The organism is Haloarcula terrestris (assembly GCF_031624315.1).
Lineage (GTDB): Archaea > Halobacteriota > Halobacteria > Halobacteriales > Haloarculaceae > Haloarcula > Haloarcula terrestris.
In genome coordinates this window covers 1-43,537 of sequence record NZ_JAMQOM010000014.1, presented here as the reverse complement: position 1 = coordinate 43,537, position 43,537 = coordinate 1, and the positions used below count along the sequence as shown (strand labels likewise).

Below are 43,537 nucleotides of genomic sequence, written 5' to 3'. Positions count from 1 at the left end.
AACGTCTCGGTCTCCGCGACATTGAAGAACGACTCTACCGAAGGCTCATTCTGCAGGGTCGCTGAGTCCATACCACCTCAGCGTTCACCCTGCTCTTTGGTGTGGTAACCGTTCTATGACACCCTCGCCGGTTTCCAGTAAATCTACTTTGTTAACGGTTTTGTCTATCCGGTCACAACAGTACATATGGAATTCGACTTCGTGCGCTCGGTGGCTCCTCTCGTCGTAATTGTCGCCGTCGCAGCGATTGCGCTCACGACCGTGATGACCTCCTCGACAGTCTTCATGATGGTTCTGCCCTCGATGATTGTCTTCTCGGTCATCGCGTTCTTCTTCGGGATGAAACACGGCGAGTTCCGTGCCAGTCCGTAACAGCCCGATCCGGTAGCCGGAATCCGCCGGGTTGCGGTCCACGCAAGCTCCTAGCGGTGTCGATTCCGATTCGTTTCGATGACCGATTCGGAGTCCGAGCGACGGCTGTTTCAGCGGGACGATGTCGAACCACCAGGAGTCTACCAGAGCCGGTCAACCACTATGTTTCAGTTAGATCCAGTTCTGGTCGTCATGTAGAGCGCCTCTACGTGGAGTAGCCGGCGTACTCCATGAGCTGGTTGAAGATTTCCGTATCCATGACGGACCGATAGACCACGCCGGTGAGCATCCCGCCGGGATAGAACGTGCCGTTCATCACGTGATTGACCTTATGGCAGTGCATCAGGTAGATGCCGGGGTCTGCATCGGCAGTAAATTCGATCGTGTGTCGTTCAGCAGGGGCAACGTTCGTGACGTCCATGTCGTGGCGGGCAGCCTCCGGAATCGTCCCGCCATCCTTTTCAACACGCTGGAAGCGGTGGTTATGGATATGCATCGGGTGCGACATGTACCCACCGTTGACGAGGTGGATACGAACTGAGTCGCCCTCGTCGACGATGATCGGTGACCCTTCTTCGGGGTGCAGCGTTCGGGGTGCGCTCTTCCCGTTGACGGTAAACACGTCTGGATTGCGACTGGCCGAATTGTAGGTGAAGTCCGCCTCTCCGGCCCACTTCCGTGGAACCCGCGAATCCCAGTCCTTGATCGTCATGAAGTATTCGCGGTCCGCCGGTTCGTAGCCTTCGGGATCGACTCGGTAGATCCCGTACATGCCCATGTCGATATGCCGGTGGGTCTGGAAGTGACAATGGTAGAAATGCGTCCCAGGGACGTTCGCGGGAATCTCGTAGGTGTGACTCTCCCCTGGCGGGACCTGAATGCCGGTCGTCGTCGGGACGCCATCGTTCTCCCACGTCTTGCGAACCCCGTGGAAGTGAATCGTGTGGGGACGTCGGCCATCGGTGTTGTCGAGTGTCACTTCCATCGCGTTACCCTCGGTCGTTCTGAGAATTGGGCCGGGGACGCTAGGGTCGTTGTCGTCGGCCTGGAACGCCCAGACGCGTGGGAATTCGACGGACCCACCCATCGTATCGAGCGGGTGGACGGCGTGGCGGGCCTGCTGAGTCCGCATCGTCACTTCGCCGCCCTGCTCGTCGACGTTGACGACTGTTGGAGGGCTGGTGTAGGGGAGATCAGGCGAGTCAGTTTGTGCCTGCGTGGGCGTATCGCTCGTTGCTGCTGGCTCGTTGGCTCCGCCCGCAGAACAGCCTGCTAACGAAGCGATACCGGTCGCGCCAGTTGCCGCGAGAAACTCACGCCGGGACAGTCCGGTTCCGGGTGCGCCGAAACGTGTTGTCATGATACACTCGGCATTTTGGTTGGCCTAAACATAGGGCGACTGCGGTGTTCCAATTCACGGGACAGCGCGTGGATATGTTCGGCACAAGGCGAATGGAGATGGGGGCTTTTCACCTAGACTTGTTCGCTGTCAGGAGTCCGAAATTGGGCCTAGAAAGCGATCAGATTGTTAGAGCCCGCCAGTGGACGACAGATAGACTCCTGCGAACTGCACCGCATTATACGTCCCGTGAATCACAGCCGGCACTGTGAGGTTGTCCGTATACTCGTACGCTGCTCCCAGTACTAAGGCTAGGACGAATGCGATACCGATGTACACCAGTTTGCCTTCCCCTGACAACGAGAAGAGATGGATCGATGCGAACAGAGCGCTTGCGAGGACGATTGCACGGGCCGGATGGAGACTTTCACGGAGGGTGCCCTGAACGAGGCCCCGGAACAACAGCTCTTCTCCCGGGCCGACCAACAGGAATTGGAGGGGGATCAGAAGAAGGAAGACACTCGGATTTTGTCGCCCGACCTCGACGATCTGATTCTGAGCCGAGTTCAGACCGAGGGCTGTGATTACTGAGGACGCCACAAAGAGCAACCCCAGGATCGCTATACTCCCCCCGACAATCACCGCCCCATCACGCTTGTCAGGTAGACGAACTGGAACGAACCCAAATCCGAGATCACGGCCTTTGAGATAGAGGATGGCGATGCCTCCAAACGTCACTCCTTGGAGGAAGAACGTACTCAAAACCAGTCTGAGGGCTGGGCGCGACGCGAGGTTGACTCCGAACAACCCGACGACCGTCGCGACGGCAAGGATGACGATAGCACCCGCGACGTATGATCCATACGTGAGACCAATCGCCGAGGCGACAGACCGGAAACGAGATATCGACGACATTAATCAGATGTGAGCGTAGGGTTCCACCCTACAAGCTGGCTTCGATAGGTCGACTCCGGCGCTATTCATTCCAAGACTTCCCGCGGTAGTGATTTTATTCATGGCTGATGTTCAGGTTCGACGAGGTTCGATCCAGCGAGGACTGTGATCGTCACGAGCACGAACGCGATGAGTGAGAGATTCGGAATCGTGAGACCGAGCACCGGTGCCTGCCACTGGACGACTGCACAGGGACCAGCAAAGGTGCATGAGGCCGTCGTTGCTTGGAGTACGGAGTGATATCCCGCGATTGAAGCGCCCACCACGGATAGTGGCACGACTGTTCGCCAGACTGTGTTGTGACTCTCGAAGGCGCCAACGCTGAGAACGACGACAAGCGGATACATGAGGATACGTTGGTACCAGCAGAGGGTACACGGAACGAGACCGAGGCCGAGACTGAACCAGAGGCTTCCTAGGGTCGCAACCGCCGCGACACCTGCCCCGCCTGCAAGCCAGAATCGTCCGTCGGACAGCCATGACTCAGTTTGATCCAGTTGCATCTTCGATCAACTGTCTTGTTCGTTCTTCGTTCCCGAGTGGATTGACCGTCGTGCCATCGATGAGGAGCGTGGGTGTGGCGTCGACACCGACATCGCTTGCAGCACTGTCAGTCGCCCGCAGCGCGTCGTCGTACTGATTTTCTTGGACCGCCGTGCGGATCGACGCTGTCTCGGAGACGCCTGCGGCCTGAGCAAACTCGACCAATCTCTCGGCGGTCGCCCACTGGTCGCTCTCGGGTGGCTGATTCCGGAACACGTATTCGTGAAACGCCCAGTACGAGGCTGGGTCGATGTTCCAGACGGCTAATCCGGCCTGACCGGCTGTCGGTGCATCGGGGCCCAAAAATGGGTCGCCACCGAAATATGCGAGATTGCGGAACTCGAGCGCGATCGTTCCTGGTTCCACGTAGTCAGTCACGAGTTGTGAGAGCATCCCCGTACTGAACTGGGCGCAGTACGGGCACTTCCAGCTCCCGAAGTATGTCACCGTGACATCGGCATCAGCGGATCCCATCATCGCATACCGGACGTTCCCAGGCGAGTCCGGAATTGGGGCAGTGGTGACGGCACCCGCATCACCTTCAGTATTCGCGCCGTCATCCGGTTCAGTCCTCGTATTGGTAGAGAGAGCGGTGGCGCCGATCACGACACCGGCAGTGGCGGCACCACCACCGGCGAGGAGAAGTTGTCGGCGGGTCAATCCTCCGACAGCAGCTCCGACACCGCCCTCAGAGAGCCGCTCTGAGAACGTGAGTGAATCAACGGCTGTATCGGCCCGTTTGTAGTCCACACGTGAGAGGTCGTCAGGATGCACGGCGAGCCAGTGTCTGTAGAGCTGCTCGTCAGTCTCGTCACCGAGTTGTTCGCCACAATAATGGCAGGCGCTATGAGCGTTCCATGTGTGGTCACGCGCTGCTCCAGCTGTTTCGAATTGATCTGTACAGATCGGGCAGGTATGGGCAGTCATTCGTGATCACTACTCCAGGTGGCAGATTTCATAGGCTCCGTGCTGTTCTCTCGTAGTGAGCTGAATCGTCGGTATCTGTGGCATTGTGTTATACGCAAGGGGTCATCAGCGGCGGAGATATGCGACGAGGAAAGTCGTCAGGAGACAGAGGAGAATGAGAATTGCCACGCCGAGATGGGTCGTCACGATGATTGGTTGGAGATTTTCCGTGACGGTCAATCCTCCGAGGATAACCTGTAACGGAAGGAGGGCGAGAGCGGCCGTGGCCGACCATTTGACAATCGGGGTATTCCGGTGTGTCACCCACGCTCCGATAGTCGTGCCGACGATCAGAACCCCGGCCGTCATCGCCAGTCCACGGTGAGCCCACTCTGCGAAGATTTGGAGTGCAGAGTATGGCGAGTTAGCAATGATCTCGGGTTGAAGGAAGGGAACCCACGTCCCGTAGCAGGTCGGCCAATCGGGACAGGAAAGTCCAGCACCGATTGCACTGGTGTAGGCTCCGAGAAGCATCACGATATACGTCACTAGTAGCGTGAAACCGGCGATATGCCTGTACTCGACCGGAATCCTTGAAATCGTGGTTCGTACGTCGTGCCCGCGGAGTCGGCCTTGAGACATAATATTGGGTAGAGACGCTGACTGGCGGTGTGACGAGTTGATGTCTTGGAGACAAAGTGTTAGGCCGGATTCCCAGCGAGTGGGACACCGCCTGCTATTCATTGAGGAGCCGTCCCACGGTACTGTTAAGAAGACCCACGGTTTGTAGGGAAACCCCCTATACGCCGATAGTATGATGGCTCAAGAACATACCCAGGAACGATCAATAGATGAACGCGACCGCGAGGTGAAGTCTGCTAACGACAATACCTGTCCCGAGTGTCAGGGCCATATTACCCTGAATAGCGACAGCGGTGAGGCGACCTGCGAAAGCTGTGGGTTGGTTTTTGAAGATGATCCAATCGACCACGGCCCGGAGTGGCGTGCGTTCACGTCGGACGAACGCGATGAAAAAAGTCGGGTCGGTGCTCCCACGACGCAGCTGATGCACGATAAGGGCCTGAGTACGACTATCGGCTGGCAGGACAAAGATGCCTACGGACAGGCTGTCTCCGGTCGCAAACGTGCTCAATTACAGCGCCTTCGGACGTGGGACGAGCGGTTCCGGACGAAAGATGCCCACGAGCGGAATCTCAAGCAAGCTCTCGGGGAGATCAGCCGGATGGCGTCCGCTCTGGGACTTCCGGAATCGGTTCGGGAAACTGCAGGCGTCCTGTACCGGCGTGCTGTAGAGCAGAACCTGCTCCCCGGTCGCTCGATCGAGGGTATGTCGACGGCGTCGTTGTATGCGGCTGCTCGACAGCACGGAATGCCACGGCCGCTGACGGAGTTCGCCGATGTCAGCCGTGTCGAGAAAATCCGGATCCAGCGAGCGTACCGATATCTGTCCCGAGAACTTGGGCTGGAGATCGAGCCGGAGGATCCCATGCAATATATTCCCCAATTCGCGTCATCGCTTGACGTGAGCGACGAAGCAGAACGGCGCTCTCGAGAACTACTTGAGGTAGCTACAGATAATGCCGTCCACAGTGGAAAGAGTCCAGCCGGATTGGCGGCTGCCGCTCTGTATGCTGCGACCCACCTCACGAACGAGCAGCTCACACAGGAGACGGTGAGTGAGGTCGCCCACGTGAGTCGAGTCACGATCCGGAATCGATACCAAGAGCTTCTCGAGGTGTACGCGCAGCATGACTGACCGGATAGCCCCTGCCGGGCGAAATCCAGCTGCTGATTGGGTCATGATACGATATTTACTATGAGCGAGTTCTCAGTACAGACCGAGGTCGAAGTATTGGAGCTGCTCGTTGACGAGTCACCGTGCCATGTGATGGATATCACTAACGCCGTCGATGGACACCCGATCACTATCGACCAAGCGTGTGCTCATCTTCACAGTGAGGGCTGTATTGTTCCGCGCGGGAGGGGTCTCTACGAGATTACCGACGCCGGCGAACAACGACTCGAAACTCAGCAGGAATCATAACGTTTCATAACTGTGTCACTATGTTTACCCTCATTGGATGGATCAGCCATCATCACTCCCCAGCCCGGATCCGTAATGAATACGGGGTGCCGATGGAGCCTCTCGTCCATAATCGGACTCCATTTCCCGACGAACACGTATTCTCGAATAATGGGAGATAATTCAGTGTCTTCCGAGGACCCTCCGGAGGTACAGGATGTCCTCGATGCGCTGGATGACCCCGCGTGTCGGGCTATTCTCCAGGAAACTATCGAACCAATGACTGCGAACGAACTCCTCGACGCATGTGACATCCCCAAGTCGACGCTGTATCGAAAATTAGAACTCCTCAGTTCCGCTTCCCTCGTTCGAGAACAGGAGACGATCAACCCCGGAGGTGGACGGGTCACCTACTACGAGCGGTCGTTCGAGGACGTCACGATCTCTATGGATGACACAGGTACGTTTTCAGTGAATGTCGATCGGCCGCCGCAATCTACCGACGAACGGCTTGCAGATATCTGGTCGATGATGGGGGACGAAGTATGAACGGCGTCATCACGGCGATTGCAGTCGTCAAGTTTGTAATCCTGCTTCTCGGTGGCGGGATTACCTACATTGCATTTAAGGCCTATCGACGTACGGGTGCGGACTCGCTACGCGTCCTTGGTGTCGGGTTCGGTATCATCACACTCGGGGCAATCCTGACTGGCGTGGCCAACCAGTTCTTTTCTGTCGGATTGGCCCTCGGCGTGCTCATCAACAGCCTGTTCGTCGCCCTTGGCCTCGCGGTCATCATGTACTCGCTGTATATCCAGAAATGAACCCCGTTCCTGATCTCCGTCGGGGTAACTATCTAATCCTTTTCGGCGTGGTTCTGTTCGTTCTCACGCTTGTTAGCAGTGCAATGCTCGCCCCTGCGATTGGGGCGGCTTCGGAGACAGACCAGACGTCCCGAACCTTGGTCGGGTCTCAGGGGGGTGGCCCAGGCTGGCACGAATACGGTAGCGTCTACCTCCTCAACGGTACGAACACTACCTGGCGTGAATCGAGTGCTGATAGCTATTTTGATGTCACGCAAACAGAGAATGGAACAGTGTTAGCCGGGTTCATGGACAGCGGGTACGCTTCGTGCGGATCGTACGAGTCTCCCTGTACCCGAACGGGATTCCGAGTCATTGACCCCGGGAAAGACCCGCAGGTGCTTTCGGAGTATAGCTTCCCGGTGCGAACGAACAAGAACAGCGAAGTCCACGATGTCGAACGACTCGAATCGGGAGAATACTTGGTCACCGATATGGAGTACGAGCGTATCTTTACTGTCAAGAACGGCGAAGTCACGTGGCAGTGGAATGCGAGTTCGTTCTACGACGCCCCACAAGATCCGACGACGACCGACTGGCTGCACATCAACGACGTGGACGTCATCAGCACCGGACGCTATCTCGTCTCAGTGCGGAACGCCAACCAGCTTCTCGTCATCAAGCGCGGAGAGGGTGTCGTCGACGTCATCAACGAGGACACGACCGATTCAAACGATGCCAACTGTCGTAAATCAGGCCAGTTAGCCGACTATGACAGTGATGGCGATATTCGATGTGGTGACCCCGACGTGCTCAACCACCAGCACAACCCCCAGTGGCTCGGGGACGGTGCCGTCCTCGTCGCTGATAGCGAGAACGACCGGGTCATCGAACTCCATCGAACGGCGGCCGGTGAGTGGGAGCCAGCGTGGGCCGTGGATCAGGCAGAGGGGGTCGCATTTGATTGGCCTCGGGATGCAGATCGCCTCCCAAACGGAAACACGCTCATCACTGACACGCTCAATCGGCGACTCGTAGAGGTCGACGAATCCGGGACTGTCGTCTGGAGCGTTCGAACAAAGCGTATCCCATACGAAGCAGACCGGCTGCCATACGGCGAGCCTGTCGGACCCCCGACCTACACGAGTAACGGCAGCAGCGTCGACAGCCCTGATGCCGGCGTGCCGGGCCTCTCACTACTCCTGGTCGGGCTTCGGGCAGTCGTTCCCTCAACACCGTTCTGGTTCCGGGAACCACAGCTCGGACTGACGCTTGTCTCCGCGCTCCTCATCGTCGTCGGTGGTGTTGAAAATCGTCGACCCTAATCAATCAACGCTGTCGTTCTCAATCACGTCTTTGAAGTATTCCAACTCGATGAGAGTGTGTTCGTAGGCTTCCTGTTCGATGTCCCCGAAGAGGGTCAGCGCCCTTTCAGCAGCTCTCCCCAGTACTGTCGGTGGCACACGGGCCCAGACGCGGTGGGAAAGGCGGGTCGATCCGTCTGTCGGCTCAAGCTGCATTGTTCCGCCCTCTTCGACGGTAAACGCGACCGGGAGTGGCGGCAGTGTGTAGGTACAGGTTCCAATCCAGCTGAATCGTTGCTCTTCGACGACGTCACGGAGATCTGCTTTGATCATTCCTTTGACCGGTCCGACAAACTCCCGCTGATAGAATCGAAGTCCATTCCGAAGTGGCTTCTTCGGGTCCATGACCACCCACGTCCCGTCGTGGTCTGGATTGGAGTGTTCCCAGAGAGTCTCGAACTCTTCTAAATGCGACCAGACGGTCGCCGCCGATGCATCTATTCTGACCGCGGCGGTTGCTTCGATCATGTACTGTCAGTCTGGTACCGGTGAAAATGATACTATATCCGAGTATACTCGGGTACTTCTTAATTCTGGCATACCCACGGAACACTATGCGCTACGTCTCCGGGGTTCTCATCTGGAACGACGGGACACTCCATCCACTTGAGACTGCTATCGAAACCAGTCCTGCCGTGACGATAGAGACGACACATCAAATCAATAGAATCGGTGAGCAGTTCGTCGAGTTGAGTGAGTTTTCGGGTGACATGGCCCGACTCGAACAACTCCTAGGAGCCGAAGACTCCGTTCGCGACTTTGAGATCACGCGAAATACCGGCCTCGCATATATTGAGTATAACCAATCTCCGTCGATGACGCAGTTATTCGCCATTCTCGCTGCCTATTCGCTCATTCTCGTCCCACCGGTCGAATACACCGATGACTACGGAGAGCGTGGTGTTCGCCTCACAGTCGTTGGAACGGAATCCGCAATAACACGGATCACCGCGGACTTGCCCTCCGAGATCGCTCTCTATCCGGAGCGCGTAGGCGAGTACAGCCCCGAGCGTGGCCCACTCGAAGATCTGCTCACCGACCGGCAACGAGAAGTCTTCGAGACCGCCGTACAGCTAGGTTACTACAAGGTGCCGCGAGAAGCGACACATGAAGAAATCGCGGCGGCGGTCGAACGAGCCCCCGCGACAGTCTCGGAGCAGCTCCAGCGGATCGAGGCTAATTTGCTGCCTCGCTATCTCGAAGCGGAGCTTGGAGATGTATGACCCGAGTATACTCGGAGTTGCCGCTACTATCGAACCTCACGGAATCCCAGTATGTTCCGAACTGACTCGTCTGTTCTCGTCGTCGGTGGCTACGGCACTATCGGCCGGACTGTCTGTACCGAGCTCGCCGAACGTACCCGGAGAGAGATTATTGCCGCTGGCCGATCTCCGGAGAAGGCACGCAGCTTCGCAAGTTCGGTCAACGGCGTCGAACCTCGGACCCTTGATGTGAGCGACAGGGCAAGCTACGCGGACGCTCTCGACGACATAGGGACGGTAGTCATGTGTCTCGATCAAGACACGCCGCGGTTCGCTGAAACCTGTCTCGAGCATGGAATCGACTACGTCGACATCTCGCCGACGGATACACTTCTCCAAGAAATCGAATCGTTCGACGACCTTGCTCGCGAACAAAAGGCGACCGCCGTCCTCAGTGTCGGTCTGTCACCCGGAATGACGAACCTCTTTGTTACCGAAGCGGCCGATGAATTCGACAGCGTCGACCGAGCGGATATCACCCTCTTACTAGGTATCGGAGAGGCGTTCGGTCCAGATACGGTCAAATGGACTATCGAGGATGCCCTCGGGTCCTTCTCTGTTCGAAGTGACGGTGAGCCTCTCTCTGTAATTGGTCTCACCGAGCCTCGGGTCGTCAATATTCCCGGGTGGGGGCGACGTAGAGCGTATCGTGCAAACCTCGCTGATCAACACGTCCTCGCCCGAGCAACGAATATCCAGACGATCGAAAGCAGACTGTGTTACGATTCTCGTATCGTCACCCGCTACCTCGCGATGTTACGCCGAACCGGAGTGTACCAGCCGGTCGTCTCGTTGCTCGGAGTCGATAGAATCGTCAGGTTGGCCGACGCCGTCCCATTCGGCTCCAACGAGTCGGTTATCAAAGTGGAGATTCTCGGCCGACTCGACGGCCGAGCAAAGCGAATTGAGCGATGGGTCCGTGGGCCCGACCAAGCCCGAGCCACTGCCATCGTGACTGCACGTGTCACGGAGGCCTTGGGACCGTCATATCCTACGGGCGTCCACCACATTCAGGAGCTGTTCAGTAGCACACCACTGTCCGACGCCCTGATTGAGGCCGGGTATACCGTGGGACGGTCAGAACAATGTGGAGACATTGCTTGAGCGGAGATAGTCACAGGCAGACTCCACTGTGCTGTCACTGTTGCTGTCGGCGAACAGCGTCACTTTAGTGTTCCTCCTGTAGCCAGTCTAGTGCGCTCTCGCGGTCGGCCGTGGGGAAGTAGCGCATCTCGTCCGGCGCGACCGGCCAGATTGGTCGGATAACACGCCACCAGTCGAAGAGGAGTTTCGCCCACCTCGAATCGCCGACTGCTGCGTATCGGTCGATATCGAAGTCAGGGCCGTACCGGAGATCGGGAACCACCCCGTGGAGGTGTGTGAGAAACGTCCCGAACGTCCAGTTCGGAACTTCCTCGTATACGTGGATGTGCCCGTACTGGTCGCTCTTTTCGACGAGGAGCGAGTACAGCTCTTGATAGCCTGTTCGCGTGCCCTTCCCGACGCGAATCGCGATGAGGTTCTCGTTCGTCTCGTCCAACACCTCGAACATTCGATCAGGTGCTGTGTGGGACATCGTTAGTGGGAGTGATTCGTCGTACCGACAGGGTCACTATCGGGGTCGGTACGCCCGACGAGCTCGACGGTTGCGTGGTCAATTCCTCGATCCGTGAGATAGCCGTGAACCCGTGACTGGATTCTCCGTTGCTCCTCAAGTGTGGTCGCCGTATCTGTCAGTCGGACGGTTGCGACGGTGAGTTGACTACACACCTGCCAGACGTGGAGATCCTCAATCTGGTCCACGCCATCGAGTGTCGTCAATTCATCCCGGAGTTCTTCGGACGACACCGGACTCCGTTCCAGCAGGATCGAGGTGCTTTCCCGGAGGACGTTCCCGGCCGACGCGAGCACCAGCAACCCGATGAGTACGGCCGCCACAGGGTCTGCAATGGGGAGATCGAACACTGCGACAGCGGCGGTCGAGACGATTACCGCAACAGAGCCACCGGCGTCACCGAGCAGGTGGTAGAACGCCCCGCGCTCGTTGAGACTCATCTCGTCACCCTGTAACACGTACACGGAGCCGATGTTTACCAGCAGGCCACCCGTAGCGATGATCAGCGTCAACTCTGGATTGATCGCCACTGGCTCGAGGAACCGCTGGTAGGACTCCCAGACGATGTATCCGACCATTGGAAGGAGCAAGACGCCGTTCAGGAAGGCCGCAACCGGCTCCAGTCGATGGAGACCGTACGACCACGACTCGCCGCCTTCGAACCGTTCGGCGGTGTAGCTCGCCCCGAACGCCATCGCGTACGCGAGCATATCGAACAGCATGTGGAGGGCGTCGCTGATGAGAGCGACCGACCCGAACAGGAGTCCACCAGCCAGTTCGACGACGAATCCGAGGAAGTTGACGACCGCGACGAGCGCAAGCCGGCGCGTACTGCCACTTGATTTAGACGGGAGGTTATGCTCTGCGGTCTCCTCATCGGTATGCTCGTGAAAAGTCATGAGTTCACATTAGAGGGGGTTCTATTTCGAATCTGAGGATTCCGGGTGTTCCTGGGTAGATTCCTGGGCCCCGTTTTCGCTCGTCACCATCGAATCCTGCGCCGTTGATTCAGTGCTATCCGAAGAGGTAATCTCCCCATCGGCTCCCTCCGTTTCTGGTTTGGACCGCTCCGATTCCTCGGTGAGCGATGTATCCTGTGCAGAGGAGCCACCGAAATCGAGCGGACGAAGCCAGATGAACCAAACGACAAATATGGTTGTGCCATAGCCGACGATCCACACGAGATCAGCTACGGCAGAGAGGTTCGCCTGTTCGAGGGTGTATACCAGTAAACCGGGGCCGATGAGCCCAACGAGCACAACGAGCACAACGAGGACGGCAAATTGCGGAGACGAGAGTCCGAACGGGTATTTTTGCTGATCTGCCTCCGTATGGGATGTTGCATTCCCCTCGTTCTCTGCACCCATGTTACCCCTCCGAAGCGTTGGTTTCGGTGTCTGTATCCGGCGTGATTCGAGAGAGTCGCATCGCGTTCCCGGTGACGGCCGTCGTCATTCCAGCGTCGCCGGCGAGGACGGCGAGCCAGATCGGGACGTATCCGAATGGAACTGCGACTGCCAGCCCGGCTTTGACAGCGAGACTCGACCAGATGTTCTGTCGGATGACCCCGTTCGCATCGTTGGCGAGTTCGTAGAGGTACGGGAGCTTTGCGAGGTCGTCACCCATCAAGGCAATGTCGGCGGTCTCCAATGCGGTATCAGTCCCGGCAGCCCCCATCGCCACGCCGACTGTGGCGGTGGCGAGCGCCGGTGCGTCATTGATCCCGTCTCCGACCATCGCAACGCCGTCGTACTCCTCGACGAGCTCCTCGATCGCCGTCACCTTGTCCTCGGGGAGTAATTCGGCCTGGTACTCGTCGACGCCGACCTGCTCGGCGATCGCGCGGGCAGTCCGCTCGTTGTCCCCCGTCAGCATTACTGTTCGCGAGACGCCGAGTTGCTTGAGTCGCGTGACCGTTCGCTTTGCCTCCGGGCGGATCTCGTCGGCGACCGCGATGACGCCCTCGAGCTCGTCTTCGGTCCCAACGAGGACGACAGTCTTCCCTTCAGCCTGGAGTTCGGGGACGGTCTCTTCGAGGAGATCGAGACAGTTGTTCCGGTCACACATCTGCCGGGCTGTCTGTGTCACGACGCCACCGTCGGTCGTCGCGTGAACGTGCGAAAGGTCGAACTCTAACTCCTCAAACAGGCCCGGTTTGCCTGCGAAGTGAGGAGTCCCGTCGAGATCGGCACGAACACCCTTTCCGGTGATGCTCTCGAAGTCATCGACCTCGCGCTCGGCGACCCCTGCGCTGCCGGCTTCGGCGACGATTGCCTCGCCGATGGGGTGTTCACTCCGTTGCTCGAGCCCGCGTGCACACCGGAGCACGTCCTCCTCCGAGTTCCCGTTCAAGGGAACGACGTCGGTGACGGTGAGTTCACCTTTGGTGAGGGTTCCCGTCTTGTCGAACGCGACGACGTCGACGGCTCCCATCGCTTCGAGGTGATTGCCGCCCTTGATCAGGACGCCGTTCTTCGCGGCGCTCGTAATTCCCGACACCACCGAGACGGGCGTCGAGATGACGAACGCACAGGGACAGGCCAACACCAGCAGCGTCAGTCCGTAGACGACGGCCGTGGACCAGGTTGTGCCGAGGATGTACGGGCTTGCTACCGTCGTCAGGATGGCGAAGGCGACGACTACTGGCGTGTAGTACGTCGAGAAGCGCTCGACGAACTGCTCGCGCTCTGTCTTGTTCGACTGTGCATCTTCGACCATCTCCACGATGCGGGAGAGCGTGTTATTACCGGCCTCGGAGGTGACCTCCACCTCGAGATACCCCTCCTCGTTGATGGTGCCGGCGTACACCTCGTCGCCCGTCGTCTTGTCGACAGGGACGCTTTCACCCGTGATCGGTGCCTGGTTGACGGCGCTTTCACCGTCGACGACGCTTCCGTCCATCGGGATTTTCTCCCCTGGCTTGACGACGACGATGTCACCAACGGCGACCTCGTCGACGGGAATCGTCTCCGTGCTCCCGTTCCGCTTGACGGTCGCTTCATCCGGTGAGAGATCCATTAGCTCGCGGAGGGAGTTTCGGGCACGGTCCATCGAGTACCGCTCCAGCAATTCCGCGATGCTGAACAGGAACGCAAGGGTGGCGGCCTCGAAGTAGAGTGCCTCACCGAAGACAAGACTCGCAACGAGTGCGCCGAGGATAGCCACCGACATCAGGAAGTCGATATCGAGGTTCAGATTTCGCGCCGAGTAGTAGCCGTTGCGAAGGATCTCTTGGCCGCCGGTAGCCACTGCAATCAGAAACAGTACGTCGGCGACCAGCAGCTCAGTACCGAGAAGGCCTGCGATCTGTATATTCTGTCCGGTCAGGAAGAACTCGAAGAGTAAGCCGAGGGCGACGAATCCACCGCTCACCCACGTCTTGAGTGCGCGCGAACTCGTCCAGATACTCTCGCGCCCTCCGCCCGCGTCCTGACGCCCCGATTCGTCGCCTGTCGTGTCCGTGACCTCGTACCCAGCGCTTTCGATCGCGTCGATGACGTCAGCTTCCCCAGCCCTCGACGAATCGTACGTGACAACGACGGTTCCGGTCGTCGGCTGCGTCTCATAAGTGGTCACCCCACCGACTCTGTCGAGAGCGTTTTCGATTTTGCCCGCACACGACGGACAATCCATCTCCGGAACCGTGAATTTCGAGGTGACCTCGCCGGTGTTCTCCACGGTGTATCCGGCCTTTTCAACCCGATCTTCGATCGCGGTGGCACTCGTTTGCTCGCCGTCGTACGAGACGGTCAACGTCCCTGTTGTCACTTGCGGGTCGACGCTCCGGATTCCGTCCAGTTTTTCGACGCTGTTTTCGACCTTTCCTGCACAGGACGGGCAATCCATCTCCGGGACGGAGAATTGTGCAACGTCTCCCTGGTCTATCGATGGGGTAACGTCATCACCATCTTGTCCTGTGTGCTGGATGTGCTCGTGATCCTCGTGATCGTGGTCATGTGTATGACCCTGCTCGCGAGAATCCTCTCCGTGGTCGTGGGTGTGATCCGGTGGTTCACCACTTCCGTCGTGGGATTCCTCGTTAGATGAGGTCATTACGTACTGCTAGCTACTACAGACTTATTAAATCGGCTGCTACTAAAAGCCCTTATTATGGCAGGCTCTAATAAAATATCTAGTCTGAGTTATTAACTCAACCGTCAATTCGTCCCATTCCCCGGACCTAAGTCCGGATTGCTCGATACTCGCCGTGTTTGATCCCGAGGAGGAGCTTACGGACTCCAAAGACGATGAGACCGGCGCTGACCACATCACCACTGGTACTCATCGTACCCATTATCGTCCCCTGGTATCGAATTCTACTGTCGTACGGTCGCTCAATCAGATGTTGTTTCCGACGTCTCCGTTGTCGATACCGTGGCGCGGGTCCTCCTCCGAACGAAGCCTACCCAGACAAGTGCACCAACGAGACACAGGATGCCAGCGATCGCAATCGATTGACCGCGGATTGTCGTCCCGTTCTGGTTCTGTGTGATCAGCAAGATACCGAGACCGACAAGGATGAGTCCTTGAACACCTGCTGCTTTCGCTGGTTCAGCGATATACTCCGCCTCTGTGAGAATGCCAGCAACAGATCCGACGAACAACAGCAGTCCCGCAACAGAGACAGGCCGAAGCCCGAGGACGACACCGACCTCCGAGAGAGCAAATCCAATAGCGACAAAGAGTGGCCATGGACTCGCTCCTGTGAAGGTTGAGTCCGAGTCTGATGAATCGCTCATCATCCTGATTTGAGGATCGAGATATAATAAATCGGCTGCTATCACTCCCCGAATTTTTAATAGAATATACCAGAATTCCAGCGGTCAGTTAGTACTCCCGTGGTATGGGGAACACTCTCCTGAGCAGAGGGGCTCTTCAAATATTGAACCAGAACCGTTTCAACGCTGACTGGCCTACGGCCGAGTAACAGCTATCGAGCCTATGTCATACGAAGGCACTATGATTCCACGGAGTGGCTCACCTGCGGGTAGGTGTGATTACTGTGGGCATCCATTTCCCACGACCGACCGTCTCGTTCTCCACAAAGGCTTAGAACATCCTCAGCGACTTGATGACGACGAGGAGGACGCATTCCTCTCTGCTCGAGCGGACGAAGAAGACGAGTTACGCACACTCCGTCTGAAAGCGCTTGGAGCGCTCGTGCTCCTGTACTTCGGTTTCTTGATGCTATATGCTATCGTCGCGTGACTCAGATACGAACACCGGGGCAAGCGAAGAGGAACACATAAAGTCAGGTCCAGGGTCGAGGCTTCGTCATTGGGTCGTCTCGAACACGAAGCTCAGACTCTTCGTGCAGTTTGTAACCTGGGTCTCGATACTGACGCTGTTTACCGAAACAGTCGCTGCCGGGAACGGAATGACGCTCTCGAAGCAGCCACGAGATACCCTAGCCATTCCCCGATGGCTGTACCTTGCCACCGGAGGTGCCACAATCGGAGCCTCCGCCCTGCTTGCGAGTTTCGTCACTGATCGGGCGTTTATCCGTTATCTCCACAGCTGGTCGGTTCCTGGCCCAACAATTGACGACTGGCGAACACCCGTTGTGTGGATCGGACGTGGACTCGGGATCGTCGTCCTCGGACTGGCAGTGTACCTCGGAGTGACGGGCCCACAACTCCCGACAGCGAGCTTCACCATCCTCGTCACGTTCGTCGTCGTTCGTGCAGGCTTGCCGATGCTCACGTATCTCGGAGGCAATCTTTGGCCAGTGCTGAACCCCTGGCGAGGAATCGTCTCGCTCCTTCCAACTGGATTCCGGACGTATCCAGAAGGATTAGCCCGATGGCCAGCTGTTGGTGGCCTATTACTTCTCGTGTGGGTTGAGGTGATTTTCCCTGTCAGCACGATCCCGTCAGTTCTTTCGATTGCGATCCTCGGCTACAGTGTCGTCACAATCGCAGGCGCAGTACTCGTCGGTCCCAACGCATGGTTCAAGAACGCAGATCCGTTATCTGTCCTGTTCCGATTCTTTGGGGCTGTCGCCCCTGTAAAACGGCGGGATGGGAAGCTCGCCGTAAAACTGCCCGGTAGCGACCTGACTGATTCAGACTTCATCACGGACACCTCCGATGTCGCGTTCGTCATTGCGCTAATCTGGGAGCTCACGTACAGCGGCTTCATCACGACGCAGACGGGCGCAGCAACTATCGAGACACTCGTCAGCCTCTCAAATATCGGAGTGGGAGCCGTACAAATTCGTGCGATCCTCATCTATACGCTCCTTTTCGTCAGTGGTTACGTCGTGTTCTTCGGCGCGTATTGGTATGCGGGCGTAGTCTCTCGGCGACGGACTGGAACATACATCACAGCGAAACGTATCGCCTTTCGGTTTGCACCCTCGCTATTGGCCATCGCAGCGGGATATCACCTCGCTCACTACACCGGACTGGCCGTATCCCTCAGTCCGGCCCTAGGGATGGCGATTGTCTCCCCACTGTCGCCCCCAGCGAACCCTCTGACATTGTCTCCACCTGGATGGTTCGAGGGCTTGAGTATCGCCTACGTGCTCGTCGGGCATCTCCTCGCTATCTGGGCAGCGCACGCGACCGCCTACGAACTCTTCTCGAGTCGTCTCGTCGCAATCCGGAGCCAGTACCCGTTCATTGTTGTGATGATCGGTTACACCGTCATTAGCCTCTGGATTCTCTCACTTCCCGGAGCGACGCCCCCTTATCTACCCTGATTCTGGTGGATTCGAGAGGTCAACGGATCGCTAGGGTCGGAGCTTGACTAGGGGGGGATCACTCGACAGTGAACTCAATCGGCTCCATATCGAGGAACGCGGTTTCGTAGCCATCGTGCCGCGCCAGTTGAGGTGGTGTCTCGACGGTGATTCTGACCGTATCGTCCGTCTCAAGTTCATCGAGACCCATCCCATAGAAACTCCCGAGGTCGGGATCGAGGGACGCTTGGAGTGTCCCTTGTGCGATTGCGTCCCCTCCTCGATTGAGTGTTGCTGAAAGAGCCATCCTTGGGAGCATCACGCGATTGTAAGGTGTTCGAGGAGAGACGATCAGGAAGGGACCGTCACTATCGCTAAACCGATGGTCACCGTCAACGAGAGCAACGAGTATCGTCGCGTCACCGGATTTCCCTTCGTGGAGAAGTCGACCAGGAAGCTCGGATTTTGTCGGTACGACCGGTTCAGGGATCATTTCCATTTCCATCAGATCGACTGTCCCACGAATGCCCGCTTTTTCTCCCAACCGGCGAATCTCCAAATTGTACGTCTCGGCCGTATCGAACGTGAACTGCATCGTGGCAGCCTGCCCCTCTGTAAATCGCCCATCGAATGGACTCGTACGAGCGGTCTGCAACGGGCCGACCTGGAGCGTCACATCGTACTTCCCTTCCCCCGGCAGCGCAATATTGTCGCCGTAATGGAACCCCATATTCGGCGAAATCATCGGCCAGAGGTTGGTTGAGGACACTCGACCGTCGCTGTTACTGATTTCGACAGAGACGTCGACCGGAAGGATCGTCTCCGTCTCGGTGTCCCAGACACTCGCCATCAGATGCACCGAATCATCCGACTGAACGATGACTTTTGTCTTTCGTGAACCAGTGAGGTTCCAGAAACGGTGCGGGAAGGAATGCATCAGTGCAAATCCGAGATCGCCGGCCGTCGTCGTTCCGTACATTCCCATCCCTTCGATGATGGCAGGATAGTAGACGGCGTCAGGTCGATCCTCCACGAGTGGTGGATCACGCCATGCAGACTGCGTCTCGAATCCGAGCCGCCCCAGGCAACCAGACAGTACCAGGCCACCCGAGAGAGCAGTCCCCTGTTTGAGAAACGTTCTCCGATTCATATTCTCCTCTGAGATACTATGTTTGGTAGATTCATTGAGTCGACCTCGCTGTCGTCAACTGGGGGTTTCTGTAACTGCCCGTCTCGGCCATTCTGTGACTGTCTACGCCAAGCGAACAACGAATCCGGTGAGTACCAGGAGTGAGACAACGCCAAGTAACGTCGCCAGTAGGAGGTGCTTCTCTTCCATAGGTTTGGCTTCGATTGGATTTCTAAAGACACCTTTGAAACTACAACGTCACCTTCACATCTGGCATATCAACGAAGGCTGTCTCGTATCCTTCATGGCGAGCCGTTTGTGGGGGCGAATCGACTGTGATCGTCAGCTCATCTCCCGTCTGTACGTCCGCAACCGTTGTCCCGTAGTGATAGCGGAGTTCTGGATCGATGGTTGCCTGTAGAATTCCGTCGAACACTGACGTCCCATCACGGTGCAGTGTTCCCGAAAGCGACATCATCGGCAGCATCGTTCGATTGTAGGGTGTGCGCGGAGACACAGCGAGGTACTTCTGCTCCTCGTCACCACCGAAACGTGACGCGTCTTCGAGGATCGTAACCACGAACTTCGCGTCTCCGCTCGTCTCCGACCCACGCACGTTGCCGGGGAGTGCGTCCGGTGTCGGTACCTGCGAGTCCGGTAACATCTCCATGTCCATCAGGTCGACAGCACCCTTCGTGCCTTCCTTGTCGTCGGGGATGTCCGTGTACGAGATCTCATTGAGCGTCGATTCGCTGAACTCGAACTCGAACGTGAACGATGCGTTCCCCTGATTCTCGGCCAGCGACCCAGTCCGTCGCGTCGACGGCCCGCCGATGCTGACCTCGACAGTGTATGTGCCGTCGCCCTGAAGTTGTGCGTTATCACCGAAGTGAAAACCCATCGGCTGAGAGAGCATCGGCCACGGCGCGAACTGATCAATCGACTCCCCGTTCTGTGTAACCGTGAGCTGTGGATTGATATCGGGTGGGATGATCCCCGTCTGTGTCTCCCAAACGACCGGCATGAGATGAATCGAATCCTCGGGTTGAATCTCGACCTTCGTGATCCCATTCGGCTTCATCAGCCAGAACCGGTGCGCATACGAGTACGTGAGCGCACACCTGTACCCGCCCTGTTCCTTCATCCCGGGCATTTTCATGCCCTCATAGTGGGTCGGATAGTAGACTGCGTCCGGCCGGTTCTCGGGGAGCGGTGGTGCCCGTGCTGATCGCGTCTCGAACAGGCCGGCACACCCCGCGAGCCCCACGAGTGACGTGCCCCCGACCGCCCGAAGCACGTCACGACGATTCATGCGTCACCTCCTGTGCGTTCGACCGGCTGTGCAGGTGGAAGGGCACGCAACGACCGTGGGGGGACGAGGAAATTACCACGCCGCTCCGTCCGGACGTACTGCAGGATGCCGTTGTTGTTCCGCTGACCGACAGCCGACTGCTCGGTGACATCAGTTCCGTTCATCGCTTCTCTCGTGTCGACGAAATCGGTGATCCCTCGCTGGAGCGCGAGGAAATGGAGACTAGCGCTTCCATCATCGGTAGAATCGAAGTCGCGCCGAAGGATGAGGGGCGAGTCATTGTCGTCGCGAGCGCGGGCAGATTTCTGGGAGTGACCGACGACGCCCATCTCGCGGGCCGTCTCATCCGTTGGCTGACAGTCGTCGATTTTGCTGCTGGTTCCGAGATTGTCTCCAGCGCCCTCGATTACGTCGTTCTCGGCGTGGTACGGACAGAACATCTTCGCCTCACGTTGCCAGCGATCGTCCTGGTTGTACCACTGGTTGAGGTTGAGTTGAAGTTTGGAGATGTGCTGAGTCGTGCCATCGGCGAACGGCCCCGACTGAATCGTCACGCGATCTTCACTGGCCTGGTTCTTTTTGAAACCTGATTTGAATCCCATAAACAGGGGTGCGTCCTCGGGAACCTTATCGGCCGGAACACCCTCCGCATCGTCTGCATTCTCCGCCGGGAGTCCATCCCCGATAAATCCCGTTCGCCGGTCGGTGAGTGAGAAGACGTCGGTCAGTGCAGCGTCAGGCTGATCGACACCGTTGAGAGTCGATTTGTTCCCTTTGAGGGCTTCTTCGGCACCGAGCACCACCTGTGCCGTGTTACTTGCAAGATGGACGACTGCATCGGGCGTATCGAACTCGGGTTCCTCGAACGGAGCAAGTGCTTCCGGATCGGGGAGGTCAACGTCTTCGGGAAGCGATTCGTCGAATCGGTCGAAGTATGCCGGAGAATAACTCACCGTGAGCAATAGCCCATCCCCGCTTCGCTCGTAGGCGTGTTCGATGCCACGGAGGGCTGTCTCAACCTGTCCACGGTCGTCTTCGCTCGGTTGCCCGTCTCGTCGGTAATTCAAATAGAGGAGCACGCGATGGCTCGGAGCAACGACGTTCCCGTGGTCGTCCCGTGGGAGGGCGTCGTTCCAAGCGTGCTGGCGTTGTGGATGCGCCGACAGATCATCTGGTCCCGTCGGGATATCGACTTCTTCACGGCCCAGACACGCACTGAACGCCGCTGCACCTCCAATCGCGACGGCCGACTTGAGGAAGTCTCTTCGAGGGATACCTCTCTCATCACTCATTACCCGACAGTTAGGAAGTCAACGGAAAAGCGGTTCTGGTAGAGTTCTTGAATCTCCCCCTCAAGGCCGGTAGCGGACTATCTGGTGATGAGCTTCTTCACCAAGTTCCACCCGATAAATCGGGGGGTCCGCTCGCGGTATTCATCGTATTCCTGGCCATACTGCTCTCGCAGCCACGGTTCTTCGGCAAACGGGAACAGTGTGTACACGAGGATGGTCAAGACGCCGTGTACAGCCAGTTTCCTGGAGTTCACTGCGATGATCGCGCCGACGATGAACGTAATGAATCCTACGCTCTGTGGGTTGCGTGTGTACTGGTAGATACCGTCCGTCCGAAGCTCCCCTTCTCTTCCACTGCTTTCCATCCACCCGAGTTCGAAGAGTGCTGAGAGGGCAAACCCCATACCGAGTGCGGCGATACCGCTACCTGCGAGTTTGTTCCAGCGTTCGGTGAAGATGAACGAGTCTTGGTCGAGCGCAGCCAGCACCGGAAACCCAGCGAACACGACGGAGAGCGCTGACCAATTGAACCACCACCGCCACGAGCTGTCGCCGATGGGCCACACTCGACGGTCAGGATGAACCGCACTGATGGCGTACCCGAGAATCAGCGTGATATCCGCGACGACTGCCGTCAGCAGCGCGCGATCTGAGAACGAGAACATATGTGTATGTAGTGATTGTGCAGGACAAAAAAGTGAGTCAATCGTGGTTCGTGCCTAGAGACTGCCCCCTCAGAAGAAGTTTGGAACCACCAACCACTCGCTATAATTCTAACATCCGGGGATAATTCGAATCGACGTTCTCAGGTAACTGCGTTTCAAATTCAGACCACATGGCGGGATTTGTCCCACTTCATAGTGGGTTCATCGATCCGTGGTCCCTTCCGTTGCTCGCGGTGATCACCATCGCCGCTGCTGGTACAGCGGTGCTTCTGGGACTTGCGATCGGCGCGTTCGTTCAGCGCCAATCCCGCCCATATCTGTTAGTCGTCGCTGCGCTAGCTGCCCTTTTTGGACGCTCTGCAGTTGCGGGGATCACCATCGTAGGCCTGTTTTCACAAGCCGAGCATCACCTTCTCGAACACGGACTTGATATTATTCTTGTCGCGCTCGTCATTGCTGCGGTCTATCACTCTCGAACTATTTCGAACGAGACCAATTTGGATACATGACACACCAACGTGACCGGATTCACGAGTATATTGCCACCCACCCTGGAGAACACTTCAACGCACTCACGCGGAGACTCGACCTCGCACCAGGACAGGTACAGTACCACCTCAAAAAACTCCAGGCTCAGGGAAGTGTAGTCGAACTACCCCTCTATGGCCGGACTCACTATTACACACCTGGATATGACGCGTGGGAACGGGGAGCGATCGCTGTCCTTCGCCGGGAAACGGCACGCGACATTTTATTCTGTGTTCTCGAACAGGGGCCATCCAGACCGGACGCTGTCACAGAGTCTCTCGAGATTGCTCGGGGGACCCTCGAGTGGCACTTGAACCATTTGACGGAGCAGAATCTGATCGAGAAACATCGAGATACCAATAATCACGTGACGCTGGTCCCCGCCAAGCCGACTGAGACTACTCGTCTCCTCGAAGAGATTACACCCTCGCTGTCCGATCGGATGATCGACCGGTTCACCCGCCTCGTCGATAATCTACTGGCGGAGGAATCGTAACGAGTTTGCGAATGTGTTTCGTCGGAACGAGAACTTGATTGTTCGATTACTTTACTCGAACTGTCCCGACCATTCCAGATCCCTCATGTGGGATACAAAAGTACCCGTACGTGCCTGGTTCCTCAAACGTGTGCTCGTAGTTCTCGCCCGGGGCGATGAGTCCCTCGGTGACCCGGTTCCTCGCAGTACGTTCTGACTCGAAGCCACCACTTGCGAAATACGCGGCCGCGTCTGGAATCTCGTCTTCATAAGCCGTGACCGTGTGATCGATGTCACTCTCGTTCGTCCACGTAACCGTCTCACCAGGTTCGATCGTAGCGGTCTTCGGCTCAAATCTGAGGTCGCCGGGCATCGTGACGGTCTGGGCCGCCGAGGACTGTCCGCCCAGACACCCAGCCGTGCTAAGCATCGCCAGGGTGGCAGTGCTGAGTTGCAACACCGTCCGCCGATCGAAAAATTCGGGTGACATTGATACAGAGATGGGTGGTGCCGATTAGAGTACCACGAAGAGGTCAGTCACGTACATAATTGCGAGGCCGAGCAGGAATGCGAGTAGGTTCGTCGCACTCGCCACGCGACCGCCGGCATCACGAACCATTCGCGCGATCTCCCAGTCGACCTGTAGGATCGCACCAACGCCGATCGCGAGGAAGAAGGCACCGATCGTCGGCGAGTACGCGAGACTGCCGATCCAGCCACCGAGGATGACGGGTGCGCCGGCGATGACGCCGAGCGCGGCGAAGTGCTTGAGTGCCGGACGTTCCCCGCGAGCGACCGGCGCAACGACAGCCGGGCCTTCCGTCACGTTGTGAAGCATGAATCCGATCACGAGGAATGCGCCGAGCGACACGCGCCCGAGTGCGAACGAACTCCCGATTGCCAGCCCCTCCGCGAGGTTGTGCAGGCCGATCCCGACCGCGACCAGATACGCGATCCAGAGACCGCTGCTCGCCCGGCTATCACCAGCGGCGACGCGGCCCTCACGCCACGCACTGATCGCTTGGACGAGGAGGAGTGCGCCGAAGATTCCGAAGACGACCAAGAGGTTGCCCTCGTATGCGCCTGGAATCCGCTCGGCGAGCTCGAACGCCTCAAACCCGGCGTCGAACGCCAAGAAGCCCAGTACGCCAGCTGCAAATAAGAGAACGGCATGCAGCCACCGATCGCTCATCGTCTTGATGTAGGGGAACCAGAGCATCCCTAAGGCGACCGGAATCACGCCGACAAACAGTCCGATGACTGCAAGCGTCCCGAGCAGACTGAGGCTAAAGCCGGGCGACTGACTCGGCGCGACGATCGTATTATGGAACGTCGCTCCGTCGGAAAGCACGAGCGCGACTTCGAGGTCCCATCCCGGATTCCAGTGATACGGAATCACGATCTGTGCGCTTTCCATCGGGGCGAGCGTTTGGTCACCACCGGCTCCTTCGACCCGGAAATCCCAGTAGGCCTCGTCGACGAGAACCTGCGATATCGTCACGGATTCGGGCCCGTTGTTCGTCACGTGCAGGACGACCGTTTCGTCGCTCGGAAGCGTCGTGTGCGTGATCGTCACGTCGGGAAGCGGTGTGCCGCTCTGAACACCGGCGAGCGGGGACGTGAATGCGAACACACCCAAGACGAGTACGAGCAACACGACCGGGAGTAACGCGCTGACCCATCGCGGAAGCCCGAGCGGTTGTGTGATCTCTTCGTCAGCCGTTACACCACCGTCCGTCGTCGTGTCTTGTGTCTTATCCGTCACGTTAGACCACCTCGAAGAAGCTCATCCAGCCGAGTTCTGCGAACTCAGACTGGTGGGCGTGGAACATGTACAGGCCCGGCTCATGATCGGAGTAGTCTATCTCGATGATGCCGCGCTGCGCCTGGCATTGCATGATCGTGTCCACTGTCTTATTCGTCGGCGTCAGCGTCGTCCCGTGGTCGTAGTAGTCGAAGAACTGCGAGTGCGTGTGGAACGAGTTTATGAGGTCGAACTCCGTTGCATTGGAGAGGTAGACGCGCTGGCGTTCGTTCTTGTCGATCTGGATGGGGCGTTTCGTCTCGCCCGCCGTCCAGTTGCCCTCGCCGTCGGTGTCACCGACTCCGTAACCGAACGCCCGTGTGTTCGCCGCGTAAACCTCGTTGCCGCCATCGAAGTTGGTGTCGAACGAGTTCATCACCATCACCATCTCGTTGACGGCGTCGTTTTCGGCGTACTCGTGATTCCGGCTCTTTGCCTCTTCGACGAGTTGCTCCCGGAAGTCGTCGGTAATCGGGCCCGGGTAGTTGACGTACTCGCGTGGATTCTCCCTGACGCGTTCGGGGTCCGGATCGACGATGATCGTGCCGTAGAGTCCGCGGTGGATGTGCTCTTTCAACGGGAGCGAGTGGCAGTGATAGAAGTGCGTGCCAGCGGGTTGGGCGAGCCATTCGTACGTGAATGACTCACCCGTATCGAGTACGCCAGGCCCGTTTTGTGGGATCCCATCCATTCGCGGGTTGAGGTTCTTCAGGTGTGGATGGATCGTATGCGCGTGCCGTCCCAGATTCGTGAACTTCACGCGAATCAGGTCGCCCTCGACGGCGCGGATCGTCGGTCCGGGCACCTGGCCGTTGTATGCCCACGCCGAGAACTCGACGCCCGGCGCGATTGCTATCGTCGTGTCGACGGCGGTGAACTCGAATTCCCGTACGGTTCGGCCGTCCTCCTCGTAGACTTGTTGAGGAACGTTATCCTGCCCACTTTCTCCGGTATTGAACGCGGTGAGGAACTCGTGCGGGTCGAAATCTAAATCTCGGTATTCACCCACCGCACCGAAGTTACCGTGTTCATCCTCATCGTCGTGATCGGATGAGGCACTTGCCCGAGAACTACCGAGTCCGACGGCTGCACTCCCAGCGACACCGAGTCCGCCGAGGACCGTGCGGCGACTGACACTCGTTTCACCAGTGAGTGATTCGACCAGTCGCTCCTCGAGCCGTTCTGTGACGTTTGCTGCGCTACTGTAATCTATCGATGGCATGATCTCCTCCGCTGGTCAAGCCTTCGCATACCCATACACGTCTATTGCCCCACCCAATATATAAATTAGACTCATCTAAACTTAGATTGAGTCTAAACTAATAGCCTCCAGTAGGGAGACTCATTAGTTTAGTTTGAAGCCCCAGCGAGCGTTTGAGCGGATATAGATCGGGCAACTTCCTCTGGGAGTGCAACTCGTTCGTCGGTGCCATCGGGAACAAGCGTCACCATCCCAAATGAGGTAGTCTCAACAATTTCGACTACAGTTGTTGGGGTAATCCCGTGTTCAGACAGGTACCGGAGTAGATCTGGGTCATTGTCTGGCACCCGCTCGATTCGAACCTTATCGCCGACCTGCTGATCAGCGAGGGTTTCACCGGATTGTGGCGGTGAAACGTCCAGATCCGCTGTGGGAATCGGGTCGCCATGCGGGTCAACTGCCGGATCCCCGAGCTGCTCTGCAATTCGGTCAGCGAATTGATTGCTGATATGGTGTTCGAGGCGATCTGCTTCGTCGTGTACCTCAGCCCAATCGTACTCGAGGCGCTCCGTCAGGTATCGTTCTAAGAGCCGATGATGGCGAATGATTTCGAGCGCGACAGGAATTCCAGTCTCCGTGAGTACAACGCCCTTGTAGGGCTCGTAATGGACAAAATCGCGCTCGGCCAATTTTTTTACCATACTGGTGACTGACGGTTGTTCAACGTCCATGTACTCAGCGAGCGTCGAGGTCCGCACCCGTTCATCCGTTTCGTCCTGAAGGTAATAGATCGCTTTGAGATAATCCTCCATGATGGCGCTCAGCATTAGAATGGAATTAGACGGGGCTAAGTTTATAATTTGCCACGGGATGATTTGTCTTGTCGACAGCTGTGGGCGTAAATCTGAGATGGGTCCGGTTATCGCCACAGTCAACACTTGCACATTGATTTTCCGTATCTTCCTGTTGTGTTACTCACTGAGACTCAGAATGGCGGGTCGAGAATTCGAACCTTTATAATATAGACGGGAGAAGTCGGCGATGGAATGTCTGACCTCATCGTCAAAGCAGCCGTGAAGGACGCACTCTCGGACCAGAACGTCTCGGCAGATTTCTACGACGCCCTCGACGAAGAGGTCGCCGACCTGCTCGACGACGCCGCAAAGCGTGCTGAGGCCAACGACCGGAAGACGGTCCAGCCCCGCGACCTCTAATTCGGAAGGTACCACACCGACGCTCGAAGTCACTCCCCGTTTTAAGGGAGTTGTGACTGGAAGGTACTCCTATGAGTGTCACAGCCGAATCAATTCAAGTCGAGAATGTGGTCGCGTCGTCCGATATCGGTCAAGAACTCGATCTGGAAACGCTTTCTGAGGATTTAGGAGCCACCGACTACGATCCCGATAACTTCCCTGGACTCGTATATCGGATGCACGATCCTAAAGCCGCAGCGCTCATTTTCCGCTCGGGGAAAGTCGTCTGTACGGGTGCAAAAAGCGTCGACGATGTGACGACTGCGTTGGAATACGTCTTCGACGAGCTCCGTGAATTGGGTGTCGATGTCGCTACCTCTCCAGATATCGAAATCCAGAATATTGTCTCAAGTGGGGACCTCGACCACACACTCAATTTGAATGCGATTGCGATCGGCCTTGGTCTCGAACATATCGAATACGAACCAGAGCAGTTCCCGGGGCTCGTCTACCGGCTTGACGACCCGGACGTCGTCGCACTCCTCTTCGGGAGTGGAAAGCTCGTCATCACGGGCGGAAAACAGCTTGACGATGCTGAACAAGCGCTTACAGTGATTGAAAACCGGCTCACTGACCTCGGGTTACTGGAGTAATTCAACGACACAGAACAGTTGGCAGGGTACACTGGCACTGGTGAGTACATTTTTGAATCTGCTCTCCCCGTGTTAAGTTAGTGCGATGGCTGATGCCGAACGGGAGGTAGATGATGTCCTGTCCGGGAATGTTCTTTCAGTCCAAGAGCTGAACGACCGAATTGCATCGGTCGTCCAGGACACGCCTGCCCTCAACGGCGTCCGCTGTATTGGCGAGGTCACGGATCTCCACCAGAACAGTACCGCCCTCTATTTCACCCTGACCGACGGCGATGCCGAGCTTCCCTGTATGCTCTGGGCGAACCGCTATCAGAAGATGGACGCTGACCTCGAGGACGGGGCGGAGGTCATCCTCGAAGGCGATATCGACTACTGGACAGAGGGCGGGAAAATCGACCTCAAACCGTGGGAGGTGATCGTCGTCGGCGACGGCGACCAGGCAGCTGCCGTCGAGCGGCTGCGAAGCGAACTCGAAGAGCGTGGCTGGTTTGACGACGAGCAGAAACAGCGCCCGCCGGCGTTCCCAGAGCGAGTCGGTGTCGTGACCTCCCTCCGGGGCGACGCTCGCTACGACATCCAGAGCGCGATCCACGAGCAGGACCCCACCGTCGACATCCTGGTGAAGGATGCGACCGTCCAAGGGTCAGAGGCCCCGACGTCTATCGCGAACGGGATTCACCATCTGGACCGCTCCGAGGAGGTCGACTCGATCATCGTCGGCCGTGGCGGCGGGAGTGATTCGAACCTCCAGGCGTTCAACACCGAGCGGGTCGCGGAAGCTATCTTCACCGCGAACACCCCGACCGTCACGGCGATCGGGCATACTGACGACCGGTTAATCGCAGATCAGGTCGCGGATGTGGCAACGATCACGCCGACGGCCGCTGGCGAGTATATCGTGAATTCCCGCGAGGAGTTCTTCGCGGGCGAGGTCAAGCCGCTGGCACAGCAACTCGACGCTGCGTACGAAACCTTCCAGCAGGAGCACGAACATGAACGAGAGCTTGCTGAAGCAGTCGACGAGGCGGCCGTACCCGAGGGCCTCCCGCCGGTCTACTACAAGGCCGCAATCGCTGTGCTGTTGTTGCTGTTGTTGGCCATCACTGGGCTTTGGTTAGGGGTGATCTAAGCGTGGCAAACGACCAAGAGATCCACGACCGGCTGGCCCGTGTCGAAGAAATCATTGAGCAGCTCGATGCGGACGAGTGTGACCTCGATGAAGGGACAAGGCTCCACGAGGAAGGTCAGGAACTCTTGGCCGAGGTGCAAGAAATCCTCGACAACGGGCGTGGAGAGGTCGTGGAACTCGAGTAGAGCGCCATTCCAACCTTAACCAACAGACAACGGCATCTAACCCCGTTGTTGGTTAACGGTACCTTTGCAAGGTGAACGAACTCTCCAGTTATAATTTACTTTAGATTTTTGCGCCAGTTGGTGGCCAGAAAGCATATACCGATCTTCTAGCTATCGCACCACCATGGACCGGGGCTCAACCGGTGCATACCCACCCCGCACATATGATCACACGGGCAGTCACCATCGAAGACATCGATGATCTGTACCTGACGTGGAACAGCCATATCAACGGTTCCGCCCTCTATCGCCGCGCCCTCCGAGATGAGATGGAGCTTCGCGACGTCGACCCCGACGAGCTTCGAGATCTCTTCGAACGGGCCCGCGAACAGGGCTACACGAAAGACGAGATCGTCGACGAGACCAACCGCTACGCTGATCTCAAAGCACTCGTCGACGACGCAGAGGAGTAACCCGCTATGTCACAGGACAATACGCCCTCCGAGACGGCTTCGAATCGCGCTGAAAGCCATCCGACGGCATCGAGTAGGCTTCCCAGGCAAGCTGTGTTCATCGTCGTCGTCCTGAGCCTGTTCGCTGTGGAACCCGCCGCCGCACAGACGAATGCCGTCTGTAGTGCGGACAACCTCCCCAGCATGATCGAGGGCTTCTTCCAGCTTACCACGGCGCTGGGCATTGTCGGCCTCGCAGTCGTGTGGCAGGCTGACTCCCTTATCGAGATGTTCACGATCACGCCCGAGCAGAAGAAGGGCCTCAAGCGGCACAAACGGTCGGCGATGAAGTCCGCGGTCGTCCTCGTCGCCCTCGGGCCACTCTACACCGTCGCTGGGTCGATGATGAACCTCCCGCTGGCGCAGTGTGTCGACCTCGCCCCCTGGTAGGCAACTACCACCCCCGTCGCGAGCCCCCATGACACAACGAGAGCTCTCCGTGCTAATGGCCGCCCTGTTCGTGACGAGCCTAGTCACGGGTCTCGTCACTGCAAACCCGCCACGGCCAGGCACGGAGGGAAATGGGCTCACTGAGAATGAATCAGCGACGCTGTGGTCTCGCGACGCGGACAACTACATCACCCAGGAAGAGTACCAGCAGCGCTACGGCGAGAGCCGGACCGCGATGCACCAGCTCGCAAACGGGACGGACATCACGTTCAAGCGCCCGCCGGAGACAGCTGCAACGTGGACGCGAAACGATTTCGCTGATCTCGAACCCGGTGGGTCGGATACGTCTGTGCATCCGCGCCACGCGTCGCTCGAAGATGGGGTGTTCATCGAGGACGCCCACGCCACAGTGTTCGCAGTGCAGCCGTCGACGCGAGGTCACTTGGAGTCGGGTGAAACCCCGCTCTATATCGCGCCGAACGGCACGATGCGGGGGTTCGTTGACTATCGTGTTCGCGTCCCGAACGGAAGCTCTTCGGGGAACACGACGATCGAGTGGTCGCTCACGAGCAACGAGGTCGAGGAGGTTCGATTGCAGAAGGACGGCGAAACCATCGTCGAGAGCGACGGCTCGCACACGCCGGCCCTCGACTACCAGATCGAGGACGACTGGAGTGCAAACCTCACGCTCGAAGCCGAGATCAGCGTCCGGTTGAAGAAGACCACGCGAATCGACCGAGGCGACGAGACCGATGTCGAGGTCACGTACCGAACCGAATCGCTCAACGTCTCGGATTCGATCGCCGTCGAGATTTACGACCTCTCGGCGTACCCCTACTACGCCGAGTACCCCAATGGTGACGCTGGTGTGGCTATCTTCCAGTCCAGACCGTGGCAGGGGTACACGCTCACGGAGAATGGAAGCGCACGAGTGCGTGGCGTCTGGCGGTTCTACACCGCTCGGAACACCAACTGGGATACACTCGTCAGGTCGAACCGGACCGACAGCGCCACCGTCGAGTCTGACGCGATTCCGGTCTATGTTCACGCGTATCCGTCGCGAATCGGCCCGCGTGCTGAACCAGTTCGCGATGGCCCAGAGATCATCGACACCTGGGGCACTGACCGACCGTCTCCGGACGGAACGCTCGGTGAGAACATCAACATCGACATCGTCAACCAGTCGTACACGACGACGTACGGCGTCGCAGTTCGCGCGGAGAACGTCGACCGCAACGCGCTCCAGGTAGCGGGGATCGTACGGGGCGTGAACGCCTCGATTGTGGCACCTGACGCTGGCTCTGAGCGGCAGCTCCGGCGCAGTAATCTGACTGTTGAGGTGCTCCAGCAGAACGAAAGTCAGGCCACACTCCGCATCGAACTCCGGGACAACGAGACCGGCGCACCAATCGTGCTCAGCGATCCCGACCGACGATATCCAATCGGTGGGAACACTCGCAACGGGTACATCACCGTCGCGGAGCAACGCGTCGAGACCAACGCCTCCGGGGTGGCGATCGTGACGATCGACGAGCCGGGTATCTACACGGCTCGGTACCATCCGGGTTCGTGGCTCGGGCACGACCCCGCGTATGTGAGTGCGACGGCAACAGCTCGGTGGCATCCGCTCGGCACCATCGACGGTTGGTTCTCGTTCATTTTCGAGGTTGGCTGGCAGCTCATCCCGTTTATTGTGATGTTCTACGCTGGCAAGCGGCTCCTCCGAATGCTCGGTCCAGAAGACATCTTCCAACGGAACCCATAGTCCATGACTAGAAACCACCCACACATCAGTCGGCGAACCGCCCTCCGAACAGTCGCAGGTGCCGCCCTCGTAAGCGTCGCTGGCTGTCTGAACGACAATGACGGTTCTGGGACGCCTGGTGACGGAACGACCTCCCCAGATAGCAACGGCCCACTCACGCGTATCGCTGTTGAGGGGATAACACTCGTCGTCGAACTCTCCGAAGAGACCGACATCGACCAAGTCAATCTCATCCAGCCGAACGGCGAGTTATTCGGAAAGCGTGACGTAGCCGCAGGTGCTCAGCAGGTTTCATTCGAGATTGGCACCGCGTATGCGCCCGGTGAGTACCGCGTACTCGCGTTGAAAGGCGAGGAGACTGTCGCAGAAACCTCGCTCGCTATCCAGCCGGAATTGGTGATACGAGATGTTGGGCTCTATCGGAATAACCCGGATAAACCATGGGATGAAGTCTATGGCGAAAGCCAAACGGATTCGAAAAAGAATGGGGAAGCATTCGTCACCGTGGAGAATACCGGGAGTGGTCCAGAAGCAGTAGTTGAACTCCGATTTACCGGGGACGTTCCCAATCCTGTCGATGATCCCCGTGGAAGTGGGATATACGAAAAAGAACGTGTCATAGTCGGTGCAGGTGAGACAGTAGATATCTTCAGCGACTCGTTCCCGTTTGGCTCGGAAATCGGGGAGGATGGTATGGGTTGTTCAACTGATGGAAATAGCGGGCAGTTTACTGTCGTACTGGAGACTCGAACTACAGGCCAACAAGTCACGAAATCCTACGACGTGGAGTACACTGGCTCTGACGAGATGCAGAATTGCGAGGTCACAATTAGCGAGGCTTGATGTATGGTTGATCTCATTGATGTCGTCTTAGAGGGGTTCAAGGGCGTTGTTGACTGGATTATTGGCCTCTTCATGGATGGCCTGACGACCGGTTATAATACGCTCACCGAGGAATTATTCGGAACTCCTACACCTCAAACAGATGGCGCATTCGTTTTTGGCGAACCATCGAACGCACCCTGGACCACAATTCAAGATTCCCTCGTTGGCGGCGAAATCATGCTCATCGCATTACTGCTGCTCGTAATGAGCGTCCAAGGCCGGCATACAATCCGGATATTCAACATCGGAAGTGCCTATGAGGCAAGGAAGACGAAGAAAACGGCGTGGGTGGGTGCCTTCCTGATTATCGTCTGGTATTGGATTGGTGTACTCTCTCTCTATATCGTGGACGGGTTTTCAATCGCACTGATGCCGAGTATGGCTTCGCTTCGGAACGCTATGTTGGGCTTCCTCACCGTGTCTCTAACGAATCCAGGATTGTCTCTTCTATTCGCCCTGCTCGGAGGAATTTCGATGTGGGCATTGCAGGCACTGTTCTACATCCGTGAGATTCTCCTCTACGTGTATCTCTACGGAATGCCAATCGCAATCGCTCTCGGATATGGGAATATTCCTGTTGTGTCTGATATCGCATTGGGCTTTGCCAAGCGATTTGTGCCCCTGGCTGTCCTGCCATTGCCGGCAGCGATGGTCTTCAAGGGGTACGATTTGATATACGGCGGTGGAACTCTCACACCAGGAACAGCGTTTCTCAAATATCTCGTTGCTGCGTCCCTCCCGCTGGTCGCCCTCTACATCACGTGGAAGACGTTCAAATACGCGACGCCGTTGACGGCCAAAGTCGTCGGCGGTGCAACGAAAGGCGCAGCACTCGTTGGCGGTGTCGCCGCTGGAGCCTACGTCGGTGGCGCCGGCGTCGCGACGACCGCCGCTCGGTGGGGGCCGAAAGCCGCCGCTGGCCACGCCGTCGCGCAAAAAGCGGCTGCCCGCGGTGGGCATGGAGGAGACGATGGCGGGACGCCATCGTACCGTCGAACAGAGAATGACCCTGGTGGAGCGACAGCGGAATCGGCGAGTGACGACCGTGGGATGGAGTTTGATCGAGGAATCCACTAACAATGTCAGCAGATCAAGACGCGGCCGCACGGCGTATCATGGATCAGTTCGGCGAGGAGAGCCGCATCCCGTATCTCAATATCGAGGAAGGAGACGTTGGCATGCTCATCGCCTTCCCCATTATTGGGCTGTTTATCGCGGGCCTCACCGGGATCGAATCACTGGCCCTCCCGTTCGTTGCTGGCGGGCTTGGCTTTGGCGTCGCCGTCATCTACGTCTCACCAACCCACCTGAACGCCTGGACGTGGACGAAAGACGTCTATCGGTACCTCAAACGACCTCAGGTCACGTTCAGTGCGCCCGCCGACGCCGACACGAGTACCAACGAGTCGGAGCGGAACGAAGGCGGACTCGCGAACTACACGCCGTTCAAGCCGGACGAGCGGACACAGGACCTCACGAACATCAAGCGGGCGTGGCCGGGCGCTGGTGCTATCCAGCGTGAAGACGGCGCGATGGAGGCATTCATCGAGATCGATCCGGCCAACATGGACTTCGCGATGTCCGACGACTGGGCGCAGCTCCAGGATGCTGGCGAAGAGTTCGCCAACAAAGAGCTGGACTCGAAGCTCAAACTCCACGCCACAACCCGTTCCTTCCCGGTCGAGCAGATCACCGAGACCATTGAGGAGCGCCTCACTGACGAAGACGTCACGGAGAATCCGATCTTCCGGGAACTCCTCGAAGAATATCGGGAAACACGGCCGAAGGAGATGCGTGACCGGGGCATTCAGCAGGTCCGGTACTACATCGGCGTTGAAGTCAGCCCGATAGAAGTGTACGACCGCTTCCGTGACGAGGGCACCCCCGCCGAGAAGCTGACCCAGTTCCCGGTCATCGGATTCCTGTTCAACCCGTTCGTCACCCGCCGCGAGGACCTCACCGACGTCGAACGTCGTGCGCAGATGTTCGAGAAGCTCGACAGTCGCGTGAATGATGTTCGCTCCGAGTTCATCCAGCAGGCGTCGGGGTGGTCCGCACGTCGACTCAGCACGGTCGAGCTGTTCGTCCTGAATATGGACTTCTGGAACGGCCGCGAACATGACTACGACGAGGCGGAACGTGTCGTTCGCGACCAATCGATCATCGGCCACTCGCGCCGGGAGGACCCACACGATGCGTAACGTGATCCTCCAGACTGATGGTGGCGCGCTTGGCTCCGTCGCCGGGTGGCTCCAGAACCTGACACCAGCAGAGAGTGCAGTACTAGCCCTTGCAGTGGGTCTCGGCCTTGGCGTCGGCAGTAAGTACCTCTGGGACCGCTTCACTGCGGATGATGAACCAGAGGTAAACTTCACCGATGTCCTCGATGAGGAGACACTCGAAGAAGGCGAGGCCGAACGCAAGCTCCTCGACGACATCTCCGAGTCGCACAAGACCGTCACCGCGCCCGGAGCTGTCGAGTGGGAGACGCGAGCGGCACGGGTCGGCGAACAGTGGACGACGACGCTGTACATCGCTAACTATGCCGACTATCCCAACGACGGGTATCTGAGTGACCTCTTCGAGATGACCGATGTCCAGTTCGATCTGACGGCCCACATCACGCCGAAAAATCAGGAGCGGGCCCGGAACGAACTGCAGGACATCGCTGACGACCTCCAGGTCGATGCTGACCTCGAACAGAGTATCCGGAGTGCCTACCTGCAGGAACGCGCCAACGAGGCCGCAGCGACGTACAAGGCCGTCGAGAACGGCGCGAACGTGTTCGACCAAGGGATGTTCATCACCGCCCGGGCCGACGAGAAAGACGAGCTCAGAGATGCCGTCCAGACGGTCAAGAGCGCGCTCCGCGACGACCCGGCGAACCTCACGCCGAAGACCGCAATTTGCCGGCAGGATCTCGCCCTCCAGTCCGCCGCGCCCATCGGCGACAACGAGTTCGGGCGGACGTCGATTGCGCTCGGCGGCGCCGTCGGCGCGTTACTCTCCTCCCCGCACAACGCGACGATTCTCGAGGAGGGTGGCGTCGAGTTCGGAATTCACAAGGACAACCAGAGTCCGGTGGTCATCGACCCGTTTGCCCGTGATAACGGGTACGCGATGTTCACCGTCGGCGACACCGGCTCCGGAAAATCGTTCAGCTCCAAGCAGAATTTCATCCGCTCTATCGAGCAGAGCAAGGACCGCATCGGCATCATCCTTGAGCCATTGAACAACTGGGCTGGTGTCTCAGAGGCGCTCGACGCCAAGCGGATCACCGTCGGTGGGACGCTCGGGCTGAATCCCCTGGAGATCCGCGAGACGCCCGAGCACGTCCAGCGAGCGATGGGTGAGGACGCGAGTCCGTTCAACGAGAAGCTCGACGACGCGATGAGCTTCCTCACGAACTTCTTCGCCCTCCGGGGTATCTCACTGGGAGATCGGCGCACCACGCTCGAACTCGCCCTCAAACGTGCCTACCAGCGCAACGGGATCACCGACGACATCTCGACGCACGACAATCCGAGTCCGACCATCCGTGATATGATGGACGTGTTCGAGGATATGGTCGACGACCCCGAGGAGTTCGTCGTCCGGTCCGACGAAGAGGCAGGGAAGATCAAGGAGGATGCGACGTGGCTCCTCGACCAGCTCCGCCCCTTCGAGGACGACGGTCGCCACGCGAATCTCGGCCAAGAATCGGATTTCGACATCCGCAATGAGAAGGTCATCTACCTCGACCTCGCTCAGCAGGAGGGCAGCGTCGACAGCAGCACGGCACTGACGATGCAGTTGCTGATCTCGCTGGTGTACGAGCGGGCGAAGGTCTCGGAGAAGGAGGTCGTGTTCTACATCGACGAGGCGCGCTACATCATGCAGGACGCCGCGAGTCTGGCGTTCCTCGAGACGGTGTTCCGGCACCACCGCCACCACGACCTCTCGATCCGGCTGGTCACCCAGACCGTCGACGAGTTCTTCGAGCACGCCGAATCTGAGGCCATCCTGGACCAGTGTGCGGTCAAGCAGTTCCACCGCCTCGACGGGATGGATGATGAGTGGGCCGACGAGTTCGGGCTGAACTACGCACAGATGCGGTTCGTCCAAGACGCCGTCCCCGGCAACGAGGACGCCGGCTTCTCCGAGGCCCTCGTGGGCGTCGACGGCGAATGGCGTGGGATCCAGGTCAAAGCGATGCCCAAGGAGAAGCAGGTCATCGACTTCGAGCCAACCGAGCAACGGCGAGACTCACTCCCGGGGACTGGTGAGAATGCTGTGGACGCGGAGGTGCAGGCGTTCCAAGACGATATTGAAAGCCGAACGACCGACAACGGACAACGCCCACCTGAGCAGACGCCAGCAGAGACTGATGGTGGCGCAGCGGGAGGTGACGACGATGCGTGAGTACCTTCGCGTGACGCCAACCTCCGAACGGCTCAATTCGGAGCGTCTGCCGCAGGCACTGGAGAGCCTCCACAAACTGACCTCAACGGACTCGACAGGGCTAGCTGACAAACTCAATCCGCTACATAGCGACACGCCGATACGATTCGAATTTCTCGCGCTGAGCGAGGGGGCGGATGACCCCGTCGAATTCTACTACGGTGCCGATGACCATCTGGATACCCTGAAGAAACGGCTCCGGTCGATCTATCCAGAGACGTTCGACATCGAGCGTACCGAGGTCGACGTCGCATCCCGACTCGTTCAACCTGTCGAATTCGACCGCGAGACATTCGTCGAGCACTATGAGTCGGGCGAGCTCTCGTACGAGTTCGGTCCTGACGAGCAATACGAGCGTGGCAGTGACGACAACAGTCAAGCGGGTCAAGGGGACGCCAAATCAGTCGCGGATGGAGGAACAGTCGGCGACCAGTCTCCCGACCACTTCATCGAGATCGGCGATACTGCCCTCGAACTCGCCCCACCAGATGCGATTCCCGAGGATGAGCCACTCACGACACTTGCCAAACCAACGGTAACATCGGAGGGGACGATACTCGCCCGGCCAGCGACCGAATCCGTCTCCCCACTCGGCGTGCGGTGGCAAGGGTCGGCAACTCGGAAGCAAGACTGGATGACCTCACTCTCGCCATTTACTGCCGACGACGAAGCAGAGCTCCCAGCCGTGGATCAACCAGGGGGTGCGCTCGCGTCGCTCGTCGATCACCTAATGGAGGCGACAGCACCAGTAGCGTTCCAGGTCGTCTTCCAGCGACGCGAGAACTGGCAGTCCGATGCCGACCTTCGCAAGGAGGACGTCATCGACGGACGGGACACACTCGCACAGGAGATTATTGGCTCCCTCTTCGAACTCGACGATCAGCCGGAGAGTCGGGATAGAAACCAGCTGAGCGACGCGGTTGCAAAACGTGTCGCGGCAATCGAGGCAACAAATCCGAAGCGGTCGTTCACCGCGAACATCCGAGCAGTCGGGATTCCATCCGGTGGTGACGGTCGCGATGATCTCGATGAGCGGATGCAATCACTTGTTCCGGTATTCGACCCGCTTGACGGGCCGTACTACCAGGTTGAAGCCGAGCGGTTGCGTGACAGCGGCTTCCGGGCAGCCACGAAAGACCGGAACGCACGAGCGGCGCTGCAGCGGCTCTTGGATCGTGAGATCACGACTGGCCGTGGAAAGACCCGACCGGAGTTCGTCCTGAGTGGCCGAGAACTCGCGCACTTCGTACTCGTCCCCTCCTCGGAACAGCTTACTGTCGAAGGGGCACGTGGGACGCGTGCAGAACAGCAGAGTCGGAATCCGTTGCCCCGTCCTCATCAGGACCTCATGCGTGAGTTCCGAGACGGGATGGCAATCGGGTATGCCCTCGACGACACCGGCGAGGCCGAAGACGAGCCGACACACATTCCACCCGGACTGCTGCCCACTCATTACGGCCGGTTCGGAACAACCGGCTCTGGGAAGTCGAAAGCCCTCATCAACGATATGCTGTCGCTGTACGACAACACCGAGGGGCCGACGATCCTCATCATCCCGAAAAACGACGATATGGCCCAGAATTACATGCGGGCTCACGCGCGTCGGTTCGGAATGACCGACCTCGAAGAGAACGTCGTCCACTTCCCGATTCCGGACGTCCTCCCCGGGTTCTCGTTTTTCGATCTCGAACCGTCGATGGAGAGCGGACGGCGCCGCGAAGACGCCGTCCAACGGAAGGCCGACCACTACGAAGAGATTTTGAAGCTCGTGATGGGAACCGACCGCTACGAGCGGGCGACTGTGGCTCCAACTCTCATCAAGACACTCATCAAGGCACTGTTCGACGAGGAATACGGGCGTGAGAACGGGCTCTACCGAGCGTCGACGGATTACTTTGCCCACCGACAGCTCGAACACGTCGTCGACCAGCTCTGGGAGGCCGGGCCACCGAACGAGAACATCGGCGACGCCCCACGGTCGAGCGACGAGGAAGTCACGCGGACGATTCGACGGCAACTCCAGTTAGATTCGAACACCTTCGCGAACGTGATGGGGGGTGTCGGAAACCGTCTCGCCTACATCTCACAGGATACGCACCTGCGGCAGATCTTCAACAATACCGAGAACCAGTTCGACTTTCGGGATGTCCTCGACGAGGATACGGTCATCCTCTTCGACCTCGGAGATCTCCGCGACGACGCTGCCCGGATCATGACTGGTGTGATCCTGACCAATCTCGATGCAGCTCTCAAGGACCGCAAACAGGCCCTCTCCCAGCACTCGGACGACTACGTCGTGAACTTGCTCGTCGACGAGGCAGCGTCGGTCGTAGTCTCCGACATCATGAATGATCTCCTCGAGAAAGGCCGGGGATTCCGGCTCTCTGTTGGCCTGTCGATGCAGTTCCCCGAACAGATGGAGGCTGAAGGTGGGCGGAAGATCTACCTGAATGCTCTGAACAACATCGGCAGTTCACTCATCGGGAAAATCAACGTCGACCGGGAACTGGCGCGAGCGATGGCCCACGAAGAGATGGACCCCGCGGATTTCGCCAATCGGATTCGTTCGTTGCCACGAGGGGAGTGGATCGCCAGCCTGCCAAGCCCGACGTTCGGTGAAACGGGGCCGTATCCGTTCAGTCTCGAACCACTCCCGATTCCACCGGGCCACCCCGAGAGCGAATCTCCGCTCACAGAGCGTGAAGAGGAGCAGTTCACTGAGACACTCTCCTCGATGCACGAGAACATCAGCGAGGAACACGGCGTGCCGGCTGCAACAGACGCCTCAACAACGAGAACACCGACCGACGGACACGGAGTGCTCGATATCGCGAGCGACGACCTGGACGTCGCGATTGCGACGGTGGTCCGGAGTCTCCAGCTTCGAGAAGGATGCCGTGAGGAGAACGGTTGGGTGGCCGTTGAAGCGGTTGACGACGAACTCAGACGCCTCTTTGACGACGTCGACGCCGAGCCGCCATCGTATGATGCACTCGCGGACATTCGCGAACGATCACGATACCTCGATACGACCGTCGATATCGACGCCGACGAGCTCCGCATCCGGCTCACTGACGCCGGAGAAAAGGTCGCGACACCCGATACTGGTGGCGTGCAGGCCGCCGGTGGGAGTGCCCACGACGCAGCACTCCTTCAGATCGAAGAAGAACTCACTGCACTCGGTTTCACCGTCTCGATCCTCGCACAGGATGGCAGCGAGAAACCTGACGCGAGGGCGAGCCACTCCGACGTTGCAGACCGATTCGCCATCGAAGTCGAAACGACGACACCCGAGAATCCCGCAAAGGTGCTCACGAATCTCCGGAAAGCCCAAGAAGCAGGGGATATCCCGCTGTTTGTCGTTCGCCCAGGAAACGACGAAACTGAGTGGGCCGAGCGTGTCGACGGCATTCTCACACCACCCGTCCGTACCCTCCAGAATGGTGAGACACGGTTCTACACGACTGACTCGAATCTCACGTTCAACGGTGGAGCGACCGAAGAAGGTGGAGTGACGGCCGTGCGACCGGCGACCGACGACGAGAACGGGACCCAGAACATCTGGCAGCGTGATGGCGACGAGATCGTCCTTCGTGATACCAGCGGGACGGAACACATCCGCCTCCCGTCGCTTGGAACACTCTCGAAAGATCGTGTTCCAGCCATCTACAGCTACGACCACGCTGCCGACGAGTACGTCGTATACGAGCACGGTGAGCAACACATCTACGAGACGAAATCGGCGTTCGAGGACGACTGGGTACGTGTCAAGAAGCCATTCGTCCCCGAAGCCGACCTCCCCGTACCAGAATACACACGTTCGACGTACGGCATCCTTATCCTTCACGATGAGGCGAAATCGGTCGTGTATGAAGACGGTGAGAAGCGGCCACTCTCGGCAATCACTGACGGGGCATTCCGTCCCGCATCGCCTGAATCAGCGGCCGCTGACGAACCACCCAGTCAGACCGACCAGGCCGATGAGAAAGTCGAGGAAGACCAATCGCCACCGTCGTTCGAATCGTTCGTCGACGAATATCTTGTCGAAGACGCGGATGGAGCCGTGCCGAAAGATGACGTATTCCGCCTTTACAACGACTGGGTAGAGGCACATGGCATCGACGACCCGCTGAATAAGAGCTGGTTCACACGGAAGCTCAACACCCATATCGAGGTGGACTCCACGAAGAAGCGAATCGACGGGGAACCCGTCCGGCATTACACTGGTGTCCGCATCCGGTCTGAAGAGGACTTTCAGCCATGAAACGGACGTACACAGTCCAATTCCCGATTTTATCGCGAGTTCTCGGGAACTGTTCCTCCCAGACAGAATCATGACTCCATCCGAACAAACTCGCAGGTCGGGAACCACCAGACGGCGGCATGTTCCACCCAAATCCTCAATGGGTGGAACACCAACGAACCGAGCGAAATGGGTGGAACACGCTCACGTCCTGCGATTTGCAACCAGCTATAGCGAGTGTTCCACCCAACAACCAACTAGGATAGAACGGGGGGTCCCCGTTGGGACCAAGGGATTGGATCGCGACGTACAGCAGAGAGCGTTCTGTGCTGGCTCAGAGCCAGTGAGAGCCATGCGAGGTCCTACGTGAGGATGAGTGAACCTATGATCGACGAGCCGGAGGCGATTCCGGAGACGTTACGCGAACGCGACCAGTGGGTGTGCTGGCGCGAAGAGGAGCGAGACGGCAAACCGACGAAGATTCCGGTGACGCCAGGGGCTGGGGGATTCGCGTCAGCAACCGAGTCGGAGACCTGGGCGAGTTTCGAGACAGCACTCGACTACACTGAGACGGAGCACGCCGATGGTATCGGGTTCGTGTTTACTGACGACGACTCCATCGTCGGTGTCGATCTGGACGACTGCCGCGATCCCGAGACAGACGACGTCGACGACGCAGCGTTGGACATCATCGCACGACTCGACTCCTATACGGAGGTGTCACCGTCCGGTACCGGCTATCACGTCCTGATCACTGGCACACTCCCCGACGGGCGGAACCGGCGCGGAAGCGTCGAACTGTATGACACGGCACGTTTTTTCACCGTCACTGGCGACCACGTCGACCGGACCCCAACGCGTGTTGCACGCCGGCAGGACGCACTCACAGCGATTCACCGTGAGTACGTCCAGGAAACCGAGCGTGACACAGCATCCGAGTCCGAACAGCGTGGTGGCGCTGCCGCCCGATCACCGACGACCGACGCAGCCGACGTCGACGTCGACCTCGAAGACGAGGACCTCCTCGAGAAAGCGCGAAACGCATCCAACGGCGAGAAGTTCGAGCGGCTCTGGAACGGGAATACGGTCGGCTACGACAGTCAGTCCGAGGCCGACATGGCGCTGTGCTGTTTGCTGGCGTTCTGGACCGGTGGTGACCGGACCCAAATGGAGCAGCTGTTCCGCCAGTCGGGATTGATGCGGGAGAAGTGGGACGAGGTCCACTACGCTGACGGGTCGACGTACGGCGAGAAGACCATCGAGCGAGCGATTGCGACCACGTCGGAGTTCTACGACCCGAACGCCGGCGGCGATACCGAAGATCCCCACGGCACACCTGACAGGGTCGCAACTGGCGGGACGCCTGACGAGGCAGACCGGAGTCGTGCGTATCTGGTGGAGAAAAACCGCTTGTTGAGTAAGCGCGTCGACGAACTCGAGGCAACACTCGAACAGAAGACTGAGCGGATCGAAACCCTCGAAACAGAGATCGAGCGCCTCACCGACGAACTCGCAGCCCGTGATCAGGAGACTGCGCAATCCCACGAGGAAGACTCCGGTACTGCGAGCGAGACCGGTGATGACTCAGAGCCAGCCTCGCTGTTGCATCGATTCTTCGGTGGCCAATCTTAGTAGCGGCGCCGCTTCACCGCCATCCGAAAACCTCTCTCGAGCGTTCTGATTCTGCGAGCCGAGAAGATTAACCAACAGACTCGCTATATCGCGCTATTTGTTGGTTAACTACGCTCGCTCTTATGTAGAATTGTGGAAAGACCCGATAACGAGACACTCAACCGCTGTCTCGACAGATCCTCCAGCGAGAGTGAGTGATCGAACGATACCGAAGGTGTGAGCGGCCTGTTCCAAGCCCTGC

Annotated in this window: 44 protein-coding genes and 1 pseudogene; 24 read left to right on the top strand and 21 right to left on the bottom strand. The window is 58.2% G+C overall.

From position 1 onward, the window contains the following. Positions 1-186: 186 nt before the first annotated feature. Positions 187-372 carry a DUF7333 family protein gene (locus tag NDI54_RS19190; RefSeq protein ID WP_092635601.1) on the top strand — a complete coding sequence of 62 codons (186 nt, stop codon included), beginning with the start codon at positions 187-189 and terminating at the stop codon, positions 370-372. Between the two features lie 205 nt (positions 373-577). Here NDI54_RS19190 and NDI54_RS19185 read toward each other — a convergent pair whose 3' ends face one another. The 5 genes from NDI54_RS19185 to NDI54_RS19165 form a co-directional block, all read right to left on the bottom strand. Further along, a complete protein-coding gene (locus NDI54_RS19185; protein WP_227262395.1) occupies positions 578-1,732 on the bottom strand; it encodes a multicopper oxidase domain-containing protein in 1,155 nt (384 codons plus the stop codon). Positions 1,733-1,900: 168 nt separating this feature from the next. After that, a complete protein-coding gene (locus tag NDI54_RS19180) occupies positions 1,901-2,626 on the bottom strand; it encodes a CPBP family intramembrane glutamic endopeptidase (RefSeq protein ID WP_310897980.1) in 726 nt (241 codons plus the stop codon). Between the two features lie 98 nt (positions 2,627-2,724). Continuing rightward, a complete protein-coding gene (locus tag NDI54_RS19175) occupies positions 2,725-3,168 on the bottom strand; it encodes a disulfide bond formation protein B (RefSeq protein WP_310897979.1) in 444 nt (147 codons plus the stop codon). Further along, positions 3,149-3,958, bottom strand: coding sequence for a DsbA family protein (locus NDI54_RS19170; RefSeq protein WP_310897978.1), 810 nt, complete (start codon positions 3,956-3,958; stop codon positions 3,149-3,151). Before NDI54_RS19170 ends, NDI54_RS19175 begins: the two co-directional genes overlap by 20 nt. 282 nt (positions 3,959-4,240) lie before the next feature. Continuing rightward, entirely contained in the window at positions 4,241-4,756 is a 516-nt protein-coding gene (locus NDI54_RS19165; protein ID WP_310897977.1) for a COX15/CtaA family protein, read from the bottom strand. A gap of 172 nt (positions 4,757-4,928) precedes the next feature. On the opposite strand from NDI54_RS19165, the gene NDI54_RS19160 reads away from it, so the two are divergent. From NDI54_RS19160 to NDI54_RS19145, 4 genes are all read left to right on the top strand, one after another. After that, a complete protein-coding gene (locus tag NDI54_RS19160) occupies positions 4,929-5,891 on the top strand; it encodes a transcription initiation factor IIB (RefSeq protein WP_142980623.1) in 963 nt (320 codons plus the stop codon). A gap of 438 nt (positions 5,892-6,329) precedes the next feature. Further along, the gene (locus tag NDI54_RS19155; RefSeq protein WP_310897976.1) at positions 6,330-6,707 is read left to right on the top strand and encodes a helix-turn-helix domain-containing protein; all 378 of its coding nucleotides are present in this window, start codon (positions 6,330-6,332) and stop codon (positions 6,705-6,707) included. After that, positions 6,704-6,982, top strand: coding sequence for a DUF7521 family protein (locus NDI54_RS19150; RefSeq protein WP_004594563.1), 279 nt, complete (start codon positions 6,704-6,706; stop codon positions 6,980-6,982). The genes NDI54_RS19155 and NDI54_RS19150 overlap by 4 nt, the downstream gene beginning before the upstream one ends. After that, complete coding sequence (locus NDI54_RS19145) at positions 6,979-8,286, top strand: arylsulfotransferase family protein (protein WP_310917042.1); 1,308 nt, start codon at positions 6,979-6,981, stop codon at positions 8,284-8,286. Before NDI54_RS19150 ends, NDI54_RS19145 begins: the two co-directional genes overlap by 4 nt. Here NDI54_RS19145 and NDI54_RS19140 read toward each other — a convergent pair whose 3' ends face one another. Then, positions 8,287-8,793 (bottom strand): SRPBCC family protein, encoded by a 507-nt coding sequence (locus NDI54_RS19140; RefSeq protein WP_310897974.1) that lies wholly within the window; start codon positions 8,791-8,793, stop codon positions 8,287-8,289. A gap of 86 nt (positions 8,794-8,879) precedes the next feature. Between NDI54_RS19140 and NDI54_RS19135 the strand changes: the two genes are divergently transcribed. Continuing rightward, positions 8,880-9,548, top strand: coding sequence for a helix-turn-helix domain-containing protein (locus NDI54_RS19135; RefSeq protein ID WP_310897973.1), 669 nt, complete (start codon positions 8,880-8,882; stop codon positions 9,546-9,548). A 51-nt stretch (positions 9,549-9,599) separates the two neighbouring features. Then, on the top strand, positions 9,600-10,691 hold the full coding sequence (locus tag NDI54_RS19130; protein WP_310897972.1) for a saccharopine dehydrogenase family protein: 1,092 nt from the start codon (positions 9,600-9,602) through the stop codon (positions 10,689-10,691). Between the two features lie 64 nt (positions 10,692-10,755). Here the strand turns inward: NDI54_RS19130 and NDI54_RS19125 are convergent, their stop codons facing one another. The 6 genes from NDI54_RS19125 to NDI54_RS19105 form a co-directional block, all read right to left on the bottom strand. Beyond that, a complete protein-coding gene (locus NDI54_RS19125; protein WP_142980840.1) occupies positions 10,756-11,139 on the bottom strand; it encodes a SpoIIAA family protein in 384 nt (127 codons plus the stop codon). Positions 11,140-11,165: 26 nt separating this feature from the next. Further along, complete coding sequence (locus tag NDI54_RS19120) at positions 11,166-12,101, bottom strand: cation diffusion facilitator family transporter (protein WP_142980828.1); 936 nt, start codon at positions 12,099-12,101, stop codon at positions 11,166-11,168. Positions 12,102-12,122: 21 nt separating this feature from the next. Further along, positions 12,123-12,569 carry a hypothetical protein gene (locus tag NDI54_RS19115; protein ID WP_142980827.1) on the bottom strand — a complete coding sequence of 149 codons (447 nt, stop codon included), beginning with the start codon at positions 12,567-12,569 and terminating at the stop codon, positions 12,123-12,125. A 1-nt stretch (position 12,570) separates the two neighbouring features. Next, positions 12,571-15,255, bottom strand: coding sequence for a heavy metal translocating P-type ATPase (locus NDI54_RS19110; protein WP_310897971.1), 2,685 nt, complete (start codon positions 15,253-15,255; stop codon positions 12,571-12,573). 127 nt (positions 15,256-15,382) lie between these two features. Continuing rightward, on the bottom strand, positions 15,383-15,496 hold the full coding sequence (locus tag NDI54_RS21550) for a DUF7333 family protein (protein ID WP_449271764.1): 114 nt from the start codon (positions 15,494-15,496) through the stop codon (positions 15,383-15,385). Positions 15,497-15,536: 40 nt separating this feature from the next. Continuing rightward, on the bottom strand, positions 15,537-15,944 hold the full coding sequence (locus tag NDI54_RS19105; protein WP_406600207.1) for a DUF7541 family protein: 408 nt from the start codon (positions 15,942-15,944) through the stop codon (positions 15,537-15,539). 199 nt (positions 15,945-16,143) lie between these two features. On the opposite strand from NDI54_RS19105, the gene NDI54_RS21480 reads away from it, so the two are divergent. Both NDI54_RS21480 and NDI54_RS19100 read left to right on the top strand, forming a co-directional pair. Then, positions 16,144-16,410 (top strand): DNA-binding protein, encoded by a 267-nt coding sequence (locus tag NDI54_RS21480; RefSeq protein ID WP_142980824.1) that lies wholly within the window; start codon positions 16,144-16,146, stop codon positions 16,408-16,410. After that, positions 16,394-17,905 carry a hypothetical protein gene (locus tag NDI54_RS19100; protein WP_310897970.1) on the top strand — a complete coding sequence of 504 codons (1,512 nt, stop codon included), beginning with the start codon at positions 16,394-16,396 and terminating at the stop codon, positions 17,903-17,905. Before NDI54_RS21480 ends, NDI54_RS19100 begins: the two co-directional genes overlap by 17 nt. Positions 17,906-17,963: 58 nt before the next feature. Here NDI54_RS19100 and NDI54_RS19095 read toward each other — a convergent pair whose 3' ends face one another. The 4 genes from NDI54_RS19095 to NDI54_RS19080 form a co-directional block, all read right to left on the bottom strand. Further along, a complete protein-coding gene (locus NDI54_RS19095) occupies positions 17,964-19,034 on the bottom strand; it encodes an iron transporter (RefSeq protein ID WP_142980695.1) in 1,071 nt (356 codons plus the stop codon). Between the two features lie 229 nt (positions 19,035-19,263). Further along, on the bottom strand, positions 19,264-20,325 hold the full coding sequence (locus NDI54_RS19090; RefSeq protein ID WP_310897969.1) for an iron transporter: 1,062 nt from the start codon (positions 20,323-20,325) through the stop codon (positions 19,264-19,266). Then, on the bottom strand, positions 20,322-21,617 hold the full coding sequence (locus NDI54_RS19085) for a twin-arginine translocation signal domain-containing protein (protein WP_142980636.1): 1,296 nt from the start codon (positions 21,615-21,617) through the stop codon (positions 20,322-20,324). The genes NDI54_RS19090 and NDI54_RS19085 overlap by 4 nt, the downstream gene beginning before the upstream one ends. A gap of 77 nt (positions 21,618-21,694) precedes the next feature. Next, positions 21,695-22,282 (bottom strand): methyltransferase family protein, encoded by a 588-nt coding sequence (locus tag NDI54_RS19080; protein ID WP_142980637.1) that lies wholly within the window; start codon positions 22,280-22,282, stop codon positions 21,695-21,697. Positions 22,283-22,452: 170 nt separating this feature from the next. Between NDI54_RS19080 and NDI54_RS19075 the strand changes: the two genes are divergently transcribed. Further along, positions 22,453-22,791, top strand: coding sequence for a DUF7471 family protein (locus NDI54_RS19075; RefSeq protein WP_142980638.1), 339 nt, complete (start codon positions 22,453-22,455; stop codon positions 22,789-22,791). Further along, complete coding sequence (locus NDI54_RS19070) at positions 22,788-23,306, top strand: winged helix-turn-helix transcriptional regulator (RefSeq protein ID WP_142980639.1); 519 nt, start codon at positions 22,788-22,790, stop codon at positions 23,304-23,306. Before NDI54_RS19075 ends, NDI54_RS19070 begins: the two co-directional genes overlap by 4 nt. 46 nt (positions 23,307-23,352) lie before the next feature. On the opposite strand, the gene NDI54_RS19065 is transcribed toward NDI54_RS19070, so the two are convergent. From NDI54_RS19065 to NDI54_RS19050, 4 genes are all read right to left on the bottom strand, one after another. Next, on the bottom strand, positions 23,353-23,775 hold the full coding sequence (locus tag NDI54_RS19065) for a cupredoxin domain-containing protein (protein ID WP_142980640.1): 423 nt from the start codon (positions 23,773-23,775) through the stop codon (positions 23,353-23,355). Positions 23,776-23,799: 24 nt separating this feature from the next. Then, a complete protein-coding gene (locus NDI54_RS19060) occupies positions 23,800-25,050 on the bottom strand; it encodes a ZIP family metal transporter (protein ID WP_142980641.1) in 1,251 nt (416 codons plus the stop codon). A gap of 1 nt (position 25,051) precedes the next feature. Further along, positions 25,052-26,311: a multicopper oxidase domain-containing protein gene (locus NDI54_RS19055; RefSeq protein WP_142980642.1), complete on the bottom strand. Its 1,260-nt coding sequence runs from the start codon at positions 26,309-26,311 to the stop codon at positions 25,052-25,054. Between the two features lie 128 nt (positions 26,312-26,439). Then, positions 26,440-27,117: a metal-dependent transcriptional regulator gene (locus tag NDI54_RS19050; RefSeq protein WP_142980643.1), complete on the bottom strand. Its 678-nt coding sequence runs from the start codon at positions 27,115-27,117 to the stop codon at positions 26,440-26,442. A 219-nt stretch (positions 27,118-27,336) separates the two neighbouring features. Between NDI54_RS19050 and NDI54_RS19045 the strand changes: the two genes are divergently transcribed. From NDI54_RS19045 to NDI54_RS18985, 13 genes are all read left to right on the top strand, one after another. Continuing rightward, on the top strand, positions 27,337-27,504 hold the full coding sequence (locus NDI54_RS19045) for a DUF1931 domain-containing protein (protein ID WP_122106698.1): 168 nt from the start codon (positions 27,337-27,339) through the stop codon (positions 27,502-27,504). A gap of 71 nt (positions 27,505-27,575) precedes the next feature. Next, positions 27,576-28,136: a TATA-box-binding protein gene (locus NDI54_RS19040; RefSeq protein ID WP_049987858.1), complete on the top strand. Its 561-nt coding sequence runs from the start codon at positions 27,576-27,578 to the stop codon at positions 28,134-28,136. A gap of 85 nt (positions 28,137-28,221) precedes the next feature. Continuing rightward, entirely contained in the window at positions 28,222-29,265 is a 1,044-nt protein-coding gene (gene xseA / locus NDI54_RS19035) for an exodeoxyribonuclease VII large subunit (RefSeq protein ID WP_142980644.1), read from the top strand. A gap of 2 nt (positions 29,266-29,267) precedes the next feature. Then, complete coding sequence (gene xseB, locus NDI54_RS19030) at positions 29,268-29,450, top strand: exodeoxyribonuclease VII small subunit (RefSeq protein ID WP_142980645.1); 183 nt, start codon at positions 29,268-29,270, stop codon at positions 29,448-29,450. A gap of 203 nt (positions 29,451-29,653) precedes the next feature. Further along, entirely contained in the window at positions 29,654-29,902 is a 249-nt protein-coding gene (locus NDI54_RS19025) for a hypothetical protein (RefSeq protein ID WP_049987855.1), read from the top strand. A 6-nt stretch (positions 29,903-29,908) separates the two neighbouring features. Next, positions 29,909-30,331 carry a hypothetical protein gene (locus NDI54_RS19020; protein WP_092893804.1) on the top strand — a complete coding sequence of 141 codons (423 nt, stop codon included), beginning with the start codon at positions 29,909-29,911 and terminating at the stop codon, positions 30,329-30,331. 28 nt (positions 30,332-30,359) lie between these two features. Continuing rightward, on the top strand, positions 30,360-32,096 hold the full coding sequence (locus tag NDI54_RS19015; protein ID WP_310897968.1) for a hypothetical protein: 1,737 nt from the start codon (positions 30,360-30,362) through the stop codon (positions 32,094-32,096). A 3-nt stretch (positions 32,097-32,099) separates the two neighbouring features. Then, on the top strand, positions 32,100-32,939 hold the full coding sequence (locus NDI54_RS19010) for a hypothetical protein (RefSeq protein WP_144927664.1): 840 nt from the start codon (positions 32,100-32,102) through the stop codon (positions 32,937-32,939). 3 nt (positions 32,940-32,942) lie between these two features. Then, entirely contained in the window at positions 32,943-34,058 is a 1,116-nt protein-coding gene (locus NDI54_RS19005) for a hypothetical protein (protein WP_142980851.1), read from the top strand. A gap of 2 nt (positions 34,059-34,060) precedes the next feature. Then, positions 34,061-35,182 (top strand): hypothetical protein, encoded by a 1,122-nt coding sequence (locus NDI54_RS19000; RefSeq protein WP_142980850.1) that lies wholly within the window; start codon positions 34,061-34,063, stop codon positions 35,180-35,182. Further along, positions 35,175-37,382 (top strand): VirB4 family type IV secretion system protein, encoded by a 2,208-nt coding sequence (locus NDI54_RS18995; protein WP_142980849.1) that lies wholly within the window; start codon positions 35,175-35,177, stop codon positions 37,380-37,382. Before NDI54_RS19000 ends, NDI54_RS18995 begins: the two co-directional genes overlap by 8 nt. After that, complete coding sequence (locus tag NDI54_RS18990; RefSeq protein WP_310897967.1) at positions 37,348-41,685, top strand: primase-like DNA-binding domain-containing protein; 4,338 nt, start codon at positions 37,348-37,350, stop codon at positions 41,683-41,685. Before NDI54_RS18995 ends, NDI54_RS18990 begins: the two co-directional genes overlap by 35 nt. A 351-nt stretch (positions 41,686-42,036) precedes the next feature. After that, the gene (locus NDI54_RS18985) at positions 42,037-43,296 is read left to right on the top strand and encodes a phage NrS-1 polymerase family protein (RefSeq protein ID WP_310897966.1); all 1,260 of its coding nucleotides are present in this window, start codon (positions 42,037-42,039) and stop codon (positions 43,294-43,296) included. Between the two features lie 120 nt (positions 43,297-43,416). On the opposite strand, the pseudogene NDI54_RS18980 reads toward NDI54_RS18985, so the two are convergent. Continuing rightward, positions 43,417-43,537 (bottom strand): annotated as a pseudogene (locus NDI54_RS18980) (IS1595 family transposase); the annotation flags it as partial.

Coding starts and splice junctions, on each gene's coding strand:
- NDI54_RS19125 (WP_142980840.1), bottom strand. CDS start 11,139: ATGTTCGAGGTGTTGGACGAGACGAACGAGAACCTCATCGCGATTCGC.
- NDI54_RS18985 (WP_310897966.1), top strand. CDS start 42,037: ATGAGTGAACCTATGATCGACGAGCCGGAGGCGATTCCGGAGACGTTA.
- NDI54_RS19150 (WP_004594563.1), top strand. CDS start 6,704: ATGAACGGCGTCATCACGGCGATTGCAGTCGTCAAGTTTGTAATCCTG.
- NDI54_RS18995 (WP_142980849.1), top strand. CDS start 35,175: ATGCGTAACGTGATCCTCCAGACTGATGGTGGCGCGCTTGGCTCCGTC.
- NDI54_RS19175 (WP_310897979.1), bottom strand. CDS start 3,168: ATGCAACTGGATCAAACTGAGTCATGGCTGTCCGACGGACGATTCTGG.
- NDI54_RS19025 (WP_049987855.1), top strand. CDS start 29,654: ATGATCACACGGGCAGTCACCATCGAAGACATCGATGATCTGTACCTG.
- NDI54_RS19080 (WP_142980637.1), bottom strand. CDS start 22,282: ATGTTCTCGTTCTCAGATCGCGCGCTGCTGACGGCAGTCGTCGCGGAT.
- NDI54_RS19160 (WP_142980623.1), top strand. CDS start 4,929: ATGATGGCTCAAGAACATACCCAGGAACGATCAATAGATGAACGCGAC.
- NDI54_RS19105 (WP_406600207.1), bottom strand. CDS start 15,944: ATGATGAGCGATTCATCAGACTCGGACTCAACCTTCACAGGAGCGAGT.
- NDI54_RS19015 (WP_310897968.1), top strand. CDS start 30,360: ATGACACAACGAGAGCTCTCCGTGCTAATGGCCGCCCTGTTCGTGACG.
- NDI54_RS19110 (WP_310897971.1), bottom strand. CDS start 15,255: ATGACCTCATCTAACGAGGAATCCCACGACGGAAGTGGTGAACCACCG.
- NDI54_RS21550 (WP_449271764.1), bottom strand. CDS start 15,496: ATGGGTACGATGAGTACCAGTGGTGATGTGGTCAGCGCCGGTCTCATC.
- NDI54_RS19075 (WP_142980638.1), top strand. CDS start 22,453: ATGGCGGGATTTGTCCCACTTCATAGTGGGTTCATCGATCCGTGGTCC.
- NDI54_RS19040 (WP_049987858.1), top strand. CDS start 27,576: ATGAGTGTCACAGCCGAATCAATTCAAGTCGAGAATGTGGTCGCGTCG.
- NDI54_RS19155 (WP_310897976.1), top strand. CDS start 6,330: ATGGGAGATAATTCAGTGTCTTCCGAGGACCCTCCGGAGGTACAGGAT.
- NDI54_RS19145 (WP_310917042.1), top strand. CDS start 6,979: ATGAACCCCGTTCCTGATCTCCGTCGGGGTAACTATCTAATCCTTTTC.
- NDI54_RS19070 (WP_142980639.1), top strand. CDS start 22,788: ATGACACACCAACGTGACCGGATTCACGAGTATATTGCCACCCACCCT.
- NDI54_RS18990 (WP_310897967.1), top strand. CDS start 37,348: ATGGTGGCGCAGCGGGAGGTGACGACGATGCGTGAGTACCTTCGCGTG.
- NDI54_RS19010 (WP_144927664.1), top strand. CDS start 32,100: ATGACTAGAAACCACCCACACATCAGTCGGCGAACCGCCCTCCGAACA.
- NDI54_RS19135 (WP_310897973.1), top strand. CDS start 8,880: ATGCGCTACGTCTCCGGGGTTCTCATCTGGAACGACGGGACACTCCAT.
- NDI54_RS19115 (WP_142980827.1), bottom strand. CDS start 12,569: ATGGGTGCAGAGAACGAGGGGAATGCAACATCCCATACGGAGGCAGAT.
- NDI54_RS19140 (WP_310897974.1), bottom strand. CDS start 8,793: ATGATCGAAGCAACCGCCGCGGTCAGAATAGATGCATCGGCGGCGACC.
- NDI54_RS19050 (WP_142980643.1), bottom strand. CDS start 27,117: ATGCTGAGCGCCATCATGGAGGATTATCTCAAAGCGATCTATTACCTT.
- NDI54_RS19185 (WP_227262395.1), bottom strand. CDS start 1,732: ATGACAACACGTTTCGGCGCACCCGGAACCGGACTGTCCCGGCGTGAG.
- NDI54_RS19000 (WP_142980850.1), top strand. CDS start 34,061: ATGTCAGCAGATCAAGACGCGGCCGCACGGCGTATCATGGATCAGTTC.
- NDI54_RS19090 (WP_310897969.1), bottom strand. CDS start 20,325: ATGAATCGTCGTGACGTGCTTCGGGCGGTCGGGGGCACGTCACTCGTG.
- xseA (WP_142980644.1), top strand. CDS start 28,222: ATGGCTGATGCCGAACGGGAGGTAGATGATGTCCTGTCCGGGAATGTT.
- NDI54_RS19020 (WP_092893804.1), top strand. CDS start 29,909: ATGTCACAGGACAATACGCCCTCCGAGACGGCTTCGAATCGCGCTGAA.
- NDI54_RS19095 (WP_142980695.1), bottom strand. CDS start 19,034: ATGAATCGGAGAACGTTTCTCAAACAGGGGACTGCTCTCTCGGGTGGC.
- NDI54_RS19130 (WP_310897972.1), top strand. CDS start 9,600: ATGTTCCGAACTGACTCGTCTGTTCTCGTCGTCGGTGGCTACGGCACT.
- NDI54_RS19100 (WP_310897970.1), top strand. CDS start 16,394: ATGCTATCGTCGCGTGACTCAGATACGAACACCGGGGCAAGCGAAGAG.
- NDI54_RS19065 (WP_142980640.1), bottom strand. CDS start 23,775: ATGTCACCCGAATTTTTCGATCGGCGGACGGTGTTGCAACTCAGCACT.
- NDI54_RS19005 (WP_142980851.1), top strand. CDS start 32,943: ATGGTTGATCTCATTGATGTCGTCTTAGAGGGGTTCAAGGGCGTTGTT.
- NDI54_RS19165 (WP_310897977.1), bottom strand. CDS start 4,756: ATGTCTCAAGGCCGACTCCGCGGGCACGACGTACGAACCACGATTTCA.
- NDI54_RS19045 (WP_122106698.1), top strand. CDS start 27,337: ATGTCTGACCTCATCGTCAAAGCAGCCGTGAAGGACGCACTCTCGGAC.
- NDI54_RS19190 (WP_092635601.1), top strand. CDS start 187: ATGGAATTCGACTTCGTGCGCTCGGTGGCTCCTCTCGTCGTAATTGTC.
- NDI54_RS19085 (WP_142980636.1), bottom strand. CDS start 21,617: ATGAGTGATGAGAGAGGTATCCCTCGAAGAGACTTCCTCAAGTCGGCC.
- NDI54_RS19120 (WP_142980828.1), bottom strand. CDS start 12,101: ATGACTTTTCACGAGCATACCGATGAGGAGACCGCAGAGCATAACCTC.
- NDI54_RS19055 (WP_142980642.1), bottom strand. CDS start 26,311: ATGCCATCGATAGATTACAGTAGCGCAGCAAACGTCACAGAACGGCTC.
- NDI54_RS19180 (WP_310897980.1), bottom strand. CDS start 2,626: ATGTCGTCGATATCTCGTTTCCGGTCTGTCGCCTCGGCGATTGGTCTC.
- NDI54_RS21480 (WP_142980824.1), top strand. CDS start 16,144: ATGTCATACGAAGGCACTATGATTCCACGGAGTGGCTCACCTGCGGGT.